Genomic DNA, 53151 nt, shown 5'->3' with positions numbered 1-53151 from the left:
CCGGTGCGCCGCCGCGCCCCTCCCCCTCTCGCCCTCCGCCCCAGTGGCCCATCCGGCCCTCACCGTTCAACGCCGAGACGCGAAGTGTCGCGTCTCTACCCCGGGCTGCGTAAGGAAGGAAAAATGGATATTTTAACCTGCGCCGATGCCCAGTGAACCCCGGAAGTTACCCGCCACTTTTTTTCAGAGGCCCGATGTGCTGCAGATAGCGCGAGACTTATTGGGCAAGCACTTATACACCAACATTGACGGCGTGGTCACGGCCGGCCGTATTGTCGAAACGGAAGCTTACCGGCACGAAGGCGACCACTCGCTGACGCTGCACCTACAGCGCAAGCGCCTGCAAGCCAAAGGCCTGCACGTACCCGGCGGCCACGCCTACATCTACACCGTCTACAACCGCTACGCGCTGTTCAACATCGCCACCCACGATGCCACGCACCCCGATGCGGTGCTGATTCGCGCCGTGGAGCCCACCATCGGCATTCCCGAAATGCTGCGGCGGCGCGGCCTGCCCACCGCCAAGCGCGCCCTCACCGCCGGCCCCGGCGTGCTGAGCCAGGCCCTAGGCATCACCACGGCGCTCACCGGCCTGCTCGTAACCGGCGAGGTACTCTGGTTTGAAGACCACGGCGAGGAAGTAGCCCCAGCCGATATAATAGCCAGCGCCCGCGTTGGGCTGGAATATGCCGGCCCGGAAGCGGCGGAGCTGCCGTGGCGCTTCCGGCTGCGCAACAGCCAGTGGGCCAGCCCCGCGAAATAGACACTAGCTCTTTTCAGGCGCGGGGTAGGGGTTGGGGTGCTTGATTTCGAGCCAGCGTTCGGGGCGGTCGATGGGCTCGTAGCCGAAACGTTGATAGAGCGTGTGGGCGTCGAAGGTGGCCAGCAGGTGGCGGCGCAGGTTTTGCAGGTCGGGGTGGGTTAGCATTTGGCCCACCATCCATTTAGAAAGGCCCAGGCCCCGGAACTCGGGCAGCACGAATACGTCGCAAAGCCAGGCAAACGTGGCCTTGTCCGTCACCACCCGGCAAAAGGCGGCCAGGCGGCCATCGGGGGCGTACACGCCGAAATTTAGGGAGTTGGCAATGGCGCGCTCCAGGGTGTCGAGGGGCATGTGCCGGCCCCAGTACGATTCCACGCTCAGCCAGTGGTGAACGGCGGCAATGTCGAGCCGGGCGAGCTCGGTGCTGAGCACGTAGCCGGAAGGGTGGGTTGCGGTGAAGATAGCAGACATGAGCAGGGGATATGATGAATGCGCCCGCAAGCTACAAATACAGCCCGCGGCCGGCCCGGTAGCATCCGAACGGTTTGGGGTTTCGTTTGTTGAATCATCAGAGCAAGTTTCTCGGGATTAACCTTTTGCCTATTGCCATGAAATTTCTACGCAACGCATTGCTGGCCTTTTGGGCCGTGGGGCTGCCGCTCACGGCGTGCGCCCAGGCCCCCGCCCTGACCACCTTCCCGGTGGGCGCGGCCACTGTCACGGCCTCGGCCCTGGTCACGAACCTGAGCACCGTCTGGGAGCTGGTGTGGGGCCCCGACAATTTCATCTGGATGACCGAGCGGGGCGGCCGCATCAGCCGCGTGGACCCGACCACCGGCCAGGTGCTACCGCTGCTCACCGTGCCCGACGTGACCGAAACCGGCGAGAGCGGCCTGCTGGGCCTGGCCGTGACGGAACCCTTCCCGGCGGCCGTGCCACAGGCCGCTACCTACTGGGTGTTTGTGGTGTACAACTACACGGACCAAGGCGTGCTGAAGGAAAAGCTGGTGCGCTACACCTACACCAGCAGCGGGGGACTGGGCAGTCCGCAGGTGCTGCTCGGCAACATCACGGCCACCACCACGCACAGCGGCTCCCGCCTGCTCGTGCTGCCCGACCACACCCTTCTCATGACCACCGGCGACGCACAGCAAACGTCGGAAGCCCAGAACCCGGCCTCGCTCAACGGCAAAATCCTCCGGCTCAACTTCGACGGCACCATCCCGGCCAATAACCCCATCGCCGGCAACCGCCTCTATACCCTGGGCCACCGCAACCCGCAGGGCCTGGTGCAGCTGCCCGATGGCCGCATCTACAGCTCGGAGCATGGCCCCAGCAACGACGACGAAATCAACAAGATTGAGGTGGGCCGCAACTACGGCTGGCCCAACGTGGAGGGCAACTGCAACCTGCCCGCCGAGATGACCTTTTGTGCCGCCAACAACGTGCGCGAGCCCCTCACCACCTGGACGCCCACCATTGCCCCGGCCGGCCTCACGTACTACGACCACCCCGCCATTCCCGGCTGGCGCGGCAGCCTGCTGCTGGCCGTGCTCAAAGACAGCAAGCTCACCCAGCTGACTCTCGACGCCACCGGCAACGCCATCACCAACCGCACCGATTTTCTGTCCGGCTTTGGCCGGTTGCGGGCCATTTGCGTGTCGCCCCAGGGCCGGGTGTACATCGGCACCAGCAACCGCGACGGCCGCGGCAGCCCCGCCGCCACCGACGACCGGATTCTGGTGCTCGAAAACCGGGCGTACGTGGCCACCGCCACCCGGCCCACCGCCTCGGGCTTCGCGTTCGAGCTATTTCCCAACCCGGCCCGCCGCCAGGCCACCGTGCAGCTGCCCGGCCCCACCACCCGCCTCACCGTGCGCGACCTGCTGGGCCGCACCCTGCTCACGTTTCGGCCCACCGGCCCCGTGGCCACGCTGGACTTGGCCATGCTGCGCCCCGGCAGCTACCTGGTGCAGGCCGATGGCCCCGCGGGCAGCCTCACCCGCAAGCTGGTGGTAGAGTAGCCCAATTTTCAGCTCAACGCGCTACAGGTGGTGGCGCTCGTTTTTCACGGCATTGCGCAGGTTCCATTCTACCTCGTGCCGGAACGGGTGCTGGCGCACGGGGCAATCGGGCATGAGGCACAGCGAGCACGCCGCAAACGTGCAGGGGTCGGCGTGGACGAACATCTCCACCTCCACGTCGAAGCGCGACCGGATGAGCTCCTCAATGTCGTGCACTTGGGTATGCACCTCATCCAGCGTAAAGTAGTAGGGCATCTGCATGTGGCAGTCGATGTGCAGGTTGGAGCCGTAGCGCTGCACCCGCAGGTTGTGCACGTCAATCCAGGACGTCCGGCGCTGGGCCTGCAATTCGGCAATCACCTCGGCCACCGTGGCGGTATCGGTTTCGTCCATCAGGCCCGACACGGCGTGCCGCAGCATGCGCCCACCGTTCACCAGGATGAAGCCGCCCAGCAGCAGCGCCGCCCCGGAGTCGAAGCGCACAAAGCCGGTGAGCGCCACCAGCACCAGCGCGCCCGACGACACAATGGACGTCAGCGCGTCGATGTACAAGTGCTGCCCGTCGCCGATGAGGGCCACCGATTTCAGCTGCCGGCCGGTGCGTACCAGCACCAGCCCCACGCCCAGGTTCACGACGGCAGTGCTGGCCAGCAGCGCCACGCCCCAGTCGGGCCGGGCCACTGGGTGCGGGTGCAGCAGGCTCAGCGTCGAATTGTAGAGGATGAAGGCGCCGGCAATAAAAATCAGCGCCCCCTCAAAGCCGATGGACAGATACTCCACCTTGCCGTGGCCGTAGGGGTGGTTTTCGTCCTTGGGCAGGCCGGCCAGGTAGAGGCTATACAGCGCAAACCCGCTGGTAAACACGTTGATGATGCTCTCAAGCGCATCGGTGAGCACGGCCTGCGAGCGGGTGAGGTGGTAGGCGTAAAACTTCACGGCCACGAGTCCGGCGCTCACCACGAGGGAAAGCAGGCCGAGGCGGCGTTTGGTTTGGGAAGGCGTCATGCAAATCGAATTTCCGGGCAAAGGTCGGCAGCCCGCGGCGAGCGCCACCGTAGCGGCAGCCCCGCGCCTGGCGGCCACGGCCGGCCGGGTCGCTAGGCGCTCGGTAAAAACCTGGAGCCTAAGCGAAACCTTTTTGTAAATATTCTGTATTTAAGGCAGTCGAAAAATATTTTTAGGTTACCCTAAAAATTGCGTATCTTTATTCTGAATCAATACTCATCCGTGCCTCCATCCACTACAACTCAACCCAAGATGCCCGCGCCCGAGAGCGGCTGGCGGCACGCCCGCCGCGGCAATTCCCTGAGTGAGGTGTATGCCAGCATCCGGGTGCCGAAGACCGACGCCTCGTTCTGGCGCAAGCTGATGGCCTTCTGGGGCCCCGGCCTGATGGTGGCCGTGGGCTACATGGACCCCGGCAACTGGGCCACCGACCTGGCCGGCGGCTCGCGCTACGGCTACACGCTGCTGTCGGTGGTGCTGATTTCCAACTTGTTTGCCATGCTGCTGCAGCACCTGGCAGCCAAGCTGGGCATCGTGACCGGGCGCGACCTGGCCCAGGCCTGCCGCGACCATTACTCGCGGCCCGTGAGCCTGATGCTGTGGGTGTTGTGCGAGGTGGCCATTGCTGCCTGCGACCTGGCCGAAGTCATCGGCTCGGCCATTGCCCTCAACCTGCTGTTTGGGCTGCCGCTGGCCTGGGGCGTGGTGCTCACCACTCTCGACGTGCTGGTAGTGCTGTATTTCCAGAATAAGGGCTTCCGCATCATCGAAAGCCTGGTGGCGGGCCTCACGGTGCTGATTTTCGGCTGCTTCGCCTACGAAATCATCGTGTCGCGGCCCGACTGGGTGGCCCTGGCGCACGGCCTGGTGCCCCAGCCACAGGTGGTTACCAACCCTGGCATGCTGTATGTGGCCATCGGCATCCTGGGCGCTACGGTGATGCCGCACAACCTGTACCTGCACTCCAGCATCGTGCAAACCCGGCAGATTGAGCAGACCGAGCCCGGCAAGCGCATGGCCATCAAGTTCGCTACCATCGACTCGACGGTGGCGCTGTTTCTGGCGTTTTTCGTGAACGCGGCCATCCTGGTGACCGCCGCCGCGGCCTTCCACGGCAAAGGGCACGACAACGTGGCCGACATCGCCGACGCGCACCAGCTGCTCACGCCGGTGCTTGGGGCGGGGGCGGCCAGCGCGCTGTTTGCCATTGCCCTGCTGGCCTCGGGCCAGAACTCCACCCTGACCGGCACGCTGGCCGGGCAGATTGTGATGGAAGGCTTTCTGGACTGGAAGCTGCCGCCCTGGCTGCGGCGGCTCATCACGCGGCTGGTGGCCGTGATACCGGCCCTGATAGTGACGCTGCTTTACGGCGAAAAGGGCACCGGCAAGCTGCTGGTGCTCAGCCAGGTGATTTTGTCCATGCAGCTCAGCTTCGCAGTAGTGCCGTTGGTGCTGTTCACCAGCAGCCGGGCCAAGATGGGCGTGTTTGTGAACCACCCCGTGGTGCGGGTGCTGGCATGGACGGTATCGGCGGTCATCATCTCGCTGAACGTGTTTTTGCTCTGGCAAATGGCCACGGGCCGGTAAGCCGGTGGCTGCTCTATACTATGGTGTATTAATTATTTATCTGACTTATAGCTGTTTGAATCATGGGTTATGAAACGCATCCTACTGCTTTTTTTGATGTTTCCGCAGTTGCTGCTGGCTCAAACGGGTACGCTCAGCGGCACCGTGCGCGACGAGCAGCGCCGGCCCGTACCCTTTGCTAGCGTAGCGCTGCCCGCCAGCGGCTTGGGCGTCACGGCCGATACGGAAGGAAATTTCCTGCTGCCCAATGTGCCCGCCGGCCAAGTGCGGCTGGTGGCCAGCGCGGTGGGCTACGCCAGCCGCACGCACAACGCCACCCTTGCCGCGGGCCAAACCCTGGAGGTGCCGCTCACGCTGGCAGCCGCCGCGGCCGCGCTCACCGAAGTGGTGGTGACGGGCGTATCGCGCGCCACCGAAATCCGGCGCAGCCCCGTGCCCATCGCCACGCTCAGCCGCCGCGAAATCAGCCTGAACGCCAACACCAACGTCATCGACGCGGCCGTGCGCGGCATCCCGGGCCTGAGCGCCGTCACCACCGGCCCAAACGTGTCGAAGCCCTTCATCCGGGGCCTGGGCTACAACCGCGTGCTGACCCTCTACAACGGCCTGCGCCAGGAAGGCCAGCAGTGGGGCGACGAGCACGGCGTGGAAGTCGATGGCTACGACATCGAGCGGGTGGAGGTAGTGAAAGGGCCCGCCAGCCTGCTCTACGGCTCCGATGCCGTGGCCGGCGTGGTAAACCTGCTGCCCGCCCTGCCCAGCGGCCCCCAGGGCCAGCTACGCGGCGAAGCCCTCACCGAATACCAATCTAACAACGGCCTGGTGGGTAAGTCGCTGGGCCTGAATTATCAGAAAAATGGCTTCCAGACCAGCTTTCGGGCCAGCCACCGCCTGGCCCGCGACTACCGCAACAGTGTAGACGGCCGGGTCTACAACACCGGCTTCCGCGAGCTGACCCTCACGGGCATGGCCGGCGTGAGCAAGGACTGGGGCAGCTCGCACTGGTACCTCACGCTCTACGACAACCTGCAGGAAATCCCCGACGGCAGCCGCGACTCGCTCAGCCGCCGCTTCACCCGGCAGGTGGTCGAAAACAAGCTGGACGACGTCAAGCACCGGCCCTTGGTGACCGACGAGGAGCTGCGCTCCTACGCCATTGGGGCCCTGCACCAGCGCATCCGCCACTACCGGGTGTTCACCAAAACGCAGGTGCACCTGGGCGGCGGCGAGCTGCACCTGCTGCTGGGCGCTCAGCAAAACAGCCGCGAGGAATTCAACCACCCCACGGCCCCGGCCCAGCCCGGCCTGGCCCTGCGCCTCACCACCTACACCTACGACGTGCGCTACCACCTGCCGGACTGGCAAGGCCTGCAGATAAGCCTGGGCAGCAACGGCATGGGCCAGCTCAACCGCCACCAGAACGCCACCGACTTCCCCATTCCCGACTACAACCTACTGGACGCGGGCGGGTTTCTGCTCCTGAAAAAGCCCCTGGGCAAGCTGGAGCTGAGCGGCGGCCTGCGCTACGACACCCGGCTCGTGACCTGGCACGACTTCTTTGTGGCGCCCAACCCCGCCACGGGGTTTGATGCCAAAGCAGGCGCTGGCACGAGCGGTGCGGTCCCGCAGTTTCCGGCATTTCGGCGGCGCTACCAGGGGGTGTCGGCCAGCCTGGGCGCGAGCTTCGTGGCCACCGAGCATCTCACCCTGCGCGCCAACCTGGCCCGCGGCTACCGCGCGCCCAACATCCCCGAAATCGGCTCCAATGGCCTCGACCCCGGCGCGCACATCGTGTACCTGGGCAACCGCGGCTTCCAGCCCGAGTTCAGCTGGCAGCAGGACGTGGGCGTGCTCTGGCACCAGCCCACCCTCGATGCCAGCGTGGAAGTGTTTCACAACTACGTGCAGAACTTCATATACCAGGCCCGGCTGCTCGATGCGGCGGGGCAGCCGGTGGTCATCGTGCCCGGCAATACTACCTACCAGTTTCAGCAGTCGGCCGCCCGCCTCTACGGCCTCGAAGCCAGCCTGAACCTGCGCCCCGCCGCCCTGCCCTGGCTGGCCTGGAACACCAGCGTGGCCCTGGTAAACGGCCAGAACGCCGACGCCGGCGTGCTCGAGCGCCAGGGCGCGGCCGCCCGCTACCTGCCTCTGATTCCGCCGCTGCGCGGCCGCTCCGAAGCGCGCGCCACCCTGCCCGCCACCTCGGGCCGCCTCACGGGCACCTACTTCCGGGCCACCGTGGACGGCAGCGCCCGCCAAACCCGCTTCTACGCCCTCGACAACACCGAAACCGCCACGCCCGGCTACGCGCTGCTGGGCCTGGGCGCCGGCACCACCTGGACCAGCCGCGCCGGCCGGCCGGTAGCCCAACTTTTTGTGCAGGTCGATAACATATTCGACGCCGCCTACCAGGCCCACCTCAACCGCCTGAAATACTTTGAGTACTACGCCGCCGCGCCCAACGGTCGCGCGGGCATCTACAACCCCGGCCGCAACGTGGGCGTGAAAGTGGTGGTGCCGTTTTAGGCCTGAAGTTGAGCTAAAAGTGCCGCCCGCGCGTACAAGCGGCCATGAAACACCTTTTCGCTTGCCTGTTGTGCGCGCTGCCCGTGCTCAGCTGGGCCCAGGAAACGCCCAAGCCCTCGCCCTACGATTCGGCCCACTTCAGCTGGCGCCAGCCCGTGCCCCGCACCCGCCTGCGCGAGCTGCAGCCCGACCGCCCCGGCGTGACCGAAAGCCCCTTCACCGTGGATGCCGGGCACGCCCAGGTCGAAGTCGACGGCTTGCGGCTGATAAACAGCGGCTCGGGCCAGGATATCCGCACCCGCGACCTGCACGTGGCCTACAGCAACGTGAAGTTCGGCCTGAGCCGCCGCACCGACATTCAGGCCGAAGTGCCGCTCTACGCCATTGCCAAACAGCAGGCCGCCAGCGCCGACGCGTGGCAGGACCGCAACTCGGGCTTTGGTGACTTGGCCATCCGGCTCAAGCACAACTGGCTGGGCAACGACCAGAAAGTGCCGGTAGCGCTGGCCACGGTGGCTTTTGTGCGCCTGCCCACCGGTGGAACTGTCGGCAACGGCGCCGCCGAATACGGCCTGATAGTGCCGATGAACGTGGAGCTGAGCAAAAAATGGACCCTGGAAGCCCAGATTGAATCGGACCTGAACTACGACCGCGAAGAGGCGCAGCACTTCCTGCGCCTGGCGCCTTCGCTGGCCTTCGACTACGAATTCACCAAAAAGCTGAGCCTGCTGGCCGAGGGCGTGACTCAGTGGAATTCGCTGCAGCACCAGTGGCAGAGCTCCGTGAACCTGGCCCCCATCTTCAACATTACCGAGAATTTCCAGGTCGATGCCGGCACCCACCTGGCCCTGGACCGGCAGATTGACCACGAGTATTTCATGGGCTTCACCCTGCGCCGCTAAACCGGCTGGGGCCCGTACCTTTGCGCCGCCAAGGTGCCAACCCCCAATCGCGGGGCGCGGCTGAAAAGGGAATCCGGTTTAAGGCCGGAGCTGTCCCCGCAACTGTACGCTTCACATCGGGGTGGGCCCCGTACGCCACTGTTCGCGGTTGGTTTTCGCTTTGGAAATCAGCTCAATTGAATGGGAAGGCGGCCCACTCGGCGGAGCAAGCCAGGAGACCTGCCCGGGCATTCACAGGTTCAGCATTCGCGGAGGACGAATGGAGAAAGAGAACAGCAGCGGCTCTCGGGCCGCTGGTTTATCAACTGTTTTTCGGCCTCGGCCCGGCAGCCATTTTCTTCAAAATGAAGCAAGCGGCGATGGGTTTTGAATCGAATTTTCTTCATCGAAAATTTGATTCGGATGCGTTGTCTTTTATTTGGTTGGGCTGGTCTTCGCGGCGGCCTGCTGCTCCTGCTGGGGCTGGGGGCCGCTCGTGCCCAGCAGCTGCCCGCGGCCTCCGCGGCTCCCCTCGATTCAGCCCAACTCACCCGTCGGCAGCACCAGCTCGGCGAAGTGCGGGTGCGGGCCGTGGGCCCCGAGCGGTTCGCTGTCGGCAGCCAAAAAATCGAGCTGGATTCCGCCGTGCTGGCCCAATACCGTGGCGCCACCCTGGCCGACGTGCTGCAGGCTCGCACCCCCCTGGCCCTGAAGAGCTACGGCCCCGGCCAGCTGGCCACCATTGCCCTGCGTGGCACCTCAGCCCAGCATACGGCCGTGCTCTGGAACGGACTCAACATCATGCTGCCCACCCTGGGCCAAAACGACTTTTCTTTGCTGCCGGTGGGAGCCAACACGCGGGTGGCGGTGCAGCCCGGCCCGGCCGCCGCGCTCTACGGCAGCGGGGCCGTGGGCGGCGCCGTCCTCCTCAACACCGACCCCGACTGGCGGCCCGGCTTCCGGGGCAGCGTGCAGGCCGATGCCGGCAGTTTTGGGCTGGCCGGCGGCAGCCTCGAAGCCCGCACCGCCACCCCGGCCGTGGCCGTGCGCGTAGCCGCCAGCTACCGCCAGGCCCAGAACAATTACTCCTACGTGCTGCGCGAAGCCCGCGGCCCCGTGCGCTATACCCTGCAAAATGCCGCCCTGCGCCACCAGTGGAGCATCAGCCCCGACGTGGCCTGGCGCGTGGGCTCGGCGGGGGAGCTCACCGCCGCCGCCTGGCTCACCGACGCTGACCGCGAAATCCAGTCGGGTGTGAACGTGGCGGGCAGCCAGGCCCGCGAGCGCGACCAAAGCCGCCGCCTGGTGCTGGGCTACCGCCACGTGGCCGCCCGGCAGCAGTGGGCCGTGCGCGGCGCCTGGTTTGAAGACGTGCTCAACTACCGCGACGGCGGCGCCCCGAGCAACTCCCGCGTGCGTACCACTCAGGCCCAGGCCGAGCACACCGCGGCCCTGGGCCCCCGCGGCAGCCTGCGGCTGGGTGCCGAAGCCCAGCATTTTGCCGCGCTGGTGGGTGGCTACGGTACCGAGCAAGTAACCGAAAACCGCGCGGCCGCCTTTGCCTTGCTGCGCTACGACCCCCGCCCGGCGCTGCGCCTGTCGGCCAACCTGCGCCAGGCAGTGCTGCCCGCCGGCCTGGCCCCGCTCACGCCCACCGTTGGGCTGGAATGGGACCTGCTGCCAGCCCAACCAGATTCCCTCACTCAGTCGCTCAATCACTCAGTCACTGTCAAAGCCAGCGCGGCCCGCAGCTACCGTGCGCCCACCCTCAATGAGCGGTTCTGGCTGCCCGGTGGCAACCCCTTGCTGCGCCCCGAATCGGGCTTGGGCTACGAGGCCGGGCTGCGCCACCGCGTGGCGCTGCAGCCGGGCACCGCGCTGGAAACGGAGCTGACAGCCTTCCGGCAAGACGTGGACGACTGGGTGCAGTGGCTGCCCAGCGCCAGCACCGGCATCTGGAGCCCGCGCAACCTGCGCCAGGTGCGCAGCCAGGGCCTGGAAGCCAGCACCGCGCTGCGGCTGCGCTGGCGCCACTACGTGGGCGGCGTGCAGCTAGCCTATCATTTCACCGACACCCGCAAAATCCAGGGCTCGGCCGCCGATTCCGACCCGGTGGGGGTGCAACTGGCGTTTGTGCCGCGGCACCAGGCCAGCGTCAGCACCGACCACCGCTGGCGGGGCTGGCTGCTGAGCGGCACGTATGTCTTCAGCAGCTTCCGGTATATCAACGCCTCGGGCACCAATTTTTTGCCGGCTACGGGCCTGCTGGGCGCCACGCTGGGGCGCACGCTGCGCGGGCCGGCCGGCACCAGCCTGCTCGTGCTGCTGCAGGGCACCAACCTGCTCAATCTGGCTTACGACAGCTATCCAAGCCGCCCGGCTCCGCCCCGCGCCGTGAGCGCCAGCCTGCGGTTGGGCTGGCGTTAAAGAGCCTGAAAAGGCTTCTGATTTATTTCTCTGCCATTTTTTACCCCATCTGCCGGCTGGCCCGGCAATGCCTTTTTATGAAAAAACAGTTTGTTCCCTTCCTCGCGGCGTTGGCCTTGCTGGCCGCCTGCGACCCCCAAGGCACCATCGATACGCCCGCCCCGGCTGCCACTACTGGCGTGTTCATCCTCAGCGAAGGCCAGTTTGGGGCCGGCGATGGGGCCGTCAGCGTATTCGATAAAGCCACCAAAGCCGTTACCCTCGACGCTTTTAGTAGCGCGAACAGTGGCGCCAAGCTGGGCGACGTGGTGCAGAACATGGGCGTGCAGGGCAGCCGCGGCTACATCGTAGTCAATGCCTCCAAGAAAATCGAAGTGGTGAACCTGCCCGATTTCAAAACCGCTGGCACCATTACCGGGCTCGACCAGCCGCGCTACTTCACGGCCACCTCCGCCACCCGCGGCTATGTCACGGAGTGGCGCGGGCCCTACACCGGCTACCTGCCCGGCGTGCTCAGCATCCTCGACCTGAGCACCAACACCGTGGCCAGCCGCGTGACGGTGGGCCGCAACCCGGAGCAGCCACTGGCGCTGGGAGGCAAGGTGTACGTGCCCAACAGCCTGGACAACACTATTTCAGTAGTAGACGAGGCCACCGGCACGCTTTCCTCCACCATCACCGTGGCCGACGGGCCCTCGAGTATGGTGGCCGATAAGGACGGCAACATCTGGGTGCTCTGCTCGGGCTTTGTAACGTACCTGAGCGCGCCACCCTACACGGCCCGCGTTTCCAACGGCGCCCTCGTCCGCTTCAGCCCCAACAGCCCGGCTACGCAATTCAAACTCACGTTTCCGGCCACGTCTGGCCCCAGCAAGCTGCGCATCAACCCCGCCAAAGACCAGCTCTACTACAGCTTTGGCGGCGCCGAATACCAGCTCAGCACCACTGCTACGGCCTTGCCCACGGCCCCGTTCATCCGCCGCAGCTTCTCGGGCTTTGCTATCGACCCGCGCGACAACACCGTCTTCGGCGGCATTTCGCCCAGCTACAACAGCAACGGCCGCTTCATTCGCTACCAGGCCTCCGGCGCCGCTATTGATTCCTTCGATGTGAAGGTTGGGCCAAACGGGTTTCTGTTTTATTAGGCCTTGCAGGCTGCCAACCTCACCCCCGGCCCCTCTCCCGCGGAGAGGGGAGCCAGACGGTAATTGTCATTGCGAATGGAGCGCAGCGGAATGTGGCAATCCGTCCTCTCCCTGCGACTAGCCCTGAGATGTGATAAAGCCCTTTGATAGAAAAAGCCCCGGTACTGCGCAGTGCCGGGGCTTTTCACATTAGGAGGTTAGTCGCTGAGACCAGGACGGATTGCTTCGCTCCGCTCGCAATGACAAGCAGGCTCCCCTCTCTTTTGGAGAGGGGCCGGGGGTGAGGTTCCCCGCGAGAGGTCCCGTACTTATCTAATCAGCAATGCCGTCGTGGTTGCGGTCTTTGGCTTCGCCGGCGGCTTTGTAGAGCTCTTTGCCGGTGGGCTGGTGGTGGCCCGTTTCGCGGTTGATGCCGGCTGTGGTAGAGTCGCCGTTGGGCACACCACGGTCGGCGGTAGCCTCGGGGCGTTTTTTCGTGTAGCCGCGCTCCACATTGGTGTCACCCTCCTTGGTGCCCGAACTGCAGGCACTGAAAGTAGCGGTGATGGCACAGGCCACAGCGAAAGGGCGGAAGAAGTTTTTCAGCAGCATGAAAGAGCGTAAGTGAAGAAGTTGAGGATGAGCGACGCTGCAAGGTAGAAAAATAACCTGCCGCTGCCGCAACCAGAACCGTTGGTCGTGGGTACGGTTGTAGCGGCGGGCGCACTGGTTAGGTTACGCAAGGCCTCACATATTCTCATTTTTGTTTGATGTCCAATAAGATTCCTTCGCCGGCCGGGGTGCCGGCTCCATCCTATACCTATGCCGAGTTCCGGGCCCTGGTGGGGGTGCTGGCGGCCGAGCGCCGCACCAGCGGCCCCGACCAAAACCCGGGCCTCATCCGCTACACCGACCAAAACCAGGCCCACCTCGACCGCGCCTACACCCACGCCCTGCTGCCCCAGCTGGTGACAGCCCTGGCCCAGCTGCCCCGCGCCGAGCACTGGCTGGTGCTGGGCGAAGCCTGGTGCGGCGACACGGCCCACCTGCTGCCCGTGCTGGCGCGGCTGGCCGAGGAGAGCGCCGGCAACATCCGGCTGCACGTGCTGCTGCGCTCGGAGCATCCCGAGCTGATGGCGGCCCACCAAACCAACGGCGCCAACAGCATTCCCAAGCTAATCCGGCTCGACCAGGCCACCAGCAACCACTTGAGCGACTGGGGCCCGCGGCCGGCCGCGGCGCAAGCGCTGGCGCACCAGCTGCACGCCGACAAATCGCTGCACACCAACCATATCATAAAGGCCATGAATGCCTGGTACGAGGCCGATACCGGTGAGAGCTTGCAACATGAGTTGCTCGCTTTGTTGAGCTAAGATGGTGATTTAACCAAATTTTGCCCTATTTTCACATCCCCAATTCCCTAGATTATGCCCTTGCCGTTGCGTCGTCGCCTTCAAAAACACGTGGCTGCTTGGCCCTGGCGCCGGGTGGGCGTGCTTGCGGGCGTGAGCTTGGCGCTGGCACTAATGCTGGTGGTTTATTTGTTTGGAGTCAGTGACCACTTTTTTGGTCGACTTTTTTCTGCATTTCTCGTACTGTTCTGGCTGTTGGCTGTCACCTTCTTGGCGGTTGTTCCGTTTGTGACTTGGGCCACCGGGCACTGGTTTGGGCCCGGCTGGGCAGAAGCCTCCACTCCGGCTCCGCGTCCGCGCCGGGCAGGAGCTGGTGCGCTGGCCACTCGTTCTAATTCTTCACCGGCCTCCTCGCGGCGGCCCGAAACACGTTAAAGCCCTTGAAAACTAACCTACTGCATATCAAAAATATGGTGTGCCCCCGGTGCGTAGAAGCCGTGCACAACCTGTTGGAACGGGCCGGTTATCGCCCCAAGACGGTGACCCTGGGAGTAGCCGAGCTCGACGAAGCCACCCCCGCCGACCCCGAAGAGCTGGCCCCGCTGCTGCACGACGCCGGCTTTGAGCTGCTGCGCGGCCGCGCCGAACAGCTCACCGAACAAATCAAAACCGTGCTCGCCGATTACCTCGAACACCTGCGCACGGCCCGTTCGCCGCTCACCACGTCGGCGTTTCTCACCGACCGGTTTGCCGCCACGTACTCGCACCTGAGCAAGGTGTTTTCGCGCACTGCCCACCTCACCATTGAGAAATACCTCATCCGCCTCAAGATTGAGCGGGTAAAGGAAATGCTCAGCTACGGTGAGCTAACCCTGAACCAAATAGCTGACCAGATGCGCTATAGCTCGGGCCAGCACCTCAGCAACCAGTTCCGGCAAGTGACGGGCTACTCCGTGAGCGAGTTCCGCCGCCTGATGCTCCCCGAGCGGGTCTCGCTCGACGCGCTGGCATAAGCGGCCTACTTGGAGAATAGACGTAAAAAGGCGGCCACCCCTTCAGGTGGCCGCCTTTTTACGTCTTTTTTTCGTTTGTCATGCAGAGCTTATGAAGCATCTTATCACCGCAGAACAATCCGTTCAACCCTGAGAAAATGCTTCATAAGCTCAGCATGACAGCGTATTAACCCGCGTAGGCCTGGCAGGCTTCCAGACAGGCTTGGCAGGCTTTGGCGCACTGTATGCAGTGGTCGTGCGGGTGCTTGGCACACTCGGTATGGCACTTCCGACAAATTTCCATGCACTCCTTGAGCACGTGCTTGGCGTGGTCGGAGCCGCGGGCAATGAAGGCGGCGGTGATGCGGCAGATGTCGGCGCAGTCGCGGTCGAGGCGGTTGCAGGGCACCATCATGGCCACATCTTTTTCGTCGAGGCAGGCGTCGGCGCACAGCTCGCAGGCGGCAATGCAGCGGCTAAGCGCGTCGAGGACGGCGCTATTGTTCTGGCGGGTGCGCGGGGAGGCAGTAGGCATTTGCATGGTATTGAAGAGGTTAGGTTAAAGATAATAAGGCCGGTTGGCCTGCTTCATCATTACGAGAGCAGGGGCGAGAAGGACATATAGAATTCACTTTTTAACCTACATGAGTCGGGCCCAGGCCGGCGTGCTGTAGGTTTTTGGCCGAATAATGCTTCAACCTTGGGGTAGGCTAACCGGTATTACACCATGGCATTGCCATATTACTACCCTCCATCTCATGCTACAGCTATTCAATAAATTGGCCCTGGCCGCACTGCTGGCCGCGGCGCCGCTTCTTGCCGCCGTAGCGCAAACGCACGAGCACATGGACATGTCGATGCCCATGCCCAAAGCAACCAAGCCGAAAGCGGCCAAGCCTGCTCCGGCCAAGCCGGCCCCGGCCAAGGCCTCCACAGCCCGGCCCACGCCAGCCCCAGCCGCGCCGGCCCCGGCCACTGCTGCTCCCGCCGAAACCAGCCCAGCACCGGCCGCGCCCGCGCATTCCATGGAAGACATGAAGCCCGGCGAAACCATGAAAGCCGGTGAGATGCAGCACGCCCCCGGCATGGACATGCCGGCCGGCGACCACGCCATGCACATGGATATGGCCCAGGATAGCGGCATGGCCATGTCGGGCATGAGCCACGCCCTCTCGCGTAACCTGCCCATGAGCCGCAACGGCTCGGGCACCAGCTGGCACCCCGACCAGACGCCCATGTACATGTGGATGCAGCACAAGGGCCCCTGGATGCTCATGTACCACGGCGCCGCCAATGCCCGCTACACCAGCCAGAACTTCAACCACAGCAACGGTCGCGGCCACGCCAATGCCATCGACGGGCCCAACTGGGCCATGGCCATGGCCCAGCGCGAGGTAGGCGCCCGGGGCTTGCTCAACCTCAGCCTGATGGTATCGCTGGACCCCCTCACCGAAACCAACGGCGGCTACCCGCTGCTGTTCCAGACCGGCGAGTCGTACAAAGGCCAGCCGCTGATTGACCGGCAGCACCCCCACGACCTGATTTCGGGCCTCTCGGCCAGCTACACCCACGCTGTGAACGACGACGTAGACCTGAGTTTGTACCTGGGCTACCCAGGCGAGCCGGCGATTGGGCCCGTGGCCTTCATGCACCGCATTTCGGCCATGCCCAACCCCGATGCGCCGCTGTCGCACCACTGGACCGATGCCACGCACATCACCTTTGGCGTAGCCACGGTGGGTGTGCGCTACAAGCAGTTCAAGCTGGAAGGCAGCAACTTCACCGGTCGCGAGCCCGACCAGTACCGCTACGATTTCGACCGCCCCCGCGCCGATTCCTGGGCCGGCAGGCTCAACTGGAACCCCTCCGCCAGTTTGGCCCTGCAAGTGAGCCGCGCCTTCATCAAAAGCCCCGAAGACCTGCACCCCGACGAAAACGTGACCCGCACCACGGCCTCGGTACTGCACAGCAGCAGCTGGGCCGAGCGTCACTACCTGGCCTCCGCGCTGGTGTGGGGCATGAATGAGGGCACCGGCCACCACGCCGAGCACGCCGTGCTGGCCGAAACCAACCTCACGCTGGGCCGGCCCACGTTCTACGGCCGCTACGAGTTTGTGCAGAAAGACAGCGAGGAACTGGAATTCTACTCTGCCGGCTCAACGGACAACCTTGTCAGCAGCGTTTACAATATCAACGCCCTCACGCTCGGGGCCAGCTACCGGCTCGCCAGCCTGGGCGGCGCCCGCGGCCCGGAGCTGAGCGTGGGCGGGCAGCTAACGGGCTACTTCATTCCCAATTCCCTGCAAGTGGGCCAGTACGGTGGGGCCACCTTCGCCGGGCCCGGCTATGGCAAGCTGCCGCTCTCGGCCTCGGTATACCTGCGCCTCACCGCCCCGTGGATGAGCACGAAAGGCATGAACGCAAAAGACATGGGCAATATGAAAATGTGATTCGGTCCCGCCGTGCCGACCTTTGTCACAAATGAACCCCAACCGCCCCGGTTGGGTTACTTGCTGCTGTGTCGTCTCCTTTTCCCCGCATCCTGCTGCTCACCCCGCCGCTCACGCAGCTCAACACCCCGTACCCGGCCACGGCCTACATCAAGGGGTTTTTGGGCGGCCGCGGCTATGCCGTGACGCAGGCCGACATGGGCTTGCAGCTGGTGTTGCGGCTACTGTCGGTAGAGGGGCTGAAGCGGGTTTTTGCCGGAATTGAAGCTGGTGATTTCGACCTCAGCGACAACGCCAAGCGCATGGTGCGGCTGCAAAACCGCTACCTGGCCACCATCACGCCGGTTATCCGCTTCCTGCAAAACAAGGACCTGACCCTGGCCCCGCGCATCTGCCATGGCCGCTTCCTGCCCGAGGCCAGCCGCTTCGACAACGTGGCCGACCTGGAAACCGCCTTCGGCACCATGGGCCTCACCGACCAGGCCCGCCACCTGGCCACGCTCTACCTCGAAGACCTCGCCGACCTGATTAAGGAAACTGTGGGGCCGCAGTTCGGCTTCTCGCGCTACGCCGAAAAGCTGGCCCTCTCGGCCACCAGCTTCGAGCCCCTGCACGATGCCCTGCAAGCAGCCCCCAACCTGCTCGACCAAATGCTGCTCGAGGAGCTCGAGCCCCTATTGGCGCGCGTGCAGCCCGATGTGGTGGGCTTCACCGTCCCTTTTCCCGGCAACCTCTACGGCGCGCTACGCCTGGCCAAGCGCATCAAGGAAATCAGCCCAACTACCGCCACCATCATGGGCGGCGGCTACCCCAATACCGAGCTGCGCACCATTCAGGAGCCCCGGTTTTTCGATTACATCGACTACCTCACGCTGGACGACGGCGAAGGCCCGTGGCTGCGGCTGCTGGAGTATTTGAGCAAGAAAAAAGAACGTCATGCTGAGCTTGTCGAAGCATCTCTACCGCTTCGTCATGCTCCCCTCTCTGCTGGAGAGGGGCCGGGGGTGAGGTTCAACGAAGCGGTAGAGATGCTTCGACAAGCTCAGCATGACGTTCAGGATAGTAACGGACACGCTTTGGATACCAACGAAGCCGAGGACGAAGTACACTGCGCGTTGCAAGGCATTCTGTACAGCCAGCCCGACAACAGCTTCCTCCAGCGCACCTTCCTTCGCAATGCGCAGGGCCAAATCGAGTACATCAACTACCCGCACCCCGATGTGCCGCACCACGAAGTGGGCACGCCCGACTACTCCGACCTGCCCCTGACTGAGTACCTCTCGGTGCTGGAAGTGCTCAACCCCATGCACCGCCTCTGGAGCGACGGCCGCTGGAACAAGCTCACCGTGGCCCACGGCTGCTACTGGAAGCGCTGCTCGTTCTGCGACGTGACCCTGGACTACATCTCGCGTTACGAAACGGCCCCCAGCACCTTGCTAGTGGACCGCATCGAGCAAATTATCCAGCAAACCGGCCAGACCGGTTTTCACTTCGTGGACGAAGCCGCGCCGCCCCTGGCCCTGCGCGACCTAGCCGTGGAGCTGCTCAAGCGCCGCGTGCCCATTACCTGGTGGGGCAATATCCGCTTCGAAAAAACCTTCTCGCCCGACCTCTGCCGGCTGCTGGCGGCCTCCGGCTGTATCGCCATTTCCGGTGGGCTGGAAGTGGCCTCCGACCGCCTGCTGGCGCTCATGGAAAAGGGCGTGACCATTGCTCAGGTGGCCCGCGTGGCCGATGGCTTCACCCAGGCCGGCATCATGGTGCACGCCTACCTGATGTACGGCTTCCCAACCCAAACCGCCCAGGAAACCGTGGATAGCCTCGAAGTGGTGCGCCAGCTCTTCGCGGCGGGCGTGGTGCAGAGCGGCTACTGGCACCGCTTCTCCATGACGGCGCATTCGCCAGTCGGCAAAAACCCGGCAAAGTACCAGGTGGCCGCCATCGGCCCGGAGCCCGCCGGCTTTGCCTGGAACGACCTCTGGCACGACGACCCGCTCGGGACCGACCACGAAGCCTTCGGCCCCGGCCTGGCCAAGTCGCTCTACAACTACCTGCACGGCGTGGCCCTCGACGAGTCACTGAGCTTTTGGTTTGACTTCAAAACGCCCCGGCCCACCACCCCGCGCCACCTCATCCAGCAGGCCCTGCAAGCGCCCGAGAAGCCCGATTTTGCCCGGCAAAACCAGCGCCTGTTCTGGTTCGGCAACGCCCCAGAAATCCGAGTGGACCAAGGCAAAAAAGCTCCCCGCGCCGTGCTCACCTGCTACGAGCAGGCGGAAGACTTCGAAGTCAAAACCAGCGAAGCCGCCGGGCGCTGGCTTCACCAACTGCTCACCCAACTCAGCCACGACTACGACACCAAGGTGCTGCTAAAGGAAGCAGCGGCGACGTTCCCGGCCAGCGAAGGCACGTTTGAGACCTTTCTGCAAAGTCCGGCCTGGCTGTTGCTGCGCGAAAAGGGCTTACTGCTGATTTAGAAAATTGAGCTAACGCGGCCAAGCGGCCGACTACCGTGTCCGCATCCACTCCAGAATGTCTCCCGGCAGGCCCGGGCCGAATTGGGGGTTCAAGCCAGCCGGCACAAACAAGTCGGGCCCTGCCGTGCGGTAGGCCCGCACCGCAGCCCCGCGCCGCCCACCCAAAGCATTGCGCAAGGCAGCGGCCCGTTGGGCTGAAGCAGGGCCGCCGTATAACCCCAGCAGCGGCAGCTTGCGGCTCTTCTTCAGCTCCCGGAAAGCCGCTTTGCCCGCCGGGGAAAGGTCGGCATTTTGAGCAATAACGAACGCCACCCGCGGGCTGTCCTGCACTGCCAGCACCTGCGCCAGGGCAGTGGCCCGCTCACCAGACGCCCAGGCTCCTACGTTCGATGTGTCGGCGCCCGGGGTGTTGTGCAACAGGCGCACCGCGGCCTGCAGGCGCGGGGTTTCGGCCGTCGCCGTGGCCGAGTCAGTCGCCGGCAGGACCAGCACGATAATGCCTTCGCGGGCCAGGGCATCGCCCCAGAGAGCCGCCGTGGGAGCCGCCGTAGAATCGGGCAGCAGAATGAGCGCAGGCCCGGGAGTGCCCGTGTCCGAGGGCGCATAAAGCCAAGCCGAGCCCGCCGCTTGCGGCAGCTCTTCGATGCGGTAGGTGCTGGGCGTGGGCACGCTGCGCTTCACCAAGATGGCCTTGACTTTGGTGGTGTCCAGGGTGAGGGCGCCGCGCCAGAAGTCGCCGTCCAGGGTCAGGGTCAACACTTCGCTGGGGCGGGCAGGGCGCGTGAGGCGCAACTGGTTGTTGCTGTAGATGATGGTGTCGGCCACGAAGCTGAGGGTGCCGGCCGTGGGCACCGTGAGCTCGGCTTCGTAGTGCCCGGGGCTGGGATGGCGGATGTCGAGGGCGGCGCGCACCTCGGGCTGCCCGGCCACGCTCAGGCTGCCCTCGTAGTGACCCACGGGCGGCGTGGTGGCGGCTACCTCGGCTTCGGTGTGCGACTGGCAGGCCGATAAATCAACCACCAGCCCCAGCAGGACCAGCAACCAGCCCAGGCGGTGGCCTCGGTCAATCATTAAGCGCATCAAAGCGAACATAGGCATTCCCAAAAGTAGCCGATTTACCGCCCGGCCATGCCCTTGCGCAAAATCAGGTCGGTTTGCACGTCTTGTCCCAGGTGGAATTCGTGCTGGCCAATTTCCCGGAAGCCAAACCGCTGGTAAAACGCGCGAGCCTTGTCGTTCTTTTCCCATACGCCCAGCACCACGGCCGAGCAGTGCAGCTGTTCGGCCAGGGCCAGAATGCCGCGCATCAGCGCCGCGCCCAGGCCGGTGCCCTGCCAGTCGTCGCGCACGTACAGCCGCTCGATTTCGAGGCGGCCCGCCGGGTCCTGGCCTTCGGGCAAGCCAAGGGTGGAATTGTCGCGCAGCTTGGCGTAGCCCACCAGTTCGGCCTGCATGTGCGCCAGCAAAAAGGTGTTTTCGCGGTCTTGCAGCTCGGCCAGCTGAATGTCGGGGCCGAAGTTTTCATTCAGGTAGGCGTCCATGTCCGCCGCCGTGTTGGTGGCGGCAAACGTGTCGAGAAACGTCCGACGGCCCAGGTCAGCGAGTTGGGCAGCGGTAACGGGGTTGGCCTTGGCCAGGGAAATGCGCAGGGGTGATGACATAAGGCAAAGGTCGAGCAGCGGCCGCCGATTTACAGTATTTCATCGGCGTTGGGGTCGCGTTCCGCTCTGCTGCCGCGGCGCATGCGCAGGCCCATGCGCATCAACAGCCCACTGGCCAGAAGGCCTACCAGGTTGACTGTCAGCATCACGGCCGAGGGCGTTTGGTAGCCGCCTGTGCTCCAGCTGTACACCCCCACATAAACTTTAAGCAATAACCCTACGCCCAGTAGCCCACCGCTCAGGATGAGTAGCAGGCCTACCAAGCGGTTTATAGGGGGGGGCAGGGGAGGAGTGGCCATCGTTTACCGGTCATACGAAGCCGTGAAAGGCGGGGTTGGCGCATCGGCTCCCGCAGGTTGCGAATCCGGTTCTTTAACGTAATTTTGCCTTACCAAGTCCCCCGCGAGAGTAGCTCAGTTGGTAGAGCATCAGCTTCCCAAGCTGAGGGTCGCGAGTTCGAACCTCGTTTCTCGCTCAAGTAAAAACAGCCACTCAGCCGAAAGGTTGGGTGGCTTTTGTACTTTTAGTGGCTATAGTGGAGTAACCGGTGGCCCTATGGCTTCCGGGCCGGGTGCCGCGCGGGAGTCGCTCAACGACGAGACGCAACGATGCGTCTCTACCCCGTTCTGGGAGCTGTCATCAGTAGCAACGCAAACATCTTCTTAACGCCTGTGAGCCCAACCAGCAAAAGCGGGCCCAGCTAATGCCGTGCACGGGATTTCGCACTATAGACATTACTGCGTATTTTAGGTTCGGTGGCCGAATTATCATGGTTCGTTGGGCTGCCTTTCACACAGAGGGTGGTTCCGCATGCGGGCTTGCTTTTTGGTTATGCCCAATCGACTCTCCATATCAACTCACCCGTCGAATAAAATTGAGCACCTCCTTTACTCTATGCGGGTGGTTGGGCTGCGAGGGCTTCGCATGGCCCGGGCGTTGGGCCAGGCTCCTGGGGGGTGTGCTGCTGGCTGCTTGCAGCCCTCATCGGTCGCCGCTGCCGGCTCCGGCCCCGCACACGGCCCAGAGCCAGGTTCGGCCTTACCCGGCCGTCTTTGGCTACGGCAGCAACCTGGGCTATTACGGTCCCGCGTGGTCGGATGAGCGGCTGGCCGCGGCGGCCCACGCCGCGGGTGCTACCACCATCCGCGTTACGCTGCCCGAGGCCTTTCTTGCCAAGTGGGGCGCCACCTCCCGCTTGCGGGCCTTCGCGTACTACGCCGATTCGCTGGGCCTCCGGGACCTGGTGTGCTTTGTGGGCGAACCCGCCCCCGCCCACCGCGACCCCGTGACTTACCCCGGCTGCCCGGAACCATCGAAGCTATTTGCCAACCTCTACGAACCCATCTGGAACGCCGACAGCACCGTCAACCCCAATAATTACTACGCCCGATACATTTACCAGCTCACCCAGCAGTACGGGGCCAATATCCGGGTGTGGGAGGTGGTGAATGAGCCGGATTTTGTGACCGGCACCCAGAACGAAGCCTGGCTGGACCGGGCGCCCGAACCGGCCGAAATGCCCAACGTGCAGGCGCCCGTGTACCGCTACATCCGCACGCTGCGCATCACCTGGGAAGTGGTGAAAAAATACCGCCCGGCCGCGTACGTCACGCCCGGCGGCTTGGGCTACGCGCAGTACCTCGACGCCTTGCTGCGCTACACCGACAACCCCCGCGGCGGCGAAGCCACGCCCGCCTATCCCGCTACCGGGGGGGCTTATTTCGACGTGCTCGACTACCACGTGTACCCCTCGTACTACCTCCGGCGGCGCGACTGGCGGCGCGCCGGGCGCTTTGCCTACGCCCGGCACTCCGATGCCGCCGCCGCGCAGGTGATTGCCCACCGCGACGACATGGACGCCGTGCTGCGCCGCTACGGCTACGACGGCACCACCTACCCGCGCAAGCACTTCATCGTCACCGAAACCAACATCAGCCGCCGCCCCTCCGGGTGGCGGGCCGGGTCCGATGAGATGCAGCGCAACTTTGGCCTCAAGGCCCTGGTGCTGGCCCAGAAGCACGGCCTGCGGCAGCTGCATTTCTACAGCCTGGGCGAAGCCACCGAAGCCCCGCCGCCGGCCACGCCCGTATCGGGAGCCGACGAGTTCAAGCTCATGGGCCTTTATGAAAACCTAACCCGCGACGCCCCCGGCCACCAAAAGCTTACCCCCCTGGGCCAAGCCGTCCGCGCCACGGCCCGCCTGCTGCGCGGCCTGCGCTACGACGCGGCCCGCACGGCCGCCCTGCGCCTGCCGGCCAGCGCCGAAGGGGCCGCCTTCTCCGGTGCGGCCCGCACTGTATTTGTGCTCTGGGCCAAAACCACCACCGACCAAAGCGAAACGGCCGCTGCTCTTTATTCATTTCCCGCCGGCCTGGGCGAAGTGGTGCCATCCCCCTGGAACTACGCTCCGCCGGCCACGCCGCCTGCCCGGCGCCCAGCCCACCGCGTGCGGCTTACGGGCACGCCCACGTTCTTCGAGCGTGCACGGCCGGCCCTGGCTCGCCCGTGAAAGGCAGCCCACCGGAAACTGCGGGCCTGGGCAGAATAACCTGACTGTCAGATGGATTTTATTGCCTGAACACTAGTCCTGGCTTGGCAACCCACATCCGGGGAGGCGGCTAGCGCATTAGCTCCTGGGTGAATAGCCATACCCGACTGATTCTAATATTCCTCATTTAATATAAAGGTTTCTGAAAAGCCGACCTACCACTTATTGGTGATAGTTATATAAAAATTGAACAGTAATATGCTGTCGTTCAATATTTTGGCCTTTTTCGCATTTCATTCGGATTTCCACTGATGAGTTCGTAAATTCGGGTCGTTTCCACCCGGCGCTAGTGTTCCGTTAAGCAAGTGGCAGAGGTCTAATCTGTTGTAAGCCGCTTTGGTAATGGAATATAGATTGCCGACAATACCAGGATGCGACGCTGCGTAGGCGCCCCCTGGCAGATACCCTGTTTCCTGAAATAGAAAAAAAATCAGAAGGCTGATGAGGGGAAAGCTATGCCCTATTCATTAGTATTTAACTTCAGCTATGTAATATGGATAACTTTTTAAAAAACAGCAGGTTATTGCACGCGCTGCTCGCTGGGCTTGGGACCCTGACGGCGGCCGCGCAGACCGCGCCGCAGGCGGGCGAAGAAGCCATTGGCATTACTTCGATTACGCCCAGCGTCAGTACCGGCCAGGACTATTCGCCCTGGCTCAACGACGACCCGCACAGCCTGGTGCAGAACAACTGGAACCCCAGCAACTTTCAGTACATCGACGTGACCTTGCAGCTGGCCAAGCCCACGGTGCTCAGCCGCCTCTCCTTGTTTGATTTTGAGGGAGTATTTACCGACCAGCCGGCCACCATTTATGCCCTGAGTGGGGGCCAGCGCACGCTCATTGGCACGTTCACCGGCCAAGAGTACAACCAGTACGTGACCATGGCCGTGGCGGGCAATGTGCCGGCCACGGCCATTGTTGTTCATAAGTTCTGCAACAACATTCCGGTCAAAATCAAGGTGTTTGGGCGCACGGGCAGTTCGCCGCCTCCCACCACAACGCCGGTGCCGGCTACGCTGACCTTTGGCAGCTTGCCGGCCCGCACCGTGGGCGACGCGCCTTTTGCCTTGGCGGCGAGCAGCACCAACGCGAGCACTCCCATCGCCTTTACTTCTTCCAACCCTGGGGTGCTGAGCGTGTCAAACGCTTCAGGGCAGTGGCTGGGCACGGTGGGCGGCGCCGGCACGGCCACCATCACGGCCTCGCAGGCCGCCAGCGCCGCTTATGGGGCCGCCAGCGCGACCCAGACGCAGGAAGTGAGAGCCGCGACTGCCCCCGCGCCACCTGCTGCGCCCGCTACCCCCTCAACGCCCCCTGCCGGGCCCGTGGCGAATGGCAAAATCACGCTCGACCCCAGCCGCTGGTACAGCCTGGACAACGTGAGCAACAATATCCAGGGCCTGTTTGATAATTCCACCAGCTCGGGCGTGACCATGGGCTGGGGCAAAATCCTGGAGACTTACGACGCCTACTACACCCTGCTGCCCGGCGAATCCATCAGCCTGGAGAGCATCCGCCTCTTCGACGGGGGCGCCGGCGACCCCAATAAACCAATGACGCTGTCGGTGCTCACCAGCACCTGGCAGCGCGTGGTGGTGGCCACCTACACCGGCGGGCACAACGGCCAGTGGATAGGCCCCGACCCCGCCAACCCCGGCAATTTCAAGCTTAGCACGCCCGTTAGCAACATCCGGGCCCTGGTGCTCACCGCTTCTTGGGCGTACCCCGGGGAGATGGAACTGTATGGCTCCTACACGCCGGGCGCGCCCCTGCCCACGGCCGACCCCATGGCCCTGGCGGTGCAAAAGGGCACCCGGCTGCGGCAGGAAATGGGCATCAATGCCTTTGAATGGGACGTGGAAGACCCCAACGCCCCCGGCCAGATTGACGAAGCGCGGCTAAAGGCGGTGAAAAACTTCACCGGCTTCCGGCACTACCTCGATTGGGAAAAGCTGGAGTCGAGCCCGGGCAACTACACCTTCAACCCCGTGCACAGCGGCGGCTGGAACTACGACGCGCTCTACCAGCGCCTGAAGAGCGAGGGCATTGACGTGCTGGTCTGCCTGAAAACCCTGCCCAACTGGCTGCTCGACACCTACCCCGGCAATGAGCGCGACCTGGAAAACGTGCCCGTGCGCTACGGCCGCGACTTTGCCGACCCCAATTCTTACCTGGAGCAGGCCAAGGTGGCCTTTCAGTTCATTTCCCGCTACGGCTACAACCCTGGCGTGAACCCGGGCCTGCTGCACGTGGACCCCAGCACGCGCTGGCCCGGCGATGGCGTAAACCAGGTGCGGGTCGGTCTGGGCGTGGTCAAGTACATTGAGTGCGACAATGAGCGCGACAAGTGGTGGAAGGGCCGCAAAGCGTACCAGACCGGGCGCGAATACGCCGCCAACCTATCGGCCTTCTACGACGGCCACAAGAACAGCATGGGCCCCGGCGTGGGCGTGAAAAATGCCGACCCCGGCGTACAGGTGGTGATGGGGGGCCTGGCCTCGCCCAACCCGGACTACGTGCGGGGCATGATAGATTGGTGCCGCCAATACCGCGGCACCCGGGCCGACGGCTCGGTGGACCTGTGCTGGGACGTAATCAACTACCACCTCTACTCGAACGATGCCCGCTCCTCACAGAGCGGCAACCCCACGCGGGGGGCCGCGCCCGAGGTATCCGAGGCCGGCCAGGTGGCCCAGGATTTTGTGCGCCTGGCCCACCAGTACGCCCGCGACATGCCCGTGTGGGTAACCGAAACCGGCTACGACACCAACCCGGGCAGCCCGCTCAAGGCCGTTGCCATTGGCAATAAGTCGGTGCTGGAAACGCAGGCCGACTGGACGCTGCGCACGGCCCTGCTGTATGCCCGCTGGGGCGTGGAGCGGACCTTCCACTACCAGCTGGCCGACGACAACCCCGGCAACGCCCAGCAGTTCAGCTCCATGGGCTTGATAAACCAGGACCACACGCCCAAACCTGCCGCCGACTTCCTGCGCCAAACGGCCTCCTTGCTTGGCGACTTCGTGTACAAGGGCACCCTCAACCGCGACCCTATCGTGGACCGCTACGAGGCCAACGGCCGCACGGCCTACGCCCTGGTGGTGCCCGACGAACGGAACCGCACCGCCACCTATACCCTCAGCGTGGGCGCTGATTCGGCCTATATCTACCAGCCCCAGGCGGGCAGGGCCGCCATGCGGCTGACCCGCGTGCGCACCTCAAATGGCCAATTGCAGCTCACCGTGACCGAAACGCCTACGTTTGTGGTGGGCGCCGGCACCAGCGCCGCGCCGGCCGCCAAAGTAGCCTGCCCCGACACCGGCAGCATTCAGTGGGAGCAGTGGACGGGCATCGGTGGCTCGCACGTGGCCCTGATTCCGACCGGAACCCCGCCCAGCGAAACGGCCCGGCTCACGCAGTTTGAGAGCGGCCGCAACGTGGGCAACAACTACGGCGCCCGCATTCGCGGCTACCTCTGCCCGCCGCAGGACGGCAGCTACACCTTTCGCCTTTCGGGCAGCGACGACTGCCAGCTCTGGCTTAGCGCCGACGAAGACCCGGCCCACAAAACGCTGATTGCTGGCTTTGAAGGGGGGACTGGGTACCACGAGTGGAATAAATACGCCAGCCAGCAATCGGGGCCCATGGTGCTGCTGGCCGGGCACCGCTACTACGTGGAGGCGCTGCAGAAAGAAGCCGGCGAAGCCGACAATCTCTCCGTGGCCTGGACGCTGCCCAATGGCCAGGTGGAGGCGCCCATCCTGGGCGCTCACCTGATTCCCTTTGGCACCCTTGCTGCCAATGCTGCCATGGTCCCCGCTACCGGCCAGACGCCGGAGCTGACCGTGTACCCCACCCCCTTCGCCGAGCACACCAGCGTGGCGTTTACCCTGCCCCGGGCCGGCCACGCCTCCCTGGCCGTGTACAACCTGCAGAGCCGGCTGGTGCGGCGCCTCTTCAATGGCTGGGCCGAGGCCGGCACCCGGCAGCAAGTCACGCTTTCCGGGGCCGGCTTGCCCCAGGGCGTTTACATAGTGCGGCTCGTGACGGCCGATAAGGTGCTGACCCAGAAGCTGCAGCGCGTCGACTAAGCAGGGGCCAGTCCATTGTGCTGGCAGTAGCAAGCAGCTCAATTATTGGGGTGGGCCGGCAGAAAAAGTGAGGCATGACGAGCGGAAAAACGGGGCCTGCGGGTAGCTTCAGAGGCGCAATAGCTTTGCTTTATGAACCAGGCCCGCGCTGCTGCTGCGCAGCTCCAGCAGGCCCCAGCCCAGGGCCCCGCGGAAACGGAGGGGTAGGTAGCGGCGCAGGGCCACGTAGCCGTATGCCGTGCTGGCTACCAGCGTAAACACCGACGCCAAGGCCGCGCCGTAAACGTTGCCGAGCAGCTTGATACACACCAGGTCCGCCAGCACGTTCACGGCCAGGGCCAGGATGACCTTCACCAGGTTGAGCTGGGGCTTGTTGATGATGTCGAGCGTGACGCCCAGGAACCGCTCCAGCGGAAACAGCAGCGAACACACCATCATGATGCGGTAGAGGTTGGCCGCTTCGGTGCCCACGTATTTGCCACCCCCGATGAAGCCCACGATGACATCGGCAAAAACCAGGGCGCCCGCAATGAGCGGCACAAACAGCAGCGTGAGCAGCACCGTGTATTTCTTCAGCAGGTTGGCCACGTCGGCTTCCCGGCCTTGGTTCAGGGCCGCCGACATGCTGGGCATGGCCGTGGCCAGGCCGCTGCGCAAGGGCACTTCGATGATTTCGAGCAGGCGCGTGGGCAGGTTGTAGATGGCCAGTGCCGCCGGGCCCAGCATGAACTTGACGATGAAAGCATCGGAGCTGCGCAATAGGTTGGCGCCCAAAAAGGTGCCGAAGCTGTATTTTCCGAAGCGAAAAAGCTCGCGCACATCGGCTGCCGTTTTGTAGCGCAGGGCGCCGAGCCGGGCCCACCCCGCGGCCACCGTCACCACGCTGGTGAGCAGCGAGCTCAGCAGAAAGCACTGCACAACGCCCGACAAACTCAGCCGCTGCAGCACGTACAACCCAAATACCAGCCCAATAAACGAGCCCTGGTTGAGCAGGCGGATGCAGAGAATGCGGTCGAAACGCTGCTCGGCCTGCAGCAGCCAGATGCTCACGTTGTAGGGCAGCGTCGCGGCCAGGCTCAGCCCAAACCAGCCGAGGGCCAGCCGCACGCCAACGTCGCTCACCCCATCGGCAAAAGGCAGTGTTCCGCAGTTGAGCACCCCAAAAGTTCCCGTTACCAGCAGGGCAATGTACCAGGCCGAGCCGGCCACGCGGCGCTTGCGGCCTTCGTCGGCCCCGGAGTAGAACTTTATCAGCGCCGTTTGCAGCAGGCCCGTGCGAAAGGTGTCGAGCAGCAAAAACACGAACTGGAAAAACACCCAGTTGCCCATGTCTGCCGCTGCTAAGAAACGGTAGAGAATCAGGTAGGTGAGCAGGCTGAACACGGCCATCACGCCGTTGCCGGTAAGCGAAAGGACGTGGCGGTTTTTGAGGAGGGCGGTCATGGGGCGGCCGGTTGAGGGGGCTGAAGGTGCGGCCGGGCCGAGTGGGCAGTACGGGAAGTAGGGCGGGCTTCTTTGGGGTGGACGAGGTGCGCCGCAATGGCTTGGTAAATCTTCTGGGCGCTGGCCGCCCAGGTGTGGGTGGCGGCAAATGCGCGGCGCTGCTGCTGGCGGGCGGGGGAGTCTTCGCGCAGGGCCTGCGCAATGAGGGGCTCGTAGGCGGCGGCGCTGTCGGCCAGGTAGGTGTGGGTTTCAAGCAGGCCCATGGCCTCGGTGCGGGTGGCCACCACGGGCTTGCCCAGGGCGAGGTATTCGTCTACTTTGCGCGGGTAGTTGCCGCGCGTCAGGTCGTTGACCAGCTGCGGGTTCAGGCACACGTCGAAGTGCCGGATGTAGGCGGGCAAAGCGACGGGCGGCCGGGAACCCAGGAAGTGCACGTTGGGCCGCTGGTGCAGGTTGCTGGCCCGGAAGGCGGCGTCCTCGGGCCCAAGCAGGACCAGGCTCCAGTCCGGCCGCTGCTCGCTGAGGTGGCGCAGCACTTCCAGCGACAGCCGCGAGCTCACCAGCGCGCCCACGTACCCGATAATGGGCCGGGGAATGCCCGCCAACTCGGCCGGCATGGGGGCCGCCAGGGCTTCGGCATACAAAGCGGCTTCGCAGCCCTGCCCCACGTCAAAAGACCGGGCGTTGAACTGCCGGCAGTAGGCGGCCAGGAAGCTTGAATTGGCCACGCACAGGTCGCTTTTGGCCATGAGCTGGGGCTCGAGGCGCTGGCCGTGCTTGCGCCAGTAGTCCACCGCCACCACGTAGTCCCGCGAGTAATACACGCTCACCTCGGGCCGCAGCAGTTCGGGCAGGTAGAAGCTCCGGAAAATGTCGTTGTCGTTGAACAGCACGAACGGCCCGAACCCCAACTCCTGCAGCGCCGGGCGAATGGCCCGGGCAAAGCGGCGGTTGTTGAGCTGGTTGAACCACGGGTGCAGCCCTGCCGGCAGCCAGTTGATGGACTCCAGCACCACGGCCGGGTTCAGCACCCACAGGTTGTCGTCCACCAGTTGCAAGCCAGGCTCCTGGCGCTTTAGCACCCGCAGGCGGCGCTGCACCGCCGGCGTGTGCCGCTGGCGCAGCAGGGTGTTGCGGTCGAGCGGGGAGTTGACGTACAGCACGCGGTGGTGCTTGCTGAATTCCAGTGCCAGGTCCTTGCAATTGCTGCCTATGGGGGTATCCCAGGGCTGCTGGCCCACCACCACCATGTCGCGGCCGGAGAGTAGAGGCGCCATGGCTACGCAGGAAAGGGGGCGGAAGCACGAAGCAGCACGCGGTCGACCACTTCCAGGATTTCTGGATTTTGCACGGCGTCGAACTTGCGGGCAAACAGCTTGTGGGAGTGCGCCAGCTTGGGGGCATCGTCCAGGGTCAGGACCTTGGGCGTGGCGCCACCCGCCGACCAGTCGATGTATCGGTAGTTGTCGTTGACAATCTGGTTTTTCAACGGCGAGTTGAGCAGGATGGTGGCCGGCAAGAACTCATCCGACCCCCAGGTAAACCGGCTGAAGCGGCGCAGCTCGGGGTGGGCATCCATGAACTCGACGAGGTACCGGGCGCAGTCGGCCCCCAGGGTCCACCACGAGCCATCGGGCCCGCCGTATAGCGGGTAGGGCAGCGGAAACTTCCGTTTCGGCAGCAGCTTGTTCAGCAGGAACTGCAGCCGGTACTGCCCCTTAAACCGGTAGTAGGTGGAGTGGTACTGCTCCACGCGGCTGATGGCGTGGCCCCACCACCGCGAGTCCTGGTGCTCAAACGACAGAAACGAGGAGTTCAGGTGTTGGGCAAAAAACTGATGAATCGCCGCCACCGGCTTGATGGGATAATCCTGCCCACTGAGCAGGTTGATGAAGTCGTACGGCTCGCCGCTGGCCAGGATTTCGCGGGTGCACTCCAGCAAAGCCTCGGTGAAGCGGTAAGAGGCCCAGCGCACCGAAATGCGGGTGCGCGTGAACTGCACGCGGGGCAGCTTGGCCAGGTAGGCAAACTCCTGGGCATCCACCTTCTTGTCGAGGTGGAGATAGAAGTCAAAATCTTCGTGAGCCAGCGCCCGAAGCAGCCGCTCGACCTGGGCCGGATTTTTATGCACCGTGATGAGATGAGCTATGCGCATGGGAAGTGGTAGTTGCGGTGGGGAGGTAGGGAGGGAAGGGGCCGTTATTCGGCTGCTAGCTGTGGCTCCTGCGGTCGCGCGGCTTTGGCCCAGGCGGCAGGCTGGGCCTTGCGGTAGTACCGGCGGAAGCCGGCAAAAACGGCTAGGTTCATCAGGCAGAAATACAGGGGCACCACCGTCAGCTTACCGCTCGCGCCCTGCCAGCCGCGCCAGGCCGCCAGGTAGAACAGCACCTGCGCGGCCGTTGCCAGGCCGTAAAACCCGGCCCGCCCACTGCTCGCCGTGGCAGCCAGCACAGCACTCAGCGGCAGCAGCAGCGCCAGGGCCACGGGGGCGGCGCTCCAGCGCAGCACCCGGTGCGAGACATACAGAAACGTGGCCAGCGGCCGCCGCACGGGGTTGAGCAAGGCCCGCAGGCGGCCCATGGCTTGCCAGCCGCCCGCGCAAATCCGGATTTTGCGCTCCCATTCGTCGGCCAGCGTCGGCGAGGGGTCTTCGGTGGCGTAGGCCCGGGGCTCGTACACCACGGTGTAGCCCTGCTCCACCAGCCGCAGCGACTGCACAAAATCGTCGAGAATGGTGTCGGCCTCCAGGGGCCGAAACAGGTGCGAGCGGAACGAAACAAGTTCGCCGGCCGCGCCCATCAGGCTGTACACGCAGGAGTCGCAGCGCTTCAGAAACGACTCGTATTTCCAGTACAGGCCCTCGCCCGCGCCGGGGGTGGAGCCGGCCAGGGGCCGCACCTTTTTCTCGCCCGATACGGCCCCCACCTGTGGGTTTTGGTAGTGCTGCACCAGCTCCCGCACGGCCCGCGGGTTCAGGTCGGTATTGGCGTCGGTGAACACCACAAAGGGCGTGTGGACGAACTCCATGGCGCGGTTCTCGGCCAGGGACTTGCCGCCCCGCACCGGCGAGTGCAGGTGCCGCACGCGGGGGTAGCGGGCCAGCACCTGCGCCGAATTATCAGTTGAGCCATCGGTGATGACGACAAGCTGCAGGAGCTCCGTGGGGTAGTCCTGGGCCAGGCAGTTCTCCACCTTGGCGGCCAGAATACGGGCCTCGTTATACGCCGGCACCACCAGCGTCACGGCGGGCTCAAAGGGCAGCAAGGGGCGGGGCGGGCGCAGGCGCCTGACCAAGGCCGCCAGCAGCCCCACCACCACCGCGTACCCCACGTAGGTGTAGACCACGGTGGCCAGCGCCAGCCAAAAAAGGTATTCCAGGACCAGCATAAGCAGGGAGCGAACAGATGAGGCAAGGAGCGAAAAGTCTGGTTGCGGCCGGGCAGGCGGCGTCAGCGGGCTTTGCGGTGCGCTTTCAGCCCCCGCAGCACGCCCAGCGCCAGGCAGAGCAGCGCCGGCACGGCGAAGATTTCGAACGGCATGGAGCGAGGCGTTTTAGTCGAGTGGGGCGCTGGGCACCCGGGCCCGGTGCGGGGTGGCCAGAAACGACGCCTGGGTGCGGCCCACGCGCAGCAGGGCCAGGCACATGCACAGGATGGCGTAGGGCAGGCGGACCACGGCCCGCAGCAGCTGCCCGTTGTAGAGCCGGGCGGGCAGGGCCAGCAACAGCGTGGCGGCCAGCAGCAGCAGCAGCCCACCCCAAAACCCCGGGGGCGGCCCCACCGGCAAGACCAGCGAGAGCAGAAACAGCAGCCCGAGCACGCCAATCAGCAGCGTGCGCGGCACCAGAAAGGTTTGCATGGCCTTGTTGAAAAACTCCACGTTGCCGAACCTAACCAGCTGCGTAAAACCCTCGCCGGCGTATTTCTGCAGGAACTCCAGCTGGGAGGCCAGCCAGCGGGTGCGCTGCTGGGTAAACACCCGGGCGCTGTCAATTTTCTCGTCGTACACGTAGGTGTCGGCCAGGTAGCCCACCTTCACCCGGTCGCGGGCAATCCGAAAATCCAGCTCCTTGTCTTCGCCCACCGTTTCGCCGATGCCCGTCAGGAGCCGCTGCAGGTAGCCGTAGTCGAACGCCATGCCCGAGCCTATCAGCGCCGAGGACAGGCCCAGGGCAAACGGGCCCTGGCGGTAGATGTGGTTGTTTATCTCCTCGTTGCAGGCGTCCAGCAGGGCGAAGGCCGTGTCCTGATTCAGGGCCGTGCGGTGGGTTTGCACCACGCGGTAGCCCAGGTCGAAAGCGCGGTTAATGTTGCTCAGGCAGCCTTTGCCCATGAGGTTGTCGGCATCGAGCACCACGGCGATGTCGAAGGCGGCCGCAGGAAAGGTGTGCAGCGCGTGCAGCAGGGCCTTGCCCTTGGTGCTGCGCTCAAAAGCGACTTCCACCACCTCGGCGCCCGCCTGCCACAGGGCCTGCACGGTGGCGGCCCGCAAGCCATCGGCAATCACCACAACCTGAAACGTGCCCTCGTACGGGTGGCGCAGGGCCGCTTTGGCGGTGGCCAGAATCACGGCATCGGCCCGGTAGGCCGGCAGAAACACGCCGATGTGGCGCAGGCGAGTGGGGTGGTACGGCCCCCGGTCTACCTCCAGCAGCCGCTCCGGAAAGTGGCCCGCCACCGTAAAAAACAACAGGTACAGGCAGTTGAGCAGCAGAAAGCCCCCGGCCAGCTCCAGCCCATAGTGCAGCAATAGTTGAAGTAGTTGCATAGCGAACGTAATAGATACAATAGCTTGAAAACACCGGGCTTACCCCACCTGCGGGTGCTGCAAGTGCCAGCGCAGGCCGCGGCCCAGGGCGCGCAGGTGGGGCCACTCGCGGTGCAGAGAATGCTGCAGGGCTTTCTTGGGCAGGGCGGCGGCCAGAAACACCAGCGTGCTGGTCCAGCGGGCCCAGCCCCGGCAGTTGCGCCGGATAAACAGCAGGCGGTTGCGATTCATGTAGTAGGTCTTCAGCACCGAAAACTTGCCCACCGACACCGATTCCTTGTGGTGCACCGTGGACTCGGCCACGTAATGGCAGCTGTAGCCGGCACGCTTGATGGTCTCGCACCAGTCCAGCTCTTCGTAGTACAGAAAGTACGCCTCCGGCATGGGGCCCACCGCCTCCAGCACGCGGCGCGGCACCATCATGGCCGCGCCGTCGGCGAGCTGGGTGGGGTGCGAGTAGTTGTACTGCCCCCGGTCGGCCTCGAGGTAGCCCACCGTGATGCTGCGGCCCGTCCAGGGGTTGATGCCCCGCGAGCCGGCGTACTGAATCAGGTTATCGGTATGGTAAAACAGGATTTTGGGGGAGGCGATGCCGGCCGTGGGGGTGTGCTCAAAGAGCTGCACCAGCGGCTCGAGGAAGCCGGGCGCCACCTCGGTGTCGTTGTTCAGAAATAGCAGGTACTCGCCCCGGGCTTCTGTCAGGCCGCGGTTGTTGCCGCCCGCAAAGCCCAGGTTTTGGTCGGACTTAATGAGCTTCACCTGCGGGTACCGCTCGGTAATCACGTCGGGGTTGTCGCTGGGCGAAGCGTTGTCCACCACAATGATTTCGATGCGCGGGTACGTTGCCCGCAGCAGCGATGCCACCATGGCGCACGTCACCAGCGCCTGGTTGTAGTTAATGGAAATTATGGAAACCAACGGAGTAGCCACGGCAGCAGGGGGTTAAGAAGCGGTGGGAGGAGTGGCCGGCTGGGACTGAGCATCCAGCTGCGGGCCGCGAAACACGAAGGCCCAGGAGATGTACACGACCAGGGCCGAGGGCATGAAGTTGATGACCTCATTGCCGTAGCTGGCCGCCAGGCTGCCGGCCGCCCCGGCCGTGAGGGCAATGAGCTTGGCCTTCAGGGCGCGGTCCCGAATCCGCCACACGATGCCGCAGCACTTGCCCAGAATGTAGAGCATGAGCCCCAGCCAGATGGTGAAGCCCACAATGCCGTACATGGCCCACACTTTCACCCAGTAGCTGTCGGGCGGAATGCTGGCCAGGTACTGGCCCGCGTTGTATTTGATGCCCGAGTTGCCGATGATGCCCAGGCCACCCCCGAAGGGACGGTCGGCGAGGTAGGCGCCCAGCCGCTGCTGGTTCTGAAACCGCACGTTGAGCGACGGGTCGGTGGGGTCCAGGGCCGTGCGCATGCGGTAGATATTGTAGTTGCTGCTGCCAATGGTGGTGTACTTAAGCACCCCAAACCCGGCCAGGGCCATCACCGAGCCCAGCACAAACACCTTGATGTTATTGCTGATGAGCAGGGCCACCAGCACGCCCGAGCCCAGCGTGAAAAGCGCTCCCCGCGTACCCGAGATGAACATGCCCACCACCAGCACCAGCGCCGCCGCCGCCAGCAGCGCCCGCTTCCAGTACTTGAAGGGACCCAGGGCCAGAATGAGCGCAACCAGGGCAATATGGGCCTGCGCCGCGCCGAACTGTCCCGCGTCGCTGTAGAAGGAAAACACGCGCAGCTTGCCCCAGAGCAGGTGGGTTTTGGTGTTTTCATCCAGAAAAGCCTGCTCACCCGCCGACAGGCCCAGGTACAGCTGTTTCAAGCCGTTGAGCGACCCCAGCACCGACAGGCCGATTATCAGCCCCAGGAACAGGTTGAGGTCGCGGCGGGTATTGAACACCAGCAAGGCCAGCGGCACGCACAGGAACCAGTACAGCGCGGCGCTCCGCAGCTCCTGAAACCAGCCCACCACGCTGGCCCCGGCCGGGTTGAGCAGCTCCAGCAGGTTTAGCACAAACCAGCCCAGGCTGAGCAGGCACAGGTCGTTTTTGAGGATGCGCCACTCAAACTGCTGGTAATTGAAGGCCACGGCCACCCACGTCGTCACCAGCAGGCCGTCCACGGCCAGGCCGAAGGGCACCCCGCCCACCTCCCGGGCCAGAATAAAGAACAGAAAGCAGTAGCAGACCAGCGCGATGATGCCCAGCCGCGGGCGGTGAAACAGCGCAATGAGAAACGGCACCGCCACCGCCACGGCCACCAGCAGGCCCGGCACCACCAGCCCCTCGCGGGCCGTGAGCCAGCCCACGGCCACCGCCAGCACCACGCCAATGGGCACGAACAGGCCGGGGAACCGGGGCGAAAAAATGGGCGTGAAAGGGTGCACCAGCGAATGGCTTACGGGTGAATGAGGCAGGAAAGGGCTCCGTTAGTTCAGCAAGGGCTGGGAGGGGTGGGGTGGCAAGGCCGGGCGGAAAGCGGGGGCGGCAGTGGGCCGGGCGCGGGCCCCGATGAACTCGGCCACGTATTCGGGCAGCACACCGTTGAGCACAATTTCGATGGGCGCCTTCGTGACCGTGCGGATGCTCTGGAATATCTGCCGGTCGGCCGGCAGCCACGAGCGTTCGGCGCGCACCGCCACCAGAATCAGGTCCAGGTCCTGCAGCAGCGAGGCAGGGTACGTGGATTCGAGTAGCGCCGGAAATTCCACGATGATAACTGCCTCGCCGGGCACGTACTTGGTGGCAATGTCTTCTACCCGCACGCCCTGCGTGAGCCCCTGCAGCGGGGAGTAAAACTGAATGCCGTCGTGGGGCATAATCTGCAGCACGTGGTCGCTGGGAAACAAGCTCAGCGTGTTGATGCCCATTTCGCTCAGGCTGGCGGCCAGGCTGCTGCACACTTCGGTTTTGCCCTCGGCGCTCTGGCTGCTCAGCACCCCAATCACGTAGGGCTTGTCGGTGCTGGCCTTGTGCTGGAACTTGAGCAGCAGGTGCCGGGCCAGGTGGTCTTCGGCCCGCTTAGCGTAGGGCGGCGGGCCGGCCGAGGGGCGTGTGGGCTTGGGAATGATGCCGGCCACCGGAAAGGTGGTCACCGCCGCGGCGTGGGCCGGGTTTTGCAGCGAGGTATCGAGCATGGCCGCCGTGACCAAACCGGCCCCGGTGAGCAGAAACGAGCCCACCACCCCGCCAATCAGCAACAGCAGCAGCTTGGAGCCGGTGCTCCGGGTGGGCAGATAGGGCGGGTCTACCACGCGCAGCTGCGAGGCGAGCAACCCGTTTTGCTGCGAGAGCTTGCTCTGTTTCAGCCCTTCCATTTGGGAGAGGTATTCCTTCTCGGCTACTTCCACCTCCCGCCGGATTTTTCGGATTTCGGCGCCCAGCGGCACCAGTGCGTTGTACTGCCCCGCTACCGTCTGCTTTTGCTGGCGCATCAGGTTGAGCTGGCTTTTCAGGTCTTCCACCAGCAGGGCGTTTTTGGTGTAGTCGCCCAGCAGGTCCTTCACGTTCACGCCCTGCACCGAGTGCGAGCTGGCGTATTCACTGTTCACCGCGTCGCCTATTTTGTTGGTCAGCTGCTCGGCTTGCTGCTTGAGGCTCGCCAGGCGGGCCGGGGCCCCTGGCACCGTGCTGCCCACCAGTTCCAGCTCGGCAATCTGGCTGCTCAGGCCCGAGAGCTGGTTGCGCAGCCGGATAATCTCCTGGCTTTTTAAGCTGGAAACGCCGCGCTTGCTCAGGGTCGTTTCCACCGATTTCAGCTGGGAGAAGGCGCCGGCATACTGCATCTCGAGCTGGTTGTACTTGTCGGCCGAAAGCTGCTTTTCATCGGTCGATGCCAGGATTTGCTTGTCGTAGTCCACCAGGTTGTGCTTCTGGTGGAACTCCAGCAACCGCTGCTCGGCCGCCTGCAGGCGCTGGTAGGCCTTCTGGGCAGCCTGGTCGAAGTAGCCAATCACCGTTTCGTTCTGCCCCGTGAACAGTTCCTTGTGCTTGCGGATAAACACTTGGGTCAGAATCTCCAGGGTCTTCTGGCACACCACCGGGTCGGTGGTGGTGTACTCCACCTGCACCAGGTCGCTGTCCTTCACCCGCGAGGCCGTGATGCCTTCCAGCGCGGTTTCGGAATACAGCGGCGCTTTGGAGTTCACCAGTTTGTTCACCGGGTTGCGGGGTCCTTCCTGGTAGGCCGCCCGTAGGCGGGCCATGGTTTCGGCCAGGGTGTTGCCAGTGAGGCGGGACCGCACGCGCGGAGGCAGCAGCTTGTCGGTCTCGGCGGTGGGCCCGCCCAGCAGCTCCTCGAGAAAGGCTGCCGTCACGTTGGACACCCCCTGGGCAGGGCGCGTCAGACGCATCGGGTCCTGCATCAGGCGCCAGGCCAGCAGCCGCAGGCTCACCTCCTGGCGCGTGTCGCGCGAGTTCACCAGCGTGAGCAGGTTGTCGAAGGCCGTACTGGTGGCATTCCAGTTGCCGCCCGCGTCGTTGTTGCCGCCCTCAATCTTGTAGCCCGAGGCAATGCCGGTGTAAATCACCGTGTCGGACTTGTATTTCCGGTCCTGAAACCGCGAAAAGAAATAAATAGACCCCGCCGTGGTCACCGGCACGAGCAGCAGCAGCAGCCAGTGCCGCCGCATAAGTCGAAGAAACTCTTTGGCTGTCATTTTCCTAGCGTTAGGGTGTTGATGGGCATGCCAATCATGTTTTCCATCAGCAGCACGGCCGTCTGATAGCTGTTTTTGGCTTCCGCGTCGGCCAGCGCTGCCTTGTTGTAGAAGTCAATGGCCGTGATTTGCTCACTGACCTGAATCTCGCCTTCGCGGAATTTCTTGTCGGCTATTTTCTTGTTGACACTCGCCGACTGCAGGGCGTCCTGGTAGTGCTGCATGCCGATTCGGGCCAGCACCAGCGCCTGGTACTGCGCAATCACCTCCGCCCGGATTTTCATTTCGGCCTCGTTGCGCTCGGCCTCGGCCTTGGTTACCAGCAGCTCCTGGCGGTGCTGGGTGCTGCGCCGGCCCGCCACCAGGTCCAGCGGCACGGCCAGGTTCACCCCGGCCGAATACACGGCCCGCGCCCCCTGGGAGAACGGGTTCATCATGTACACGGGCCGCGACGTGGCATCGGCCGTGGCGAAGTAGGGCAGCGAGCCGTAGTTGTAGCTCGACATCACCGATACCATGTTCAGGAGGCGTTTGCGGCTCAGCTTGAGGTCTTCGGTGGCCACGCCGCGGCCGGCTTCCAGGCGCGCCACTTCGGCCGAGTGCTTAATGGCGGCCTCGTATAAGCGCGGCAGCACCTTCGCCGGCTCGCTGAAGAAAATCGTCGCCTCGGGGTCCGTTTTGGCCGGGAGCGCCTGGCCCCAGCCCGGGGTCATCGCCAGCCCCAGCAGAATTGCCAATGTCTTTCTCATCATACGTTTTCCTGTTGAATGAGCGCCGGGATGGTTTTGAGCAGGATAAGCAAATCGCCTTTCAGGGAATGGCTGCGGGCGTATTCCAAATCCAGCGCTTTGCGCTCGTCTTCCGACATGCCGGCCCGGCCGCGCTTGCTCACCTGCCACAGCCCCGTGATGCCCGCCGGGGCCAGAAACCGGGCGGCAAACTGGTCGGTGGTCAGCTTCTCGGCTTCGTAGAGGGGCAGCGGCCGGTTGCCCACTATCGACATGTCGCCCCACAGCACGTTGAACAGCTGGGGCAATTCGTCGATGCTGGTGTTGCGCATGAACGCACCCACCCGGGTCACGCGCGGGTCGTTTGCAATTTTGATGAACGCCGGCGCGCCGTTGGTTTTCTGCAGCGCGCGGTAATGCTTCTCACACACCACCTGGCCGCTTTTGTCGATGAGCGGCGCCTGGCACCCACCTCCGCCACAGGCACAGGTGTTGGGTTCGGCGGGAGCCGGGCCGGTGGCCTGGTACTGGTTTTGGCCCTTCATGTCGGGCAGGAGCTGGTCGGCATCCTGGCGCATCGAGCGGAATTTCCAGAACCGGAACACCCGGTAGCCCGTCCCCACGCGGTAGGAATAATAGAACACGGGCCCGCGCGACTCCAGCTTGATGAGCAGCGCCACCACCGCAAACACGGGCAGCAGGCACAGCAGGCACCCTAGCGCCAACGCCAGGTCAAACAGCCGCTTGCCCACCGGGATGGAGCGGGCCGCGCGCCGGGCCCTGCCGGCCGTCGCGCCTGCCCCATTTCGGTAGCGAAGCAAGGGGCGCCACTGGGGTAGCAAGGGCGCAGGTGATTTAGCAGCATAGCTATTTTTTAAAATGGCTTCCATACAACTGATGCTTAGGAAATGAGAAATCAGACCGGGCCGGAGCCCCAAGCAGTCAGCCGATTAGGCGCTGACCCTGCTCAGTATCTTTTTGATTCTGATTTCCAGCTCTTCGGGGTTGAATGGCTTTACCAAGTAGTCATCGGCGCCTTGCTTGAGGCACAAAATCTTCTTGCTAGTCTCGTCGGTACCGGACAGCATGAGCAGCGGCGTGTTCTCATGCACCGGCGATGCGCGCAGCTCACGCACGAAATCCAGGCCGTTCATGAGCGGCATTTCGTAGTCCGCCACAATCACGTCGACCCGGGTACTGTTCTGCAGCCACGCCAGGGCTTCCCGGCCATTGGCCGTGAGCACAACTTCGTATTCTGTGGAGAAAAAGTGCTCCAGAATTAATTGAATAGCAGGTTCATCGTCGATAACCAGTAGTTTCTTCTTCATATTCATAACCAAGTTTGTTTCGTGGGCAGGGTGGAGGACGCGCTATCCGATACCCGGGCGAATGGCCTCCCTTCACGATGAAGTCGCTATCGGAGGAGCCAAGCGGGAGAACGGGAGGGGCTTCGGAATTCCCGCTTGCCCCCGCGAAGCGGTGTGGGCAGGGAATCAAAGCGCGTTGGTGTAGTCAGATTTCTTTATGATTTCCTATAAATGATTGCAATAAGTAATAAATAGTGAAATAATAATATTGAATAAATGCCAATACTGTTGAGGCATGGGCATGCCGAAGCCGGAGGCTTGAAAGCCTCAGAAAATAGTGGGTGGGTTTGGAAGGATGGGACGGCGTCGCCAGAGGATGGTGGCTGGGACCGGGGGCTTACTTGTGCAGCTCTACACAATTATACGGTCTAATTTCCGTACATGGATATGGTGGACGAGCAAAAAAATACGGTAAGCAGGAGCATGGGCACGCACGAGGCATTCACCATTGGATGAGCTTGATTTATCAAGATTCTGAGAGCGGATTGCGAATTGATAAATAGCGGGTTTGTGAAAAATTACTTTGCTTAACAGCCTTGTATTCAAATGGTAATAAATGAAGTGGCTCCGGCTATTGGCTAAGTTGAATTGTGAATACATCAGTAATCTGATTTGTTATTCTACTGGTTGTACGGAGGAGGTTTGCCAGCACGGCGGGCTCCGGATTTTTTTGTAAAACTTCTTCGAATTTTTTCATATACCGTTGCGCTTCACTTATCTGCAAGTTGCCATATGTCGATTTTAGGGTGTGCACCAGCAGCTGCGCCGCCGCCCAATCCTGGCAGGCCACGGCCGCGCCGAGCTGGGCCACCTGGCCCGGCACGGTATCGACGAAAAGCTGCTGCATCTTGCGCACAAAGGCGGCGTCCTGCGCCAGCCGGCCCAGTCCCTCGAAGCCAAAGAGGGGCGTAGCCGGCGCCGCTACGGGCGCGAGCGAGGCCGGCGCCCGCGAGGCCCGGCCCGTGTTGCGGGCAATGATGAGGTACAGGCTGTTTTCGTGGTACGGCTTCACCAGGCAATCGGTAAATCCGGCCTGGGCATACGAGTCCAGGTCACATTTTATGGCGTTGGCCGTGAGGGCAATGATGGGGGTGTGCTGGTTGGGGTTGGGCACGTGCCGCAGGTGCCGGGTGGCGTCGAGGCCGTTCATGCGCGGCATCTGGATGTCCATTAGAATCAAATCATACGCCCTGCCGTGGGCCATGGCCACGGCCTGCTCGCCGTCGCTGGCCACGTCGGCCTCTACCTCCCACAGCCGCAGCAGCGCCCGCGCCAGGAAGGTGTTCACCGAGTTGTCTTCCACCAGCAGCACCCGCAGGCCCTGGAGCAAGCCCGCTGCCAGGGGCTGCGGCGGGTGCTGCTCCAGCGGCGGCTGCTCGCTCACGCGGTAGGGCAGCTGAACGTAAAACCGGCTGCCCGCCCCCGGCTGGCTGTCGAGCCAGATGCGGCCACCTTGCAGCTCAACCAGGCTTTTGCAGATGGCCAGCCCCAGCCCCGTGCCCCCATACAGCCGGTTGGTGCTGGTATTGGCCTGCCCGAAGCTCTTGAACACCTGGTCGAACTTATCGGGGCTGATGCCAATGCCGGTGTCTTCCACACAAAACCGCAGGTGCACCCGGCCCTCTTCCTGGTGGGCTACCCCCGCGGTCACCAGCACTTCGCCGGTGCTGGTGAACTTGATGGCGTTGTTAATCAGGTTCACCAGCACCTGGTTAAGGCGTCCGGGGTCGCCTTCCACCGTTGGCAGGGGCTCGTCTTCCACTTCTGCTTGCAGGCTCAGGCCCTTCGCCTCGGCCTGGAAACCGAGCGACTTGGTGGCGGCGTGCACCGCCGCGCCCACATCGAAGGGAATGCTTTCCAGGTCCACCTTGCCCGACTCGATTTTGGCGAAGTCGAGGATGTCGTTGATGACGACCAGCAGGCTTTCCGCGTTCGAGAGGACAAGGTCGAGGTATTCGCGTTGCTCGGGGGCGGTCACCTGCTTTTTCAGCAGCCGCGAAAGCCCGACGATGCCGTTCATGGGCGTGCGAATTTCGTGACTCATGTTGGCCAGAAATATCTCCTTGGCCCGCATCGATTCCTCGGCCGTGACGCGGGCACGCTTCAAATCGGTGATGTCGGTGGCAATGGTGAGCAGGTACCGGGTGCCGTCGGGCCGGATAAAGGGCTTTTTCGTGGTGTGGTACCACGCCTCCTGCCCGTCCAGGTGGTGGGTGTGCAGCGCCTCAAAGCTGACGCTGGTGCCGCTTTCCAGCAAGGCCAGGTCTTGGGCCAGCGAATCGGTGGCCAGCGCCGTATGGCCCAGTAGCTCGGTCATGCTCAGGTTGTGGAGCTGGGCGTAGGCCTCGTTGGCCAGAATGTAGGTGCCCGATTCATCCTGCACGCACATGGGGTTGGGGTTGGCGGCGATGACTTGCCGCACCAGGGCCTGCTCGTTGGCCAGCTGCTGCTCAATTTGCTTGCGCTGGGTGATGTCGACCCCGTAGCCGATGAGGTAGGCCACCTCCCCGGTGGCGCCCAGCACAGGATAGCACTTGCGCAGGCGGTGGGTGGGCACGTTAGGCGTGGGGCTTTCTTCCCAGGCCACCTCCTGCCGGGTTTCCAGCGCGCGATGGAATTGCGCGTGATGGCGGGCAATGGCGGCTTCTTCCCATGGCTGGGCCTGGCAATACGCGGCCAAGTCCTGCCCCACCAGCTGTTGCTGCAGGGCGGCGCTGGGCACTTCCCGCTGGTTCACAAACCGGCAGGTTTGGGTTGCGTCGAACACCGAAATACCCGCGGGAATGTTGTTGAGAATGATTTCGAAAAAGTCCTTCTGCGCGAGGAGCTGCTCGGTAAACGCCTTCTCTGCGTGAATGTCCTGAATGGTGCCCAGCAGCTGCTCGACGCGGCCGTTGGCATCGCGCGCAAACACCGTGTCCTGCACCCGCACCCAGGTCCACTGCCCGTTCCGGGCCCGGAGGCGCAGCTCAATCTGCCCGGGCGGGCCCACGGGAGCATTGCGCAGCTGCTCGTGGTGCAGGAGCAGCCGCGGCTTGTCGTCGGGGTGCAGCAGGGCGTCCAGCAGACGCGGCTTCAACCCGCCTATTTCCTCCGGCGGGTACTGCAGCATCTGGTACAGCCGGTCGTTGAAGAATACTTCCGTCTGCTCGGCCAGGCTGTAGAGGTACAGCGCCGCGGGCAGGGCTTGCGCCATCTGATTGATAAAGACCTTGCGCAGGGCCAGCTGTTCGCGCAGTTCCTGGCTCATGCGCCTTTCCTGGCGCAGGCGCTCTTCCAGGTACGTCACCCGGTTGAGCAGCACCCGCACTTTTATTCTGGAGGCACGGCGCCTCTCCTTCAATTCGACCCTGGATTTCTTTTCCATCCTCACACAAAGCTGAAGTGCCCGCCGTGCCCAGAGGCAAAGCAGGCACTGGTAAAAGGCCGGCGGATTACCGGTCTCCGCGGGGCGGCTGCCCCGGGTGTAAAATTCCCAGCCCTGCTTGGCCCAGAGTAGGCCAGGCCCCGTTCCCTCCGCCACCCACGAGCAAACCGAAGAGCATTAGGTAGCAGTGCAAATGACCTTGAAGCCGCCAGCTGGAAATGGATTGCCAACCTAACAGGGCCGATTGGACGAGCCGAGTGTATAAGTGAGCTGTTTGAGCTGTTAGGGTGTAAAAGGAGGGTCCTGTTTTGGCAGCACCCAAAAACCGTCTGCAAGGCAGGTGGCCACCCCTAGTGAGTGGACGGCAGAGCACTGGGCAGGGTAAGCAATATTATTTCATGGTTGAATATAACAAATTTCAACTAAATCCTGCAGTAAAAACAGCCCGCAACTACTGATTTGCGTCCGTCTTTTTACGTAAATCCTGCAGGTTTCAATCCTCTCAAATCTTCTCACGGCGCTGATGGGCCACCCGGTCTGCAACGGCCACACAGGGGTGCACCACTAGGCTATGGCCAGGAAAAGTATAGGCCGCAGAAGTGGCTGCTGACCCGTTGGCTCAAGCCCTCGTACAAGCCCCGGAATTCCATTCCTAACCTATGACCACGCTCTACCTGCTGGCGCTGCTACCGCCAGAACCCGTGTTTTCGGAAATCTGGGCCATGAAGCAGGAAGTGCACCGGCTCACCGGAAGCCGCAACGCCGTGAATCTGCCGCCCCACATCACGCTTATCCCGCCACTGCGCCAGAATGCGGATTTTGAGGAGAAATGCATCGCGGCCCTTGCTGCTTTTGCCCAGACCCAGCGCGCCCTATCCGTTGGGCTAAATGGGTTTGCTTGGTTTGGAAACCGGACGCTTTTTGTGCGGGTGAGCGAGGCGGCTGCGCTGCAAAAGCTGCACGAGGCTCTTACCGATTGGTGCGCCACTCACCTGCCGGAAGTTCCGGTGGAGAGCCGCCCATTTACGCCCCACCTTACGCTGGCTACCCGCGACCTGCCCCGCGCGCAGGTGCCGGAGCTGCGCCAGTTATTTGCGGCTCGCGCCTACGCGGCTACGTTTCCGGTGCATAGTCTCACCCTCTTCCGCCACGATGGGCGGAAATGGCAGCCCCGCGCAACTTTTGAGCTGAATTGAGCTGAATCGGGAGGTGAGCTACGTGGTGATTTAGCTCCACTTGTCGGAATGCCAGCAGGGTGTAGAGATGCGACACTTCGCGTTTCCCTGTTGAACGACACCCACGCAGCCCGCACGAGGAGACGCGAAGTGTCGCGTCTCTACCACGTTCTTGCCCCAATAGCTTCTAAGCAAGGGGCGCCTTAAGCCGCAACAAGACCTTTATTGCACCCGCGTCAGGCGCAGGTAGTCGAGCATGGCCTGATTTACCTGACCGTTCATGTTCTCATTGGCGGGCTCAAAGGCCAGGGTGAGGCGGTGGCTGCCTTTGTCGAGGTATACCAACACGGCATTGGTAAAGCCCCAGTTCGACCATTCGGCCACGCCCCGCTGGGGCAGCACGATGGTGCCCAGCCGCTGCGCTCCCATCCGCAGGGTGCGAATGGCGCACTGGTTGTTGGTATTGGTGGGGCCGTTGCCGTTGGCGTAGCGGAAGTCCACGGCGTAGAGTCCGGTTTCGAGCACCTGCACGGGCAGGGTCAGGGAAGTATTCAGCGATTTGCTGATTTCTACGAAGCCCGCGCCGCTGAAGCCCTTGTAGGGATGGGCAGCTTTCGGGGTCACCGCTTCCACCTGGTATTGCCGGTGCAGGCCAGCTTTTTCAATGAACAACGGCTCGCTGGCAAATGACTCCAGGCCAGTAGCGCCCACGGCAACAACCTGGTATTCGGCATACGCGGAGGCCGCCGGCACCGCTAGTTCCGTTGTGGTAACGTTGGTCAACTGCTGGCCGTTTTTCAACACCTTGTACGATTTCACGTCGGGCTGCGCGGCCCAATGCAGGTGCCCGTTGGCGTAGGCCACGTCCGGCGTTTCGGGCGAGAAGAGGTTGGCAACCCGCGCCACTGGGCCGGACTGCGGCGCTTCGTTGCGCAGCTCAATACGCACGGCATGGTGGCCGGTGAGCGTCGCGGGCACGGCCGCCTCGGGCAGGGGCTGGCCGTCGAGCGTGATGCTGCTAATCTGGTTGCCGTAGCCTTGCAGGCTGATGTCGAGCACGGCCCCGCGATAGTGAAGGCCGGTGAGCTGGCGGGTGCCTTGCAAAGCCTGCGGCACAAATGGATGAAACACCAAGCGGTTGGGCTGCCACTCCATGCCAAACAGCACCTTGTACACCAGGCCCAGGCTGCCCGAAAGGCTCCAGAGCATGTTGCTGGAGTTGATTTGGGTGCCGGCGTAGTCGCCGTTTTCAGCTACAAAGTTTTCCTTGTTGGTGAGAAACAGTGCCGCCGGGCGATACACGGCCGAAATGCTTTCCATTACCGACTGTTCGTTGCCGGCCTTGGCCGCTGCCAGCGCCCAGAAGCTTTGCACAAAGGGCCACACGGCATTATTGTGGTAGGGCGGAATGCCCGGAATCTGCGGGTAGATGCACGGAATGCCGTAGGGCGTGGTGGGCGTCTTGGCCACCACTTGCTGGGCCCGCTCGCCATCAGCCACTCCAAAAAGCACGCTCAGGGCTTCCCCCAGGCCCTCGGCGCGGGGCGACAGCACCAGGAAATTCCGGCCGTACAGGTACTGGCCGTAGTAGCCGCGGTCGGCCTGCCAGAGGTGCTCGTTGATGCCCTGCTTGATGCGTTGGGCTAATTTTTCGTGCGCACTGGCCACGGCCGTTTTGCCGAGCTGCTGGGCCATTTGGGCCAGCACCACGTTGGCGTGGTAGTGCACGGCGTTGGTGCCCAGGTTTTCCGACTGGTAGATGTCCACCGGCTGCATCCAGCGCGGATACGTCTGCTCGCGCCAGTCCAGAAACGACGACTCGCCGCGCACCAGCCCCGTGGCGGGGTCGTAGGCATTGAGCTGGTCGTCGGCGATGGACTCCCTGATGATGGGATACACCTGCCGGAGCCAGGCCTGGTCGCCGGTTACTTTGAAGATTTCCCAGGCCGCCGTGGCCCAGATAATGCGGTCGGTGGAGCAAGGGTAGGCCCCGCCCGTGCCCGTGTCCTGGATGATGCGCCCCCCGGGGCTCACCTTGCGCATCAGGCTTTTCATGGCCGAGCGGGGCTGCAGCGCGGCCTGCGCCAGGATGATGCTGTAGCTGATGTCGCGGGTCCAGACACCGGCCCACTCCTTGCCGGTGCGGAACGTGCTGTCGGGCTCCACCGCCCGGCGGGCTTCTTCCAGGGCCAAGTTGTAGAGAGCATCGGCCAGCGGGTACTCGGACGTGTACTGCGGGAAGTCGGCCGTATTAATGGATTGCTTCCACTGACCGGCCGTGCTTTTGGCATCCTGCGGCGCATTCAGCAGCAGCGTTACCTCGTAAATGCCGTTGCCGTCGGGGTCCTTCAGCTCCAGCTCAGGTTTATTCACCAGGTTGTCGAAGTCCCAGCTCAACGGCGCCGTGCTGCCCGCCACAAACACGTGCTTGAAGTCCTGCTGGTACAGCTTGTCGCCCTTATAAGTCGTGTAAAAGCCCTGCTGCTTAAATGCCGCCAGCACCGGCCGCAGGTCCAGCCTGATTTTCAGCGAAGTATTGGGGGCCAGGTACGTATTGGCCGGCACCGGCGTGGGGTCCTCAAAGTGCTTACCGAAGGTGAGCACGGGCGTTTCCAGCGCTTGGGCCGCCTCACCGGCTTTGGGCAGGGCCACAAACAGGTGGTTCTGGCCCGGCGCCAGCTCGTTGTCCTTGCCGTTGAGGCTGAATTTGAATTCTATCCGCGGGCTCTGAAACGCATTGGCTGGGCTCTTGTAATCCGAGGTAAGCTCCGTGGCCGACAGCGCCCGGGCCGTGTAGGGACCCTGCACCACCCGGTCGCGGTAGAGTGCGTACTCGCCCGACTGCCATACGGGCGCATCCGCCGGTAGGGCTTGCGACCCACCAGCCGCCGGAGCGGTTGTTGCAGCAGTGGTAGACTTTTGCATCTGGCAGGAACTCATCAAGGCAGGCACCAGCACGAGGCTCGCGAGGCCGGGAAAGTATTTCATAAGATAACAGTAAAAGCAAAAGGGCGCCGGCTGCGGCAATGTTTCAGGCCGTGGCACAAGTCTGGCCGGGGTGGGGCAGGAGCGACGAGCCTACTTAAATTGAGCTAAACTTTAGCCGGCTGAACGATAGAGCCAGCGGCCCGCTCTCACCATTTCAAGCGGACGGCGCCCGGGGCATTCCGCACCGTCACCGCCGGGTTCGTGGTATGCTCCCCCGACAGGCTTGCGGGTTTCTGCAGATAGGAAATGCGCGATTGCGGCTTGAGGGCTTTACCGTCGGCCTGTAGGTCGGGCAAGGCCCCGAAGCCGTGAAAGAGCACCTCTACGTGCTTAAACTTCGATTTCGACGAGCCCTGCACGGGGCCTAGTTCCAGGGTGTGCGCCGTGGGGTCCAGCTTGATGGTGCGCTTGAAGAACTGGCCTTTCTCGTGGTTGTAGGTCGTACCGTCGTCTTCGTAGTACACGTAGGAGCTGGGCGCCTCGCCCTGGTACACGTGCAGGTACAGCGTATCGAGCGGAGCCTGCGCGGTGTACTGCACCGGGCTCTGCATCGGGATGATGCTACCCCCGCGCACAAACACGGGCAGGCGGTCGAGCGGCGAGGGCACGTAAGCCGCCTTGCCCCCGGCGTGCAGCTCGTCGCTGTAGAAATCGTACCAGCGGCCGGCCGGCAGGTACACCTTGGCGGCTTGCAGCGTGCTGGCTACCGGCGCTACCAGTAGCCCCGGCCCAAACTGGTACTCGTTCTGGAATTGCCCGTCGTAAATCTGGCCGTCGTGCGGGTAGTCGAGTGCCAGCGACCGCTGCACCGGCAGGCCATTCTGCGTGGCCTCGTAGAAGGCCGAGTATACGTAAGGCAGCAGGTTGTAGCGCAGCTGCACGTAGTCGCGGTTGATGTCCGTGTAGTCTTCCCCAAACGCCCACGGCTCGGCCGCCTTGGTATTCACGGCGCTATGGGCCCGGAAAAAAGGCGTGAACGCACCAATCGACATCCAGCGGGTGAACAGTTCGCCCGTCGGCGGCGGCGATGCTACAAAGCCGCCCACGTCCATGCCGGCGTTGGCCACGCCGCTCAGACCCAGGCTGTTTACCAGGCGCACGCCGGCTAGCATGTGGTCGTCGGTGCTCACGTTGTCGCCAGTCCAGATGGCGGTGTAGCGCTGCAGGCCTGCGTAGCCGGCCCGCGTCAGGATGAGCGGCCGGCGGCCCCCCATCAGCTTGCGCGTGCCTTCGTAGGTGCTGCGGGCCATCTGCAGGCCGTACACGTTGCGGGCGGCGTTGGTGGTCGCGCCGTGGCCGTCGTAGTTAAACAGCATGTTGCTGGGCAGTTGGTTGCCCCAGGTCGACATCTCGTTCATGTCGTTCCAAAACCCTTCCACCCCGTCCCGGACGAGGCCCTGAAACTGCTGCCCCCACCACTGGCGGGCGGCGGGCAGGGTGAAGTCTGGAAAATTGCACAGGCCCGGCCACACCGCCGCACGGAAGTTGGTGCCGTCGGGGTATTTCACGTACAGGTCGCGGGCTTTGCCGTCTTCCCACTGCTTGTAGCCCGCTTCGGTTTTCATGCCCGGGTCCACTATTACCGCCATGTGCACGCCCAAGCCTTTCAGGTCCTTGAGCATCTTGCCAGGCTGCGGAAAGCGCTGCGGGTTCCAGGTAAAAATCTTGTAGGCATCCATATAGTGGATGTCCAGGTAAAGCACGTCGAGCGGAATCTTCTTTTCCCGGAACGTCTGGGCAATGCGCTTCACCTCCGTATCGGGATAATAAGTATAGCGGCTCTGCTGAAAGCCGATGGCCCAGAGTGCCGGCATGGGCATCCGGCCGGTCAGGTGGGTGTAGTCCTCCAGAATGCCTGCGGGCTTCCGGCGTCCTATTAAGTAGTAGTTCATCTCCCCGCCCCGGGCACCAAACGACGAAAACCGGTCGTCGTTGCTGGCCCCGAAGTTGACCTGCCCCACGTACGAATTGTCGAAGAAAAGGCCATAAGCCAGCCCATCGTGTAGCCCCATGTAGAACGGAATGGAGCTATAAAGCGGGTCGGTGCCGGTAGGGTAGGCATAGCTGTCGGTGTTCTGGTGCACGTAGGCCTGGCCGCGCCGGTCCAGCGGGCCGGTCTTTTCGCCCAGGCCCACAAACCGCTCCCCGGGCAGCAGCTTCTTATACGTAGTGATTTCGTCGCCCACCCACGACGTGCCCAAGCCCGCCTCGTCCTGGTTCAAGAGCTGCCCCGCCGCATTGTAAAAAGCAAAGCGTGCCGGGTTCTTCTGAATCACCAGCCGCACCGAGTCGGTGGTAATGGTGATGCTTTCGGCCGCATCCTGCACTCGCAGGGCCGCCGTGCTTGGCGAGGCCACCACCGCATAAGAGAAGTCCGTCGCCAATGGATGCTGGCTGAGCCGCACCCGCAGAATGGTGGGCGAGTAGGCCGTTACTTCGCCAGTTGCGTTGGCAAAAGTCAGGCGCAGCGTGTTGCCGGCCGCCTCCGTGCGCTGCACCGCACCCAGCGATTCCACCTTGGAAAATTGGGCCTGAGCTGGCGTTTGCAATAACATGCCGGTGGCAAACAGGAGGCCGGAAAGCCAAGGGCGCGGTACGAGGTAAGGAATCTTCAAAGCAGTAGGGATGGGGATTCAGGGTAAAAGTTGGGCTAAGCCAGGCTCGGCCATGCAAAGCAAGCAGCCAGCAGGTGTATTCGTAGCAATAAAACTGCGGGCCGGTCTCCGCTGCACCTAGCAGTGCCTTTGCCGTTAGCGCAGCGGCACCATGCTCTCCTGCGAACGGTGCAGCGATGAGTTGCGGATAACCAGCTCAGGCTTCAGAATAAGGTGCGGCGGCATATAAACCGGCCCCCGCTTCAGCAGCTGCAGAAAGAGCCGCACCGCCGTTTCCCCCATTTGCTCGGGCCGCTGGTCGATAACCGTCAGCTGGGGCTGCGTCATGGCCGTAAACGGGTCGTTGCTGAAGCACGCCAGGGCAATGTCCTGTGGCACGCGCAGCGACTGCTCCCGCAGCACCTCCAGCGCCCCCACCGTGGGAATGGCGTAGGCAGCAAAAACGGCATCAAGGGAAGAGTCCAAGGCCAGCAGGTGCTGCATGCCCAGGCGGCCGGCCTCCTGCGTGAGCGCGGGCAGGGAGTAATTCCAGTGCTCTTCATAGGCCAGGCCGTGAGCGCGCAGGGCCTCGCGGTAGCCCAGGTACCGGTTGCGGGTCGTATTCAGGTGCTGCGGCCCGGCCATATGGGCTATGCGGGTGCATCCCTGCGCAATCAGGTGCGAAACAGCCTGGTAAGCGCCCTGAAAATCATCCAGAATAACGGCCATGCTTTGCGGCAGCTCCGGCACGCGGTCAAAGAAAACCAGCGGTATCCCCTGCCGTCGTACCTGCTCGAAGTGTTGGACCTCGAGGTGCGTGGTGGCCGAAACCGACATGAGGATGCCTTCTACCTGCGCATCGAGCATGGTCTCCACGTTGCGCTGCTCCCGGTGCAGGTCCTCATTCGACTGGCACATCATCACATTGAACCCTTCGCGGGTCGCGACTTTCTCAATGCCATTCATCACGGCCGGAAAGAAGTAACCTTTAATGTGGGGCACAATAACCCCCAGCGTCTTGCTGTGGCCTTTGCGCAATGCCGCTGCCAACTGGTTGGGCCGGTAGCTCAACTCCTGGGCCAGCTGCCGCACGCGCTGCTTGGTAGCCTCGCTAATATCCCGGTGGTCGGCCAGCGCCCGCGAAACCGTCGAAATAGATAAGTTGAGCTGTTGGGCTAAATCCCGGATGGAAGTCTGCTGCTTCTTAGCTGCCATAAGTCAGAGTAGTAATAGAACGAGGAGGTGCCCACGGCTGCCAGATGCCGAAAAGGGGCACAACCGCAGCAGATTCTCCTGTAAAATAGCATCAGCAGGCCCGAAGCTGCCGCGTGAGTAAGCCACGCATTGCCGCCGCTACTGTTCAGCGCCAGAAACAGCTCCACATTTCTCAGCTCCACTGCCCGCAGTATCACGTCAGTCTGTTGCCACTCGACCCAAGCCCAATCGCTATCCCTTCTTTGCAGAATGGCATACTATATAGAGTAGATAAAGGCGCCGGACTCTGGACTGGTCTAGCTGCATAGCAGTAGGCTCATTATAAAGGTAATAGGCGGGTATAATCCCCATAACTCGCCCATTTGTTGCCTTCTGAATTACTCCACTCTCGGAGGAAAAAGCGAAAAAAGAGAAGGAAATGTTAGGCTGGTATTGCACGCTAAGAAATTGTCCCTACCTTTGCACCCCCAATAAGAAAAGCGCTTCAAACGGAAACGCAGTCTGAAAAGGGGAGCCAAACGGCTAGCAAAGATTTCACCATCTGAGCGAGTCGAAATAGCTGACACTTCTCTTTAAGGTTCTAACCTTAGCCAGAAAAAAAAGTCAGCAAATTATTTGGATTCACAAATAACTTCCTTACCTTTGCACTCCCAAATCGAAAGAGACGGTGGAAACGGAAAGAAAGACAGCGGCCTTCGGGCCCCACGGTTCGCTCAACAGGAGCGGGCAGACGTTCTTTGAATGCTTGGAAAAGACAAATGGTAAGACTTGCTTCGGCAAGTTGACAACCAAACGTAACATTGAATAAAAACTCGTCAAATACGAGTCGGATTCGCACTCGACATCAGCCCTGCTTCGGCAGGGTGTAGAACATTTTACAATGGAGAGTTTGATCTTGGCTCAGGATGAACGCTAGCGGCAGGCCTAATACATGCAAG

General features: G+C 63.2%; 37 protein-coding genes, 1 tRNA gene and 1 riboswitch. Of the genes, 16 read left to right on the top strand and 22 right to left on the bottom strand.

What is annotated here, in order from left to right; genetic code table 11:
• Window positions 1-145 precede the first annotated feature (145 nt).
• Entirely contained in the window at window positions 146-763 is a 618-nt protein-coding gene (locus LJ738_RS18925) for a DNA-3-methyladenine glycosylase (protein ID WP_227787915.1), read from the top strand.
• A gap of 3 nt (window positions 764-766) precedes the next feature.
• On the opposite strand, the gene LJ738_RS18920 is transcribed toward LJ738_RS18925, so the two are convergent.
• A complete protein-coding gene (locus tag LJ738_RS18920; protein ID WP_227787914.1) occupies window positions 767-1234 on the bottom strand; it encodes a GNAT family N-acetyltransferase in 468 nt (155 codons plus the stop codon).
• A gap of 137 nt (window positions 1235-1371) precedes the next feature.
• Here LJ738_RS18920 and LJ738_RS18915 point away from each other — a divergent pair, with 137 nt between their 5' ends.
• On the top strand, window positions 1372-2787 hold the full coding sequence (locus LJ738_RS18915; RefSeq protein WP_227787913.1) for a PQQ-dependent sugar dehydrogenase: 1416 nt from the start codon (window positions 1372-1374) through the stop codon (window positions 2785-2787).
• Between the two features lie 21 nt (window positions 2788-2808).
• On the opposite strand, the gene LJ738_RS18910 is transcribed toward LJ738_RS18915, so the two are convergent.
• Entirely contained in the window at window positions 2809-3792 is a 984-nt protein-coding gene (locus LJ738_RS18910) for a cation diffusion facilitator family transporter (RefSeq protein WP_227787912.1), read from the bottom strand.
• Here LJ738_RS18910 and LJ738_RS18905 point away from each other — a divergent pair.
• From LJ738_RS18905 to LJ738_RS18880, 6 genes are all read left to right on the top strand, one after another.
• Window positions 3791-3931, top strand: coding sequence for a hypothetical protein (locus tag LJ738_RS18905; protein ID WP_227787911.1), 141 nt, complete (start codon window positions 3791-3793; stop codon window positions 3929-3931). The genes LJ738_RS18910 and LJ738_RS18905 overlap by 2 nt on opposite strands.
• Before the next feature lie 113 nt (window positions 3932-4044).
• Window positions 4045-5379: an Nramp family divalent metal transporter gene (locus LJ738_RS18900; RefSeq protein WP_227787916.1), complete on the top strand. Its 1335-nt coding sequence runs from the start codon at window positions 4045-4047 to the stop codon at window positions 5377-5379.
• Window positions 5380-5448: 69 nt separating this feature from the next.
• A complete protein-coding gene (locus LJ738_RS18895) occupies window positions 5449-7908 on the top strand; it encodes a TonB-dependent receptor (RefSeq protein WP_227787910.1) in 2460 nt (819 codons plus the stop codon).
• A gap of 44 nt (window positions 7909-7952) precedes the next feature.
• Window positions 7953-8810 carry a transporter gene (locus LJ738_RS18890; protein WP_227787909.1) on the top strand — a complete coding sequence of 286 codons (858 nt, stop codon included), beginning with the start codon at window positions 7953-7955 and terminating at the stop codon, window positions 8808-8810.
• Between the two features lie 14 nt (window positions 8811-8824).
• Window positions 8825-9051, top strand: a riboswitch (cobalamin riboswitch).
• A gap of 161 nt (window positions 9052-9212) precedes the next feature.
• Complete coding sequence (locus tag LJ738_RS18885; RefSeq protein WP_227787908.1) at window positions 9213-11216, top strand: TonB-dependent receptor; 2004 nt, start codon at window positions 9213-9215, stop codon at window positions 11214-11216.
• Window positions 11217-11293: 77 nt separating this feature from the next.
• Window positions 11294-12361 carry a DUF5074 domain-containing protein gene (locus LJ738_RS18880; protein ID WP_227787907.1) on the top strand — a complete coding sequence of 356 codons (1068 nt, stop codon included), beginning with the start codon at window positions 11294-11296 and terminating at the stop codon, window positions 12359-12361.
• Window positions 12362-12673: 312 nt separating this feature from the next.
• On the opposite strand, the gene LJ738_RS18875 is transcribed toward LJ738_RS18880, so the two are convergent.
• Window positions 12674-12952 carry a hypothetical protein gene (locus LJ738_RS18875; protein WP_227787906.1) on the bottom strand — a complete coding sequence of 93 codons (279 nt, stop codon included), beginning with the start codon at window positions 12950-12952 and terminating at the stop codon, window positions 12674-12676.
• Between the two features lie 158 nt (window positions 12953-13110).
• Here LJ738_RS18875 and LJ738_RS18870 point away from each other — a divergent pair, with 158 nt between their 5' ends.
• Together LJ738_RS18870 and LJ738_RS18865 are read left to right on the top strand one after the other, a co-directional pair.
• The gene (locus tag LJ738_RS18870; protein WP_227787905.1) at window positions 13111-13713 is read left to right on the top strand and encodes a thioredoxin family protein; all 603 of its coding nucleotides are present in this window, start codon (window positions 13111-13113) and stop codon (window positions 13711-13713) included.
• A 419-nt stretch (window positions 13714-14132) separates the two neighbouring features.
• The gene (locus LJ738_RS18865; protein WP_157780947.1) at window positions 14133-14705 is read left to right on the top strand and encodes a helix-turn-helix domain-containing protein; all 573 of its coding nucleotides are present in this window, start codon (window positions 14133-14135) and stop codon (window positions 14703-14705) included.
• A gap of 166 nt (window positions 14706-14871) precedes the next feature.
• On the opposite strand, the gene LJ738_RS18860 is transcribed toward LJ738_RS18865, so the two are convergent.
• Window positions 14872-15219, bottom strand: coding sequence for a four-helix bundle copper-binding protein (locus tag LJ738_RS18860; RefSeq protein ID WP_227787904.1), 348 nt, complete (start codon window positions 15217-15219; stop codon window positions 14872-14874).
• Window positions 15220-15442: 223 nt separating this feature from the next.
• On the opposite strand from LJ738_RS18860, the gene LJ738_RS18855 reads away from it, so the two are divergent.
• Both LJ738_RS18855 and LJ738_RS18850 read left to right on the top strand, forming a co-directional pair.
• Window positions 15443-17134, top strand: coding sequence for a hypothetical protein (locus LJ738_RS18855; protein ID WP_227787903.1), 1692 nt, complete (start codon window positions 15443-15445; stop codon window positions 17132-17134).
• Between the two features lie 68 nt (window positions 17135-17202).
• Entirely contained in the window at window positions 17203-19611 is a 2409-nt protein-coding gene (locus tag LJ738_RS18850) for a B12-binding domain-containing radical SAM protein (protein WP_227787902.1), read from the top strand.
• 30 nt (window positions 19612-19641) lie between these two features.
• On the opposite strand, the gene LJ738_RS18845 is transcribed toward LJ738_RS18850, so the two are convergent.
• Genes LJ738_RS18845 through LJ738_RS18835 form a run of 3 tightly spaced genes read right to left on the bottom strand, consistent with a single transcriptional unit; the run spans window position 19642 to window position 21571 of the window.
• Complete coding sequence (locus LJ738_RS18845) at window positions 19642-20691, bottom strand: dienelactone hydrolase family protein (protein WP_227787901.1); 1050 nt, start codon at window positions 20689-20691, stop codon at window positions 19642-19644.
• A 35-nt stretch (window positions 20692-20726) separates the two neighbouring features.
• Complete coding sequence (locus tag LJ738_RS18840) at window positions 20727-21272, bottom strand: GNAT family N-acetyltransferase (RefSeq protein ID WP_227787900.1); 546 nt, start codon at window positions 21270-21272, stop codon at window positions 20727-20729.
• Between the two features lie 29 nt (window positions 21273-21301).
• Window positions 21302-21571 carry a hypothetical protein gene (locus LJ738_RS18835; protein ID WP_227787899.1) on the bottom strand — a complete coding sequence of 90 codons (270 nt, stop codon included), beginning with the start codon at window positions 21569-21571 and terminating at the stop codon, window positions 21302-21304.
• 103 nt (window positions 21572-21674) lie between these two features.
• Here LJ738_RS18835 and LJ738_RS18830 point away from each other — a divergent pair.
• The 3 genes from LJ738_RS18830 (at window position 21675) to LJ738_RS18820 (ending at window position 27910) form a co-directional block, all read left to right on the top strand.
• A tRNA-Gly gene (locus LJ738_RS18830) sits at window positions 21675-21747 on the top strand.
• Window positions 21748-22230: 483 nt separating this feature from the next.
• Window positions 22231-23781: a hypothetical protein gene (locus tag LJ738_RS18825; RefSeq protein ID WP_227787898.1), complete on the top strand. Its 1551-nt coding sequence runs from the start codon at window positions 22231-22233 to the stop codon at window positions 23779-23781.
• A gap of 532 nt (window positions 23782-24313) precedes the next feature.
• Window positions 24314-27910 (top strand): PA14 domain-containing protein, encoded by a 3597-nt coding sequence (locus LJ738_RS18820; RefSeq protein ID WP_227787897.1) that lies wholly within the window; start codon window positions 24314-24316, stop codon window positions 27908-27910.
• A gap of 108 nt (window positions 27911-28018) precedes the next feature.
• Here the strand turns inward: LJ738_RS18820 and LJ738_RS18815 are convergent, their stop codons facing one another.
• From LJ738_RS18815 to LJ738_RS18760, 12 genes are all read right to left on the bottom strand, one after another.
• The gene (locus LJ738_RS18815) at window positions 28019-29353 is read right to left on the bottom strand and encodes an oligosaccharide flippase family protein (protein WP_227787896.1); all 1335 of its coding nucleotides are present in this window, start codon (window positions 29351-29353) and stop codon (window positions 28019-28021) included.
• Window positions 29350-30630 carry a glycosyltransferase gene (locus LJ738_RS18810; protein ID WP_227787895.1) on the bottom strand — a complete coding sequence of 427 codons (1281 nt, stop codon included), beginning with the start codon at window positions 30628-30630 and terminating at the stop codon, window positions 29350-29352. The genes LJ738_RS18815 and LJ738_RS18810 overlap by 4 nt, the downstream gene beginning before the upstream one ends.
• A gap of 2 nt (window positions 30631-30632) precedes the next feature.
• Window positions 30633-31508: a beta-1,6-N-acetylglucosaminyltransferase gene (locus LJ738_RS18805; protein WP_227787894.1), complete on the bottom strand. Its 876-nt coding sequence runs from the start codon at window positions 31506-31508 to the stop codon at window positions 30633-30635.
• A 44-nt stretch (window positions 31509-31552) separates the two neighbouring features.
• A complete protein-coding gene (locus LJ738_RS18800) occupies window positions 31553-32740 on the bottom strand; it encodes a glycosyltransferase family 2 protein (protein ID WP_227787893.1) in 1188 nt (395 codons plus the stop codon).
• Window positions 32741-32905: 165 nt separating this feature from the next.
• A complete protein-coding gene (locus tag LJ738_RS18795; protein ID WP_227787892.1) occupies window positions 32906-34120 on the bottom strand; it encodes a glycosyltransferase in 1215 nt (404 codons plus the stop codon).
• Window positions 34121-34159: 39 nt separating this feature from the next.
• On the bottom strand, window positions 34160-35038 hold the full coding sequence (locus LJ738_RS18790) for a glycosyltransferase family 2 protein (protein WP_227787891.1): 879 nt from the start codon (window positions 35036-35038) through the stop codon (window positions 34160-34162).
• 24 nt (window positions 35039-35062) lie between these two features.
• Window positions 35063-36508 (bottom strand): O-antigen ligase family protein, encoded by a 1446-nt coding sequence (locus tag LJ738_RS21545; RefSeq protein WP_227787890.1) that lies wholly within the window; start codon window positions 36506-36508, stop codon window positions 35063-35065.
• 42 nt (window positions 36509-36550) lie between these two features.
• Window positions 36551-38752 carry a GumC family protein gene (locus LJ738_RS18780; RefSeq protein WP_227787889.1) on the bottom strand — a complete coding sequence of 734 codons (2202 nt, stop codon included), beginning with the start codon at window positions 38750-38752 and terminating at the stop codon, window positions 36551-36553.
• 23 nt (window positions 38753-38775) lie between these two features.
• A complete protein-coding gene (locus LJ738_RS18775; protein WP_227787888.1) occupies window positions 38776-39531 on the bottom strand; it encodes a TolC family protein in 756 nt (251 codons plus the stop codon).
• Window positions 39528-40328: a sugar transferase gene (locus LJ738_RS18770; RefSeq protein WP_227787887.1), complete on the bottom strand. Its 801-nt coding sequence runs from the start codon at window positions 40326-40328 to the stop codon at window positions 39528-39530. The genes LJ738_RS18775 and LJ738_RS18770 overlap by 4 nt, the downstream gene beginning before the upstream one ends.
• A gap of 129 nt (window positions 40329-40457) precedes the next feature.
• On the bottom strand, window positions 40458-40835 hold the full coding sequence (locus LJ738_RS18765) for a response regulator transcription factor (protein WP_227787886.1): 378 nt from the start codon (window positions 40833-40835) through the stop codon (window positions 40458-40460).
• Window positions 40836-41445: 610 nt separating this feature from the next.
• Entirely contained in the window at window positions 41446-44241 is a 2796-nt protein-coding gene (locus LJ738_RS18760; protein WP_227787885.1) for an ATP-binding protein, read from the bottom strand.
• 659 nt (window positions 44242-44900) lie between these two features.
• Here LJ738_RS18760 and LJ738_RS18755 point away from each other — a divergent pair.
• Complete coding sequence (locus LJ738_RS18755; RefSeq protein WP_227787884.1) at window positions 44901-45437, top strand: 2'-5' RNA ligase family protein; 537 nt, start codon at window positions 44901-44903, stop codon at window positions 45435-45437.
• Between the two features lie 201 nt (window positions 45438-45638).
• On the opposite strand, the gene LJ738_RS18750 is transcribed toward LJ738_RS18755, so the two are convergent.
• The 3 genes from LJ738_RS18750 to LJ738_RS18740 all read right to left on the bottom strand — a co-directional run bounded on the left by LJ738_RS18750 (window position 45639) and on the right by LJ738_RS18740 (window position 52213).
• Window positions 45639-48404: an MGH1-like glycoside hydrolase domain-containing protein gene (locus LJ738_RS18750; RefSeq protein WP_227787883.1), complete on the bottom strand. Its 2766-nt coding sequence runs from the start codon at window positions 48402-48404 to the stop codon at window positions 45639-45641.
• Window positions 48405-48550: 146 nt separating this feature from the next.
• Window positions 48551-51019 (bottom strand): glycoside hydrolase family 31 protein, encoded by a 2469-nt coding sequence (locus LJ738_RS18745; protein WP_227787882.1) that lies wholly within the window; start codon window positions 51017-51019, stop codon window positions 48551-48553.
• Between the two features lie 135 nt (window positions 51020-51154).
• A complete protein-coding gene (locus LJ738_RS18740) occupies window positions 51155-52213 on the bottom strand; it encodes a LacI family DNA-binding transcriptional regulator (protein WP_227787881.1) in 1059 nt (352 codons plus the stop codon).
• Window positions 52214-53151 lie beyond the last annotated feature (938 nt).

The sequence above is a fragment of the Hymenobacter plasmatis genome, assembly GCF_020711255.1.
GTDB lineage: Bacteria > Bacteroidota > Bacteroidia > Cytophagales > Hymenobacteraceae > Hymenobacter.
This window is presented reverse-complemented; position numbering and strand designations above follow the sequence as displayed.

Excerpts from the sequence above, each read along its gene's own strand:
- LJ738_RS18925 (WP_227787915.1), top strand. The coding sequence starts at position 146 with ATGCCCAGTGAACCCCGGAAGTTACCCGCCACTTTTTTTCAGAGGCCC.
- LJ738_RS18920 (WP_227787914.1), bottom strand. The coding sequence starts at position 1,234 with ATGTCTGCTATCTTCACCGCAACCCACCCTTCCGGCTACGTGCTCAGC.
- LJ738_RS18915 (WP_227787913.1), top strand. The coding sequence starts at position 1,372 with ATGAAATTTCTACGCAACGCATTGCTGGCCTTTTGGGCCGTGGGGCTG.
- LJ738_RS18905 (WP_227787911.1), top strand. The coding sequence starts at position 3,791 with ATGCAAATCGAATTTCCGGGCAAAGGTCGGCAGCCCGCGGCGAGCGCC.
- LJ738_RS18910 (WP_227787912.1), bottom strand. The coding sequence starts at position 3,792 with ATGACGCCTTCCCAAACCAAACGCCGCCTCGGCCTGCTTTCCCTCGTG.
- LJ738_RS18900 (WP_227787916.1), top strand. The coding sequence starts at position 4,045 with ATGCCCGCGCCCGAGAGCGGCTGGCGGCACGCCCGCCGCGGCAATTCC.
- LJ738_RS18895 (WP_227787910.1), top strand. The coding sequence starts at position 5,449 with ATGAAACGCATCCTACTGCTTTTTTTGATGTTTCCGCAGTTGCTGCTG.
- LJ738_RS18890 (WP_227787909.1), top strand. The coding sequence starts at position 7,953 with ATGAAACACCTTTTCGCTTGCCTGTTGTGCGCGCTGCCCGTGCTCAGC.
- LJ738_RS18885 (WP_227787908.1), top strand. The coding sequence starts at position 9,213 with ATGCGTTGTCTTTTATTTGGTTGGGCTGGTCTTCGCGGCGGCCTGCTG.
- LJ738_RS18880 (WP_227787907.1), top strand. The coding sequence starts at position 11,294 with ATGAAAAAACAGTTTGTTCCCTTCCTCGCGGCGTTGGCCTTGCTGGCC.
- LJ738_RS18875 (WP_227787906.1), bottom strand. The coding sequence starts at position 12,952 with ATGCTGCTGAAAAACTTCTTCCGCCCTTTCGCTGTGGCCTGTGCCATC.
- LJ738_RS18870 (WP_227787905.1), top strand. The coding sequence starts at position 13,111 with ATGTCCAATAAGATTCCTTCGCCGGCCGGGGTGCCGGCTCCATCCTAT.
- LJ738_RS18860 (WP_227787904.1), bottom strand. The coding sequence starts at position 15,219 with ATGCCTACTGCCTCCCCGCGCACCCGCCAGAACAATAGCGCCGTCCTC.
- LJ738_RS18855 (WP_227787903.1), top strand. The coding sequence starts at position 15,443 with ATGCTACAGCTATTCAATAAATTGGCCCTGGCCGCACTGCTGGCCGCG.
- LJ738_RS18845 (WP_227787901.1), bottom strand. The coding sequence starts at position 20,691 with ATGCGCTTAATGATTGACCGAGGCCACCGCCTGGGCTGGTTGCTGGTC.
- LJ738_RS18840 (WP_227787900.1), bottom strand. The coding sequence starts at position 21,272 with ATGTCATCACCCCTGCGCATTTCCCTGGCCAAGGCCAACCCCGTTACC.
- LJ738_RS18835 (WP_227787899.1), bottom strand. The coding sequence starts at position 21,571 with ATGGCCACTCCTCCCCTGCCCCCCCCTATAAACCGCTTGGTAGGCCTG.
- LJ738_RS18820 (WP_227787897.1), top strand. The coding sequence starts at position 24,314 with ATGGATAACTTTTTAAAAAACAGCAGGTTATTGCACGCGCTGCTCGCT.
- LJ738_RS18815 (WP_227787896.1), bottom strand. The coding sequence starts at position 29,353 with ATGACCGCCCTCCTCAAAAACCGCCACGTCCTTTCGCTTACCGGCAAC.
- LJ738_RS18810 (WP_227787895.1), bottom strand. The coding sequence starts at position 30,630 with ATGGCGCCTCTACTCTCCGGCCGCGACATGGTGGTGGTGGGCCAGCAG.
- LJ738_RS18805 (WP_227787894.1), bottom strand. The coding sequence starts at position 31,508 with ATGCGCATAGCTCATCTCATCACGGTGCATAAAAATCCGGCCCAGGTC.
- LJ738_RS18800 (WP_227787893.1), bottom strand. The coding sequence starts at position 32,740 with ATGCTGGTCCTGGAATACCTTTTTTGGCTGGCGCTGGCCACCGTGGTC.
- LJ738_RS18795 (WP_227787892.1), bottom strand. The coding sequence starts at position 34,120 with ATGCAACTACTTCAACTATTGCTGCACTATGGGCTGGAGCTGGCCGGG.
- LJ738_RS18780 (WP_227787889.1), bottom strand. The coding sequence starts at position 38,752 with ATGCGGCGGCACTGGCTGCTGCTGCTGCTCGTGCCGGTGACCACGGCG.
- LJ738_RS18775 (WP_227787888.1), bottom strand. The coding sequence starts at position 39,531 with ATGATGAGAAAGACATTGGCAATTCTGCTGGGGCTGGCGATGACCCCG.
- LJ738_RS18765 (WP_227787886.1), bottom strand. The coding sequence starts at position 40,835 with ATGAAGAAGAAACTACTGGTTATCGACGATGAACCTGCTATTCAATTA.
- LJ738_RS18760 (WP_227787885.1), bottom strand. The coding sequence starts at position 44,241 with ATGGAAAAGAAATCCAGGGTCGAATTGAAGGAGAGGCGCCGTGCCTCC.
- LJ738_RS18755 (WP_227787884.1), top strand. The coding sequence starts at position 44,901 with ATGACCACGCTCTACCTGCTGGCGCTGCTACCGCCAGAACCCGTGTTT.
- LJ738_RS18750 (WP_227787883.1), bottom strand. The coding sequence starts at position 48,404 with ATGAAATACTTTCCCGGCCTCGCGAGCCTCGTGCTGGTGCCTGCCTTG.
- LJ738_RS18740 (WP_227787881.1), bottom strand. The coding sequence starts at position 52,213 with ATGGCAGCTAAGAAGCAGCAGACTTCCATCCGGGATTTAGCCCAACAG.